This window comes from Polaromonas sp. P1_G1, assembly GCF_056405595.1.
Window position 1 is genome coordinate 1 of the sequence record NZ_JBFUBU010000027.1, and the last position, 54,102, is coordinate 54,102.

Annotated in this window: 61 protein-coding genes (1 of these 61 only partly in view); 37 read left to right on the forward strand and 24 right to left on the reverse strand. The window is 63.4% G+C overall.

Annotated elements, in window-relative coordinates; genetic code table 11:
• The 9 genes from hflK to AC1D1Y_RS14730 form a co-directional block, all read left to right on the forward strand.
• The coding region (gene hflK, locus AC1D1Y_RS14690; RefSeq protein WP_477682969.1) for an FtsH protease activity modulator HflK at positions 1–1,305 on the forward strand (1,305 nt) is incomplete at its 5' end.
• 11 nt (positions 1,306–1,316) lie between these two features.
• A complete protein-coding gene (gene hflC / locus AC1D1Y_RS14695) occupies positions 1,317–2,216 on the forward strand; it encodes a protease modulator HflC (protein ID WP_477682970.1) in 900 nt (299 codons plus the stop codon).
• Positions 2,217–2,222: 6 nt separating this feature from the next.
• A complete protein-coding gene (locus tag AC1D1Y_RS14700) occupies positions 2,223–2,411 on the forward strand; it encodes a DUF2065 domain-containing protein (RefSeq protein WP_477675313.1) in 189 nt (62 codons plus the stop codon).
• 117 nt (positions 2,412–2,528) lie between these two features.
• On the forward strand, positions 2,529–3,719 hold the full coding sequence (locus AC1D1Y_RS14705; protein ID WP_477682971.1) for an ATP phosphoribosyltransferase regulatory subunit: 1,191 nt from the start codon (positions 2,529–2,531) through the stop codon (positions 3,717–3,719).
• 54 nt (positions 3,720–3,773) lie between these two features.
• The gene (locus AC1D1Y_RS14710) at positions 3,774–5,117 is read left to right on the forward strand and encodes an adenylosuccinate synthase (protein ID WP_477652079.1); all 1,344 of its coding nucleotides are present in this window, start codon (positions 3,774–3,776) and stop codon (positions 5,115–5,117) included.
• An 84-nt stretch (positions 5,118–5,201) separates the two neighbouring features.
• Positions 5,202–5,726, forward strand: a complete 525-nt coding sequence (locus AC1D1Y_RS14715) for a phosphoribosyltransferase (protein ID WP_436154379.1) — start codon at positions 5,202–5,204, stop codon at positions 5,724–5,726.
• Positions 5,727–5,846: 120 nt separating this feature from the next.
• Positions 5,847–6,383 carry a hypothetical protein gene (locus tag AC1D1Y_RS14720; protein WP_477682972.1) on the forward strand — a complete coding sequence of 179 codons (537 nt, stop codon included), beginning with the start codon at positions 5,847–5,849 and terminating at the stop codon, positions 6,381–6,383.
• 139 nt (positions 6,384–6,522) lie between these two features.
• Positions 6,523–7,713 (forward strand): PLP-dependent transferase, encoded by a 1,191-nt coding sequence (locus AC1D1Y_RS14725; protein WP_477682973.1) that lies wholly within the window; start codon positions 6,523–6,525, stop codon positions 7,711–7,713.
• 81 nt (positions 7,714–7,794) lie between these two features.
• Complete coding sequence (locus AC1D1Y_RS14730) at positions 7,795–7,980, forward strand: hypothetical protein (protein ID WP_477652077.1); 186 nt, start codon at positions 7,795–7,797, stop codon at positions 7,978–7,980.
• Positions 7,981–8,109: 129 nt separating this feature from the next.
• Here AC1D1Y_RS14730 and AC1D1Y_RS14735 read toward each other — a convergent pair whose 3' ends face one another.
• Genes AC1D1Y_RS14735 through AC1D1Y_RS14745 form a run of 3 tightly spaced genes read right to left on the reverse strand, consistent with a single transcriptional unit; the run spans position 8,110 to position 10,960 of the window.
• Positions 8,110–9,207 (reverse strand): SMP-30/gluconolactonase/LRE family protein, encoded by a 1,098-nt coding sequence (locus tag AC1D1Y_RS14735; protein WP_477682974.1) that lies wholly within the window; start codon positions 9,205–9,207, stop codon positions 8,110–8,112.
• Complete coding sequence (gene mnmH / locus AC1D1Y_RS14740; protein ID WP_477682975.1) at positions 9,204–10,271, reverse strand: tRNA 2-selenouridine(34) synthase MnmH; 1,068 nt, start codon at positions 10,269–10,271, stop codon at positions 9,204–9,206. The genes AC1D1Y_RS14735 and mnmH overlap by 4 nt, the downstream gene beginning before the upstream one ends.
• The gene (locus tag AC1D1Y_RS14745; protein ID WP_477682976.1) at positions 10,268–10,960 is read right to left on the reverse strand and encodes an arylesterase; all 693 of its coding nucleotides are present in this window, start codon (positions 10,958–10,960) and stop codon (positions 10,268–10,270) included. The genes mnmH and AC1D1Y_RS14745 overlap by 4 nt, the downstream gene beginning before the upstream one ends.
• A 58-nt stretch (positions 10,961–11,018) precedes the next feature.
• Between AC1D1Y_RS14745 and AC1D1Y_RS14750 the strand changes: the two genes are divergently transcribed.
• Positions 11,019–11,738, forward strand: coding sequence for an ABC transporter ATP-binding protein (locus tag AC1D1Y_RS14750; protein WP_477652243.1), 720 nt, complete (start codon positions 11,019–11,021; stop codon positions 11,736–11,738).
• 14 nt (positions 11,739–11,752) lie between these two features.
• On the opposite strand, the gene AC1D1Y_RS14755 is transcribed toward AC1D1Y_RS14750, so the two are convergent.
• Both AC1D1Y_RS14755 and AC1D1Y_RS14760 read right to left on the reverse strand, forming a co-directional pair.
• Positions 11,753–14,053 carry a protein kinase domain-containing protein gene (locus AC1D1Y_RS14755; RefSeq protein WP_477682977.1) on the reverse strand — a complete coding sequence of 767 codons (2,301 nt, stop codon included), beginning with the start codon at positions 14,051–14,053 and terminating at the stop codon, positions 11,753–11,755.
• 40 nt (positions 14,054–14,093) lie between these two features.
• A complete protein-coding gene (locus AC1D1Y_RS14760; protein WP_477682978.1) occupies positions 14,094–14,972 on the reverse strand; it encodes a c-type heme family protein in 879 nt (292 codons plus the stop codon).
• A gap of 187 nt (positions 14,973–15,159) precedes the next feature.
• On the opposite strand from AC1D1Y_RS14760, the gene rlmB reads away from it, so the two are divergent.
• Positions 15,160–15,912, forward strand: coding sequence for a 23S rRNA (guanosine(2251)-2'-O)-methyltransferase RlmB (rlmB, locus tag AC1D1Y_RS14765; protein WP_436154387.1), 753 nt, complete (start codon positions 15,160–15,162; stop codon positions 15,910–15,912).
• Positions 15,909–17,051, forward strand: a complete 1,143-nt coding sequence (locus AC1D1Y_RS14770; protein ID WP_477682979.1) for an NAD(P)/FAD-dependent oxidoreductase — start codon at positions 15,909–15,911, stop codon at positions 17,049–17,051. Before rlmB ends, AC1D1Y_RS14770 begins: the two co-directional genes overlap by 4 nt.
• Positions 17,052–17,066: 15 nt before the next feature.
• Here AC1D1Y_RS14770 and AC1D1Y_RS14775 read toward each other — a convergent pair whose 3' ends face one another.
• From AC1D1Y_RS14775 to AC1D1Y_RS14790, 4 genes are all read right to left on the reverse strand, one after another.
• Positions 17,067–17,660, reverse strand: coding sequence for a chromate transporter (locus AC1D1Y_RS14775; RefSeq protein ID WP_477652069.1), 594 nt, complete (start codon positions 17,658–17,660; stop codon positions 17,067–17,069).
• Positions 17,657–18,232, reverse strand: a complete 576-nt coding sequence (locus AC1D1Y_RS14780) for a chromate transporter (RefSeq protein WP_477682980.1) — start codon at positions 18,230–18,232, stop codon at positions 17,657–17,659. Before AC1D1Y_RS14780 ends, AC1D1Y_RS14775 begins: the two co-directional genes overlap by 4 nt.
• 145 nt (positions 18,233–18,377) lie before the next feature.
• Positions 18,378–19,361, reverse strand: a complete 984-nt coding sequence (locus tag AC1D1Y_RS14785; protein ID WP_477682981.1) for a bifunctional helix-turn-helix transcriptional regulator/GNAT family N-acetyltransferase — start codon at positions 19,359–19,361, stop codon at positions 18,378–18,380.
• Positions 19,362–19,442: 81 nt separating this feature from the next.
• Complete coding sequence (locus AC1D1Y_RS14790) at positions 19,443–19,802, reverse strand: cupin domain-containing protein (protein ID WP_477652066.1); 360 nt, start codon at positions 19,800–19,802, stop codon at positions 19,443–19,445.
• A gap of 73 nt (positions 19,803–19,875) precedes the next feature.
• On the opposite strand from AC1D1Y_RS14790, the gene AC1D1Y_RS14795 reads away from it, so the two are divergent.
• From AC1D1Y_RS14795 to AC1D1Y_RS14820, 6 genes are all read left to right on the forward strand, one after another.
• Positions 19,876–20,727 (forward strand): AraC family transcriptional regulator, encoded by an 852-nt coding sequence (locus tag AC1D1Y_RS14795; RefSeq protein ID WP_477682982.1) that lies wholly within the window; start codon positions 19,876–19,878, stop codon positions 20,725–20,727.
• Entirely contained in the window at positions 20,724–21,050 is a 327-nt protein-coding gene (locus AC1D1Y_RS14800) for a hypothetical protein (RefSeq protein WP_477682983.1), read from the forward strand. Before AC1D1Y_RS14795 ends, AC1D1Y_RS14800 begins: the two co-directional genes overlap by 4 nt.
• Positions 21,051–21,123: 73 nt before the next feature.
• Positions 21,124–21,561 carry a hypothetical protein gene (locus AC1D1Y_RS14805; RefSeq protein ID WP_477682984.1) on the forward strand — a complete coding sequence of 146 codons (438 nt, stop codon included), beginning with the start codon at positions 21,124–21,126 and terminating at the stop codon, positions 21,559–21,561.
• Positions 21,562–21,642: 81 nt separating this feature from the next.
• A complete protein-coding gene (locus AC1D1Y_RS14810; protein WP_477682985.1) occupies positions 21,643–22,047 on the forward strand; it encodes a zinc-ribbon domain containing protein in 405 nt (134 codons plus the stop codon).
• A 21-nt stretch (positions 22,048–22,068) separates the two neighbouring features.
• Positions 22,069–22,296, forward strand: a complete 228-nt coding sequence (locus AC1D1Y_RS14815; protein WP_477682986.1) for a hypothetical protein — start codon at positions 22,069–22,071, stop codon at positions 22,294–22,296.
• Between the two features lie 85 nt (positions 22,297–22,381).
• Positions 22,382–22,846, forward strand: coding sequence for a hypothetical protein (locus AC1D1Y_RS14820; RefSeq protein ID WP_477682987.1), 465 nt, complete (start codon positions 22,382–22,384; stop codon positions 22,844–22,846).
• Between the two features lie 109 nt (positions 22,847–22,955).
• Here AC1D1Y_RS14820 and AC1D1Y_RS14825 read toward each other — a convergent pair whose 3' ends face one another.
• Complete coding sequence (locus AC1D1Y_RS14825) at positions 22,956–23,264, reverse strand: hypothetical protein (RefSeq protein WP_477682988.1); 309 nt, start codon at positions 23,262–23,264, stop codon at positions 22,956–22,958.
• Positions 23,265–23,389: 125 nt separating this feature from the next.
• On the opposite strand from AC1D1Y_RS14825, the gene AC1D1Y_RS14830 reads away from it, so the two are divergent.
• The 4 genes from AC1D1Y_RS14830 to AC1D1Y_RS14845 all read left to right on the forward strand — a co-directional run bounded on the left by AC1D1Y_RS14830 (position 23,390) and on the right by AC1D1Y_RS14845 (position 26,719).
• Positions 23,390–23,770: a RidA family protein gene (locus tag AC1D1Y_RS14830; RefSeq protein WP_477682989.1), complete on the forward strand. Its 381-nt coding sequence runs from the start codon at positions 23,390–23,392 to the stop codon at positions 23,768–23,770.
• Positions 23,771–23,803: 33 nt separating this feature from the next.
• A complete protein-coding gene (locus AC1D1Y_RS14835) occupies positions 23,804–24,079 on the forward strand; it encodes a hypothetical protein (RefSeq protein WP_477682990.1) in 276 nt (91 codons plus the stop codon).
• A 117-nt stretch (positions 24,080–24,196) separates the two neighbouring features.
• Complete coding sequence (locus AC1D1Y_RS14840; RefSeq protein ID WP_477682991.1) at positions 24,197–24,604, forward strand: GNAT family N-acetyltransferase; 408 nt, start codon at positions 24,197–24,199, stop codon at positions 24,602–24,604.
• Between the two features lie 237 nt (positions 24,605–24,841).
• Positions 24,842–26,719, forward strand: coding sequence for a PAS domain-containing hybrid sensor histidine kinase/response regulator (locus AC1D1Y_RS14845; protein ID WP_477682992.1), 1,878 nt, complete (start codon positions 24,842–24,844; stop codon positions 26,717–26,719).
• A gap of 31 nt (positions 26,720–26,750) precedes the next feature.
• Here AC1D1Y_RS14845 and AC1D1Y_RS14850 read toward each other — a convergent pair whose 3' ends face one another.
• The gene (locus AC1D1Y_RS14850) at positions 26,751–26,990 is read right to left on the reverse strand and encodes a hypothetical protein (protein WP_477682993.1); all 240 of its coding nucleotides are present in this window, start codon (positions 26,988–26,990) and stop codon (positions 26,751–26,753) included.
• 294 nt (positions 26,991–27,284) lie between these two features.
• On the opposite strand from AC1D1Y_RS14850, the gene AC1D1Y_RS14855 reads away from it, so the two are divergent.
• The 7 genes from AC1D1Y_RS14855 to AC1D1Y_RS14885 all read left to right on the forward strand — a co-directional run bounded on the left by AC1D1Y_RS14855 (position 27,285) and on the right by AC1D1Y_RS14885 (position 32,702).
• On the forward strand, positions 27,285–27,722 hold the full coding sequence (locus AC1D1Y_RS14855; RefSeq protein WP_477682994.1) for a hypothetical protein: 438 nt from the start codon (positions 27,285–27,287) through the stop codon (positions 27,720–27,722).
• A gap of 54 nt (positions 27,723–27,776) precedes the next feature.
• Positions 27,777–28,337: a hypothetical protein gene (locus AC1D1Y_RS14860; RefSeq protein ID WP_477682995.1), complete on the forward strand. Its 561-nt coding sequence runs from the start codon at positions 27,777–27,779 to the stop codon at positions 28,335–28,337.
• The gene (locus AC1D1Y_RS14865; protein WP_477682996.1) at positions 28,334–28,708 is read left to right on the forward strand and encodes a hypothetical protein; all 375 of its coding nucleotides are present in this window, start codon (positions 28,334–28,336) and stop codon (positions 28,706–28,708) included. The genes AC1D1Y_RS14860 and AC1D1Y_RS14865 overlap by 4 nt, the downstream gene beginning before the upstream one ends.
• A 30-nt stretch (positions 28,709–28,738) precedes the next feature.
• Positions 28,739–29,653: a helix-turn-helix domain-containing protein gene (locus AC1D1Y_RS14870; RefSeq protein ID WP_477682997.1), complete on the forward strand. Its 915-nt coding sequence runs from the start codon at positions 28,739–28,741 to the stop codon at positions 29,651–29,653.
• Between the two features lie 236 nt (positions 29,654–29,889).
• Positions 29,890–30,360, forward strand: a complete 471-nt coding sequence (locus AC1D1Y_RS14875; RefSeq protein ID WP_477682998.1) for an SRPBCC family protein — start codon at positions 29,890–29,892, stop codon at positions 30,358–30,360.
• A gap of 122 nt (positions 30,361–30,482) precedes the next feature.
• A complete protein-coding gene (locus AC1D1Y_RS14880; protein WP_477682999.1) occupies positions 30,483–31,013 on the forward strand; it encodes a DUF4124 domain-containing protein in 531 nt (176 codons plus the stop codon).
• A 138-nt stretch (positions 31,014–31,151) separates the two neighbouring features.
• A complete protein-coding gene (locus tag AC1D1Y_RS14885) occupies positions 31,152–32,702 on the forward strand; it encodes an ankyrin repeat domain-containing protein (RefSeq protein WP_477683000.1) in 1,551 nt (516 codons plus the stop codon).
• A 37-nt stretch (positions 32,703–32,739) separates the two neighbouring features.
• Here AC1D1Y_RS14885 and fabG read toward each other — a convergent pair whose 3' ends face one another.
• Genes fabG through AC1D1Y_RS14900 form a run of 3 tightly spaced genes read right to left on the reverse strand, consistent with a single transcriptional unit; the run spans position 32,740 to position 36,891 of the window.
• Positions 32,740–33,483, reverse strand: coding sequence for a 3-oxoacyl-[acyl-carrier-protein] reductase (gene fabG / locus AC1D1Y_RS14890; protein ID WP_477683001.1), 744 nt, complete (start codon positions 33,481–33,483; stop codon positions 32,740–32,742).
• Between the two features lie 46 nt (positions 33,484–33,529).
• Positions 33,530–35,677 (reverse strand): 3-hydroxyacyl-CoA dehydrogenase NAD-binding domain-containing protein, encoded by a 2,148-nt coding sequence (locus AC1D1Y_RS14895; RefSeq protein WP_477683002.1) that lies wholly within the window; start codon positions 35,675–35,677, stop codon positions 33,530–33,532.
• A 5-nt stretch (positions 35,678–35,682) separates the two neighbouring features.
• The gene (locus tag AC1D1Y_RS14900; protein ID WP_477683003.1) at positions 35,683–36,891 is read right to left on the reverse strand and encodes an acetyl-CoA C-acetyltransferase; all 1,209 of its coding nucleotides are present in this window, start codon (positions 36,889–36,891) and stop codon (positions 35,683–35,685) included.
• A gap of 133 nt (positions 36,892–37,024) precedes the next feature.
• On the opposite strand from AC1D1Y_RS14900, the gene AC1D1Y_RS14905 reads away from it, so the two are divergent.
• Positions 37,025–38,188, forward strand: a complete 1,164-nt coding sequence (locus tag AC1D1Y_RS14905) for an acyl-CoA dehydrogenase family protein (protein WP_477683004.1) — start codon at positions 37,025–37,027, stop codon at positions 38,186–38,188.
• A 31-nt stretch (positions 38,189–38,219) separates the two neighbouring features.
• On the opposite strand, the gene AC1D1Y_RS14910 is transcribed toward AC1D1Y_RS14905, so the two are convergent.
• Entirely contained in the window at positions 38,220–38,624 is a 405-nt protein-coding gene (locus AC1D1Y_RS14910) for a GFA family protein (protein WP_477683005.1), read from the reverse strand.
• Between the two features lie 62 nt (positions 38,625–38,686).
• Between AC1D1Y_RS14910 and AC1D1Y_RS14915 the strand changes: the two genes are divergently transcribed.
• Positions 38,687–39,214, forward strand: a complete 528-nt coding sequence (locus AC1D1Y_RS14915) for a MarR family winged helix-turn-helix transcriptional regulator (RefSeq protein ID WP_477683006.1) — start codon at positions 38,687–38,689, stop codon at positions 39,212–39,214.
• A 15-nt stretch (positions 39,215–39,229) separates the two neighbouring features.
• Here the strand turns inward: AC1D1Y_RS14915 and AC1D1Y_RS14920 are convergent, their stop codons facing one another.
• From AC1D1Y_RS14920 to xylF, 5 genes are all read right to left on the reverse strand, one after another.
• Positions 39,230–39,400 (reverse strand): hypothetical protein, encoded by a 171-nt coding sequence (locus AC1D1Y_RS14920; protein WP_175456022.1) that lies wholly within the window; start codon positions 39,398–39,400, stop codon positions 39,230–39,232.
• Between the two features lie 90 nt (positions 39,401–39,490).
• Positions 39,491–40,687, reverse strand: coding sequence for an ROK family protein (locus AC1D1Y_RS14925; protein WP_477683007.1), 1,197 nt, complete (start codon positions 40,685–40,687; stop codon positions 39,491–39,493).
• 15 nt (positions 40,688–40,702) lie between these two features.
• A complete protein-coding gene (locus AC1D1Y_RS14930) occupies positions 40,703–41,482 on the reverse strand; it encodes an ATP-binding cassette domain-containing protein (protein ID WP_477683008.1) in 780 nt (259 codons plus the stop codon).
• A 1-nt stretch (position 41,483) separates the two neighbouring features.
• Positions 41,484–42,671: a sugar ABC transporter permease gene (locus AC1D1Y_RS14935; RefSeq protein WP_477683009.1), complete on the reverse strand. Its 1,188-nt coding sequence runs from the start codon at positions 42,669–42,671 to the stop codon at positions 41,484–41,486.
• A gap of 102 nt (positions 42,672–42,773) precedes the next feature.
• Positions 42,774–43,790, reverse strand: a complete 1,017-nt coding sequence (gene xylF / locus AC1D1Y_RS14940) for a D-xylose ABC transporter substrate-binding protein (protein WP_477683010.1) — start codon at positions 43,788–43,790, stop codon at positions 42,774–42,776.
• A 488-nt stretch (positions 43,791–44,278) separates the two neighbouring features.
• Here xylF and AC1D1Y_RS14945 point away from each other — a divergent pair, with 488 nt between their 5' ends.
• The 3 genes from AC1D1Y_RS14945 to AC1D1Y_RS14955 all read left to right on the forward strand — a co-directional run bounded on the left by AC1D1Y_RS14945 (position 44,279) and on the right by AC1D1Y_RS14955 (position 47,375).
• Complete coding sequence (locus AC1D1Y_RS14945) at positions 44,279–45,271, forward strand: tripartite tricarboxylate transporter substrate binding protein (RefSeq protein ID WP_477675365.1); 993 nt, start codon at positions 44,279–44,281, stop codon at positions 45,269–45,271.
• A gap of 88 nt (positions 45,272–45,359) precedes the next feature.
• Positions 45,360–45,833 carry a tripartite tricarboxylate transporter TctB family protein gene (locus tag AC1D1Y_RS14950; RefSeq protein WP_477683011.1) on the forward strand — a complete coding sequence of 158 codons (474 nt, stop codon included), beginning with the start codon at positions 45,360–45,362 and terminating at the stop codon, positions 45,831–45,833.
• Between the two features lie 51 nt (positions 45,834–45,884).
• Positions 45,885–47,375 carry a tripartite tricarboxylate transporter permease gene (locus AC1D1Y_RS14955; RefSeq protein WP_477683012.1) on the forward strand — a complete coding sequence of 497 codons (1,491 nt, stop codon included), beginning with the start codon at positions 45,885–45,887 and terminating at the stop codon, positions 47,373–47,375.
• Between the two features lie 18 nt (positions 47,376–47,393).
• Here AC1D1Y_RS14955 and AC1D1Y_RS14960 read toward each other — a convergent pair whose 3' ends face one another.
• Positions 47,394–48,443 carry an Ldh family oxidoreductase gene (locus AC1D1Y_RS14960; RefSeq protein ID WP_477683013.1) on the reverse strand — a complete coding sequence of 350 codons (1,050 nt, stop codon included), beginning with the start codon at positions 48,441–48,443 and terminating at the stop codon, positions 47,394–47,396.
• 122 nt (positions 48,444–48,565) lie between these two features.
• Positions 48,566–50,521: a PhoX family protein gene (locus AC1D1Y_RS14965; RefSeq protein ID WP_477683014.1), complete on the reverse strand. Its 1,956-nt coding sequence runs from the start codon at positions 50,519–50,521 to the stop codon at positions 48,566–48,568.
• Positions 50,522–50,768: 247 nt separating this feature from the next.
• Here AC1D1Y_RS14965 and AC1D1Y_RS14970 point away from each other — a divergent pair, with 247 nt between their 5' ends.
• Positions 50,769–51,437, forward strand: a complete 669-nt coding sequence (locus AC1D1Y_RS14970; protein WP_477683015.1) for a DsbA family oxidoreductase — start codon at positions 50,769–50,771, stop codon at positions 51,435–51,437.
• Between the two features lie 3 nt (positions 51,438–51,440).
• On the opposite strand, the gene AC1D1Y_RS14975 is transcribed toward AC1D1Y_RS14970, so the two are convergent.
• A complete protein-coding gene (locus tag AC1D1Y_RS14975; RefSeq protein ID WP_477683016.1) occupies positions 51,441–51,785 on the reverse strand; it encodes a MoaF N-terminal domain-containing protein in 345 nt (114 codons plus the stop codon).
• Positions 51,786–52,028: 243 nt separating this feature from the next.
• Between AC1D1Y_RS14975 and AC1D1Y_RS14980 the strand changes: the two genes are divergently transcribed.
• Positions 52,029–52,757, forward strand: coding sequence for a glutathione S-transferase (locus AC1D1Y_RS14980; RefSeq protein ID WP_477683017.1), 729 nt, complete (start codon positions 52,029–52,031; stop codon positions 52,755–52,757).
• 182 nt (positions 52,758–52,939) lie between these two features.
• Positions 52,940–53,923 (forward strand): ferritin-like domain-containing protein, encoded by a 984-nt coding sequence (locus tag AC1D1Y_RS14985; protein ID WP_477683018.1) that lies wholly within the window; start codon positions 52,940–52,942, stop codon positions 53,921–53,923.
• Positions 53,924–54,016: 93 nt separating this feature from the next.
• On the opposite strand, the gene AC1D1Y_RS14990 is transcribed toward AC1D1Y_RS14985, so the two are convergent.
• Positions 54,017–54,102, reverse strand: partial view of a hypothetical protein gene (locus tag AC1D1Y_RS14990; RefSeq protein WP_477683019.1) — the 3' end only. It continues 229 nt past the right edge of the window; the window shows 86 of its 315 coding nt (coding positions 230–315); the start codon falls outside the window, past its right edge — the gene reads right to left on this strand; it ends in the stop codon at positions 54,017–54,019.

The window sequence follows — 54,102 nt, forward strand, 5'->3', positions numbered from 1 at the left end:
TCCGACGACAGCAAGCCCGAGGCACCCCGGGACGACAAGCAGCCGACCCGACCCGCCAACCGCCCGCAAGGGCAGGGCCCCAACCAGGGTCCCCCCGACCTTGATGAACTCTGGCGCGACTTCAACCGCAAGCTGGGCGGCCTTTTCGGCGGCGGCAAGAACAACCCCAATCGCGGCGGTTTCGGCCGTGGCAACGGCGGCGGAGGCGGTGGGAATAACGGCGGCTTCCAGCCCGACATGAAAAGCGCCGGCATCGGCGTCGGCCTGATTGCCAGCGTCGCCGCGCTGATCTGGCTGGGAACCGGTTTTTTCATCGTCCAGGAAGGCCAGCAGGCCGTCATTACCCAATTCGGCAAATACCACTCCACCGTGGGCGCGGGCTTCAACTGGCGCCTGCCTTATCCCGTCCAGCGCCATGAGGTGCTGGTGGTAACACAGTTGCGCTCAGTGGATATTGGTAAGGACACAATCATCAAGGCCACAGGGCTTCGGGATTCAGCGATGCTGACCGAGGACGAAAACATTATCGATGTCAAATTCACCGTGCAGTACCGCTTGAGGGACGCTCGGGCCTTCCTGTTTGAAAGCAAGGACCCGGTTGCCGCAGTGGTGCAGGCCGCCGAAACTGCAGTCCGCGAAGTCGTCGGAAAAATGCGTCTGGACGTGGCCCTCGGCGTTGAGCGCGAGGATATTGCTCCCCGCGTCCAGACTCTGACCCAGGCCATACTGGATCGATACAAAATAGGCGTGGAGATCGTGGCGATCAACATGCAGCAGGGCGGCGTACGCGCCCCCGATCAGGTTCAGGCCGCTTTTGATGATGTGAACAAGGCTGCCCAGGAGCGTGAGCGGGCCAAAAACGAAGCGCAGGCTTATGCCAATGAGGTAATTCCGCGAGCGGTGGGCTCTGCGTCCCGACTCAAGGAGGAGTCGGAGGCCTACAAGGCGCGAATTGTTGCGCAGGCCCAGGGCGATGCGCAGCGCTTTCGCCTGGTGCTCGCTGAATATCAGAAGGCGCCGCAGGTCACCCGAGACCGCTTGTACATCGATACCATGCAACAGGTCTACACCAACGTCACCAAGGTGCTGGTGGAGTCGCGCCAGGGTTCTAACCTCCTGTACTTGCCGCTTGACAAAATCATGCAGATGTCTACGCAGGGCGGCGCCGTTGCCGGGGCTGACGCGCCGCTTCTCCCGGGTAGCGCGACGGCTCCTGCGGCGATACCCTCACTGCCGGCCGGAAGTCTGCCTCTTGATGCCCGCTCGCGCGACGCCGCCCGCACCCGTGACCGTGAAACCCGCTAAGGAATATCAAAGTGAATAGAGTTGGTTTTTTTGCGGCCCTGCTGCTGGCAATCCTGGCCATGGCCAGTTCCATGCTGTTTGTTGTCGACCAGCGCCAGTTTGGTGTTGTCTATGCTTTTGGGAAGATCAAGGAAGTCATAACGGAGCCGGGCCTCAGCTTCAAATTGCCACCGCCATTTCAGGATGTTAAATATATCGACAAGCGTCTCTTGACACTGGAGAGCACCGACACTCGTGCGGTCTTGACGGCGGAAAAGCAGCCTGTTGTGATTGACTGGTATGTGCGTTGGCGGATCGTCAATCCCACTGAGTACATCCAGAACGTTGGCAGTGATGAAGCGATCGGTGCAAACCGCCTCAGCGGAATGGTACGCAGCGCCTTCAACCAGGAAATCAACAAGCGCACCGTCCGTGAGTTGCTGTCTACCCAGCGGGAGGCGTTGATGTTAGGCGTCAAGACCGAGGTGCTTGAAAAGGTCAAGGCTGCCACGTGGGGCATCGACGTTTTGGACGTCCGCATTACCCGCGTAGATTACACCGAAGCGATCACCGAATCGGTTTACCGTCGCATGGAAGCCGAGCGCAAACGGGTCGCCAATGAGCTGCGCTCCACCGGTTTGGCCGAAGGCGAAAAAATTCGCGCCGACGCCGACCGCCAGCGCGAAGTGACCGTCGCCAATGCCTACCGCGACGCGCAGAAAGTCAAAGGCGAGGGCGATGCCGAAGCCGCTCGTACTTACGCAGAATCGTTCGGCCGCGACCCGCAGTTCGCCCAGTTCTACCGCAGCCTCGATGCCTACAAAGCCAGCTTCAGCAAGAAAAGCGACGTGATGGTGCTCGATCCTTCGTCCGACTTCTTCAAGGCGATGCGCGGCCCGGGCTCCGGCAGCGCCGCACCGGCCAAAAAATAAGCCGGCGTGGACGGCAACACCTTCTGGCTGGCACTGGCCTTGATGCTGGTCATCGAGGGCCTGTTGCCTTTCATCTCTCCCGGCGGCTGGCGCCGCATGTTCGAGCAAATCCTCACCCTGGGCAATGGCCAGATCCGCTTCTTTGGGCTGTGCAGCATCGCGGCGGGTTTGGTCCTGCTGGCCGTGCTGGCCTGAATTCCGCCTCACAGCCGCACCACTATTTCGTCCCGGGGGCCTTATCCGCCTCCGGCAAGCCGAAAACCGGCTTCAAGCCCGGTAAAATGCTGTTTTTAACAGCCCACGAAAATTACAATGCCCGCCTGGTCGTCATCATGGCAATTGCCCGATCAAATTGCCGATGTCCTGCCCTCCGAGGCGCGCCACATCGAAGAGCTGCGCCGCCTGTTCCTGGACACCGCCCGCAGCTACGGCTATGAACTGGTCATGCCGCCGCTGCTCGAGCACCTCGAGTCGCTGCTGACCGGCACCGGCGAAGCGCTGGACCTGCAGACTTTCAAGCTGGTCGACCAGCTTTCCGGCCGCACCCTGGGCCTGCGCGCCGACACCACCCCCCAGGTCGCCCGCATCGACGCCCACCTTCTCAATCGCAGCGGCGTGGCCCGCCTCTGCTATTGCGGCCCGGTGCTGCACACCCGCACAGACCGCCCCCACGCGACCCGCGAGCCGCTGCAGTTCGGCGCTGAGATCTACGGCCATGCCGGGCTGGAAGCCGACTTGGAAGCCCAGCAGCTGGCGCTTGAGGGCCTCAAAGCGGCCGGCGTGACCGCATTGAGCGTCGACATGGCCGACGTGCGCATCGTCAACAGCCTGCTGGCCGGCGCCACCGTCAACGGCAAGACCCTCGCGCTCATCCACACCGCGCTGGCAGCCAAGGATGCGAGCGAGCTCGACAGCCTCACTGCCAGCCCGAGCAGCGGCATTTCCGCCGAAGCGCGCGCCGGCCTCAAGGCACTGCTGCAGCTCTACGGCGATGAGAAAGTCCTGGCCGAAGCCGAAAAAGCCTTGCCACCCTCGACTGGCCTCAAGGCGGCGCTGCAAAACCTCAAATGGCTGGCCGCCCACACCGGCGGCGAAAAGGGCGAGGTCAAGGTCAGTTTCGACCTGGCCGACTTGCGCGGCTACGCCTATTACAGCGGCACGCGCTTTGCCATTTACGGGCAGGGCGCCGAACTGGCGCGCGGCGGCCGTTATGACGAGGTCGGCGCCGTGTTCGGCCGCAACCGTCCGGCGGCCGGCTTCAGTCTGGACTTGAAGGAGCTCGTCAGCGTGCTGCCGCCCCGGCCCCTGAAGGCCGCCATACGCGCGCCCTGGAGCGAAGACGCCGGCTTGCGCGCAGCCATCGCCCGGCTGCGCGCCGGTGGCGAAACCGTGGCCTGCGTGCTGCCCGGCCATGAACATGAAGTCAATGAATTCGATTGCGACCGCGAACTGGCCCAGGCTGCCGGTCAATGGGTGGTCCAGCCCCTGAAGAAAGCCGCGTGAGGGCCATGTGCCCCCGTCCGGCTTGATCCCAACACACCTTAACGAGAATTGAAGATGACAAACAAACAAACCGCAGACGCGGGCCGCAATGTCGTGGTCGTGGGCACCCAGTGGGGCGACGAAGGCAAGGGCAAGCTGGTCGACTGGCTCACCGAGATGTCTCAGGGCGTGGTGCGCTTCCAGGGCGGCCACAACGCCGGCCACACGCTGGTCATCAACGGCGTCAAAACGGCGCTGCACCTGATCCCCAGCGGCATCATGCGTCCCGGCGTGAAGTGCTACATCGGCAACGGCGTGGTGCTGTCGGCCGCCAAGCTGTTTGAGGAAATCGAAGGCCTGGAGAAAGCCGGCGTCGAGGTGCGTTCGCGCCTGCGCATCAGCGAAGCCTGCCCGCTGATCCTGCCTTTCCACGCCGCGCTCGACATCGCGCGCGAAGCCTACCGCGAAAAGGGCGGCACCACCAAGATCGGCACCACCGGCCGCGGCATAGGCCCGGCCTATGAAGACAAGATCGCCCGCCGCGCGCTGCGCGTGCAGGACCTCAAATACCCCGACCGCTTCGCCGCCAAGCTGCGCGACCTGCTGGAGCTGCACAACTTCGTGCTGACGGGCTACCTGCATGCCCCGGCCATCGACTTCGACACCGTCTACGCCGAAGCCATGCGCCACGCCGAACTGCTCAAGCCCATGATGGCCGACGTCTCGCGTGAACTCAACGACGCCCATAGCGACGGCGCCAACCTGCTGTTCGAAGGCGCGCAGGGCACCTTGCTCGACGTCGACCACGGTACCTACCCCTACGTCACCTCCAGCAACTGCGTGGCCGGGAATGCCGCCGCCGGCGCCGGTGTGGGCCCGGGCATGCTGCACTACATCCTGGGCATCACCAAGGCCTATTGCACGCGTGTGGGCGGCGGGCCGTTCCCGACCGAACTCGACTGGGAAAAGCCCGGTACCGTGGGCTACCACCTGAGCACCGTGGGCGCCGAAAAAGGCGTGACCACCGGGCGCAGCCGCCGTTGCGGCTGGTTTGACGCCGCGCTGCTCAAGCGCTCGGCCCAGGTCAACGGCCTGTCGGGCCTGTGCATCACCAAGCTCGACGTGCTCGACGGCATCGACGAACTCAAGCTGTGCACCGGCTACGAACTCGACGGCCATATCACCGACATCCTGCCCATGGGCGCCGAAGAGATCGAGCGCTGCAAGCCGATCTACGAAACCATGCCCGGCTGGAGCCAGAGCACGGTCGGCGTCACCGAGTACGACAAGCTGCCCGCGGCCGCGCAGAAATACCTGCACCGCATCGAGGAAGTGACCGGCGTGCCCATCGACATGATCTCCACCAGCCCGGACCGCGACCACACCATCCTGCTGCGCAACCCTTACGCCGCCGCTTGACCGGATACCCGCCACAGCTTTAGCCAAACAGCCTGCCGCCCCCTGAAACGGGCGCAGGCAGCGAATACATCAGGAGCGCCACCCATGTTGACAGAAGACGGCAAGCATCTCTATGTGAGCTATGACGAATACCACAACCTGATTGAGAAACTGGCCATCAAGATCCACCAGTCCGGCTGGCAGTTCGACACCATCCTGTGCCTGGCCCGCGGCGGCATGCGCCCCGGCGACATCCTGTCGCGCATCTTCGACAAGCCGCTGGCCATCATGTCCACCAGCTCCTACCGCGCCGATGCCGGCATGACGCAGGGCAACCTCGACATCGCCCGCTTCATCACCACGCCCAAGGGCGAGATCGCCGGCAAGGTGCTGCTGGTCGACGACCTGGCCGATTCTGGCCACACGCTCAACGCCGTGATCCACCAGCTCAAGAACAACTACAAACCCATCACCGAACTGCGCAGCGCCGTCATCTGGACCAAGGGCGTGTCCAGCTTCCAGCCCGACTATTCGGTCGAACTGCTGCCCACCAATCCCTGGATTCACCAGCCGTTCGAAGGCTATGACTCGCTGTCACCCGCGCAGCTGATGGCGAAGTGGAAGATCTAGCGGCGTCGGATACGTCGGTTTGACACTGGTCAGCGCCGCATGATGCAAAGTCCGCCGGTCTTGCCGTCCGCTGACGGACCGCAAAACTGGAGAGCGCTTCGAACCCAGGAGGCTGCTGGTTTGGCTGCCTGGATCTTCATGATTTTGGTGATCCCGCTGATGATTGGCAGTGGCGGGTTCTTCGCGTTCCTGGGCCTTGGGGCACGTGAGGCCTGGCTGTCATGGCTTCTCCTTGGCACCGGCACCTTCATGATGGTCGGCACCCTATGGTGCATGCTGTGGAATTCCCAGCATGGCGGTTTCAACTTTGACGTCAACCAAAAGACAAAGCGTATTCGCAAGTGGAAAACGTCTCTCTTTCTCGGGAGAAGTTTCGACGAATACGATTTCGATGAATTCCGTGCGGTTCGGTCGGTACAAACATTCGGGGACGACGACATTCACTGGGTGGTGGTCGAGCTGCTTTTCAAAGCAGGGAAACCAGCCCTTGAAGTAGCACGCTTCGGTGCCATAGGACGTGGTGCATCCTTCTGGCAGAGATGCGCCAACACACTGCGTGGTTTGCGCACCGAGAGTCCAGGAGGTGCAGCCTTGCGCCAGGAGCTGGTGAAGTTGATGGACATCACGGACGCAGGCTATTTCGACAAGAAACGATGAGGTGTTTGCCGATGCCGCCCGGATGGCTGTTTTCGGCTTGTCACGTCACGCGGATCCGAAAATCCATGCGTCCTGAATAGCTAAATGCCCCTCAACGATGGCATTGAGCAAGACCGGAAAACTGCCGTAATATCGCTGCATGAGCGATTCTCCATCCGACATTTCCACCACCCTGATCCACCACCCCTACAAGCCGCCCGCCGGCTTTGACGCGATTCCGCCCGGGGTCTACAAGGCTTCCACCATTGCCTTTCCCACCGTCGCCGCGCTGCGCAGCCGCGACTGGAAGCACAAGACCGGCTACACCTACGGCCTGCACGGCACGCCCACCACCTTCACGCTGGAAGAGCGCATTGCCACCCTGGAAGGCGGAAAGTACTGCACGCTGGTGCCCAGCGGCCTGGCGGCCGTGGTGCTGGTCGGCATGGCGCTGCTCAAGGCCGGTGACGAGCTGCTGATTCCCGACAACGCCTACGGGCCCAACAAGAGCTTTGCGCAGGGCGAGCTGGCCGCCTGGGGCATCACCCATCGCTTTTACGACGCGATGAACCCCGCCGACCTGGCCGCCAAGCTGGGCCCGAAAACCCGGCTGGTGTGGATAGAGGCACCGGGCTCCATCACGCTCGAATTCCCCGACATGCCCGCACTGGTCGCGGCCGTCAAGGCGCACAAGAATGCGCATCCCGCAGGCATCGTGACCGCGCTCGACAACACCTGGGGCGCCGGCCTGGCTTTCAACGCTTTTGATCTCGGCCTGGACATCTCGGTCCAGGCGCTGACCAAATACCCCAGCGGCGGCGCCGATGTGCTGATGGGCTCCGTCGTCACGCGCGACGAGGCGCTGCACCACCTGGTCCACTTTTGCCACATGCGTGTCGGTTACGGCATAGGCGGCAACGATGCCGAACTGGTGCTGCGAGGCCTCCACAGCATGGCCTTGCGCTACGCCGCCCAGGACGCCGCCACGCGGGAACTGGCCGGCTGGCTGGCCGGCCGCCCCCAGATCGCCACCGTATTGCACCCGGCCCTGCCCGGATCGCCCGGCCATGAGGTCTGGAAGCGCGACTGCAGCGGTGCCGCCTGCCTCATGAGCGCCGTCTTCAAACCCGAGTTCACCCAGGCACAGGTGGACCGTTTTTGTGACAGCCTGAAACTTTTCAAACTAGGTTACAGCTGGGCTGGCCCCATGAGCTTGTGCGCGCCGTACGACATCCCGGCGCTGCGTACCACGCCCTGGCCCTATAAAGGCGGCCTGGTGCGCTTTTCGGTAGGCCTGGAAGCCGTCGCCGACCTGCGGGCCGACATTGCGCAGGCCCTGGAAAAAGCCTGATCCAAAAGCGGGGCAAACGACTGGTATCCGGCGGCGGCAATGCAGTACAGTAAGGCTTACTTATTCAGATGAAAGCACGCAGTGGCAACTCCCAACTATTCCTACGAAAAGCGCCAGAAAGAGCTTGCGAAAAAACGCAAAAAAGAAGAAAAGCTCAAGCGCAAGGCCGAGGGTAAGCCGGATGATGTGGCCGACGATGGAAACGATGCGCCGCCCAATGACGGCGATGCGCCGGCTGGCGTGCCACCCGCTGACCCCGCGCCCTGAACCTTCAAACTTCCAGTGAAGGTTGAGCGCAAACGGTTATCAGCTCGTACCCCTTCAAAAACCCGGAACACCCAGCGTGTTGCCGGGTTTTTTGTTGATGGCCGGTACTTGGCCGGACGGTACACCAGCCTATTTAGGTAACCAGCCCAGCTCCCTGGCATGCAGGCTTTGTACATACAGCCTGTCCGCCGTCTCCGTCACGGCGGTTGTTTCGGGGTAGGCACCTGTCGGGTCCTGCAGGTCGGCCACCACTTTTCCTTCTTCCGTGAATGCCACCACGTGGCCATAGGCCTTGGGAATAGGCCACAAGGCGCGTGGCAGGCGCAGTATGAGCTTGCGCATGAAAGGCTTGCGGGCCAGGCCGTCAATCGTCGGGTTGCGCGGCTTGACGAGTCCCACCCATACCTTGCCGTCCAGGCCGCGCATCAGGTTGTCGGGGTAGCCCGGCAGATTGTCAAAAAGCGGCCGGAGGCCGCTGCCGGCCTGGCCGATGTCCTGTTCCTGCGCATCCACCGGCAGTTTCCAGATGCGGTATTTGCCGGTTTCGGCCACAAACAGCGAGCGCTCGTCCTGGCTCAAGGCCACGCCGTTGGCAAAGCTCAGACCCTTGGCTACGATGCGCGTGGCTTGGGTTGCCGGGTCGTACTCAATGACCCGGCCTGTGGCGGACTGCTCCAGGATGTCGAGAATGCTGGCTTCGAAAGTGCCGCCCCATTGCCGGGCCCCAAAGCGGGTGGATGCGTCGCTGAAGTACACCTTGCCGTTGCGCGCTACCACCACCGCGTTGGCATACAGAATCGGACTGCCGCCGGCTTTGTCCGCCAGCACGGTCACTTTCCTGTCCGGCGAAATCGACAGCAAGCCTCTGAATGCGTCGGCGGCGATGAGATTGCCGGCCGCGTCGAAGTCAAAGCCCAGCACGCGGCCGCCGGTGTTGGCCACCACCTCCTGGCCACTGCCATCGGGATTCATCCGCAGGATGGCGCCGCTGGCCACCGTGGCGTAGAGTTTTCCATCCCGGGCCACCACCAGGTGCTCGGGACCTTCTTCGGCCCCCAGCGGGATGGTTTTCAGGGTGGCGAGTTTGTTGTTGGCGGCGAAAGGGCCGGTGTAGCCGGGTGCCGCGGGCGCTTCCCAGCTTTGCGGCGCGACGGGCACCGGCCACAGGCACAGGTAGGCGGCCAGCCCGGCCAGGGCGATGCCGATGGCGGCAAGGGTTTTTTTCATGGTGTTTTCTCCCCCGCAAGAATGGATAGCGCCAGCCCCGCCAGGGTCTGCCTCGATCGGTCGGCCGCGCTGAGCACAGTGGCTTTCGGGTACTGGCTGAAGTTGCGCTCCATGGATCGCGCATAGCCCGGGTCGTAGTGAAGGGTGAGCAGCTCGCGGACCACTGAGGCCACGTCGCCGCCTTGGGCGCGTGCCTGCCAGTCCTGCACCACGGCCTTGCCGCGGGCCTCTGTCAAGGCGCCGAGGCGTTCGCAGAAGTGCGCGATGTCCTTGACGAAGAAGGCATAGTCTTCGAGCAGCAGCGCCACGCGCTCGTCATCCGCAAGCTCGATCTGCAGGCAGGGGCTGGCCCGCATGGCGGCGATCAGGCCGTCGGGCACCGCCACGTTGCCGACCTTTTTACTTTCGCTTTCAACGTAGACCGGCCTGGCCGGGTCGAAGCCGCGCAAGGCGGACCAAATGCCGCTGTCAAAGGCTTTCTGGCTGGGCTGCTGAACGCCGGGAATCGCGCCCAGCACAGAACTGCGGTGGTTGGCCAGCGCTTCCAGGTCCAGCACCTGCGCGCCCTGTTCTGACAAGGCCTGTAGCAACCGCGTCTTGCCTGAGCCCGTGGGGCCGCAAACGACACGGTACTGCAGGCGCGCGGCCAGCTGCGGCAGGTCGGCCAGCAGCGCCGCCCGGAAGGCCTTGTAGCCACCGTCCACCAGTGTGACCCTGAAGCCGATCTGGTCCAGCACCAGCGCCAGCGAGCCGCTGCGCTTGCCGCCGCGCCAGCAATAAAGCAGGGGCTGCCATTCACGTGGTTTGTCGAGCACGTCACGCTGTATGTGTTCGGCGATGTTTTTCGCCACCAGCGCCGCCCCCAGTTTTTTGGCCTCGAACTGGCTGATCTGCTTGTATTTGGTGCCGACGATCTTTCGCTCTTCGTCGTGCAGGCTGGGCCAGTTCAGCGCGCCGGGCAGGTGGTCTTCGGCGTATTCCCCCTCGCTGCGGGCATCGATGATGTCGGAGTAGCGGCCCAGCGCGGCCAGCGCCTCTTCGGCGGAAATGCGTTCAAGCGTCACTTGATCAGTTTCTTGAGTTCGGGCCACACATTGGCCAGCATGCGGGCCTGTGATTGCTCGTTGGGGTGGATGCGGTCGGCCTGGAAGTTGGCCACCGGGTCGGCGGCATCGGCGACACCCTTGAGGAAAAACGGCACCAGCGCGACTTTTTCGGCCTTGGCGATCTTGGTGAACAACCCGGAAAAGGTCGCCGCGTAGGCGCTGCCGTAGTTGGGTGGCACCTGCATGCCGACCAGCAGCACGCGCGCGCCGGCCTTTTTGGCGGCTTGCGTCATCGCGCTGAGATTTTGCTCGGTCATGTCCAGCGGCAGGCCGCGTAGGGCGTCGTTGCCGCCCAGCTCTATCACCACCACGGCGGGCTTGTGCTGCGACAGCAGGGCCGGCAGGCGGGAGCGGCCGCCCGAGGTGGTGTCGCCGCTGATGCTGGCGTTGACGACCCGGGCATTCTTTTTCTCTTCGGCCAGCTGCTTTTCCAGCAGCGGCACCCAGCCCGTTCCGCGCTTGAGGCCGTATTCGGCGCTCAGGGAGTCGCCGACGACTAGCACGGTAGTGGCCTGGGCGGCGGAGGCGGGCGCCTGCGCGTGGGCGGCCGGCACTGCGCCCAGCAAGGCGGCCGCGAGCAGCGCGGCCAAAGGTTTTACCAGGCGCCTGGCCGTTTGGCCGGCAAGCTTGGTAAAGTCGGATTTCATATTTTCTGACAAGGCTGACATGTTTGAACCCGCGGTGAGTGGCGTGAATGATGCTTCCATGGCCTCCACAGCGCCCGGCGTTTCCGGTGCGGCTGCAAAGCCTGCAACAGCTTCAATTATTTCCGTGGAGCACGTTTTCAAGTCGGTCACCGACTCCACCGGCACTTTGGCCATTTTGCGCGATATTGACTTCGCGCTCGCCGCGCGCGAAACCGCCGCCATTGTCGGCGCCTCGGGCTCGGGCAAAAGCACCTTGCTGTCCATCATCGCGGGGCTGGACACGCCCACCGAGGGCACGGTCAGGCTGGCCGGGCAGGACCTGTTCGCCCTGGGCGAAGACGACCGCGCGGCCTTGCGCGCCCAGAAGGTCGGTTTTGTGTTCCAGAGCTTCCAGCTCATGGGCAACCTGAGCGCGCTGGAGAACGTCATGCTGCCGCTGGAGCTGTCGGGCACCCGGAACGCCCGCTCGCAGGCCACCGAGATGCTCAAGCGGGTCGGCCTGGGGGAGCGGCTGGGCCACTATCCCAAAGTGCTGTCGGGCGGCGAGCAGCAGCGCGTAGCGCTGGCGCGGGCCTTCGTGGTGCAGCCGGCGGTGCTGCTGGCCGACGAGCCCACCGGCAGCCTGGATTTCGCCACCGGCGAGACCGTCATGTCGCTGATGTTCGAGCTCAATCGTGAACTCGGGACCACGCTGGTGCTGGTGACCCACGACCAAGGCATCGCCGCGCGCTGCGAGCGGCGCATCACCATAGACGCGGGCCGGGTCGTTTCGGCCTGAACTTGCCCGGGGCTTCAGCGCCCCGAGTGCAGCTTTTGCGCCGCGGCCAGGAACTTCGCCCTGTCGTCGGGCTTGTCGATCAGCTGCGCCAGGGCCTTGGCCAACGCGCCCAGGCTGGTGTGGCGCGCCGATTCCTTGCGCACCAGTGTCTTGGCCAGCGGGCCGATGTAAAGGCTCAGCATGCGCTCGAGCTGGGCCTGCAGTTCCGCGCTGAAATGCTGCAGGTTGATGGAAGTCGAGGTCGCCGACGGCGATGACGGGCCTGTGGGGCGGCTCATGTCCTGGGACCGCAGGCCGGACACCGGCATGGAATGCAGGCGGCTGGGCGTACCGGTGGTGGCACCTATGGCGCTTGTGGCGCCGGTGCGCGGACCCGAGGCCCCATGCATGCCCGAATGCACGGGCATGCTGGCATTGCGCGGCCGCGCAAAGGCCTCGCGCGCCGTGGCGTCGGGGATGGAGACGGCCAGCAGGTCGCGCAAGCCCTGGGCGCTCACCGTGCGCGGCACCGCCTTCTTGACCAGCACCCGGGCCAGCGGGCCGATCAGCTTGGCCAGCTCGGCCTCGATGTCGTGCACCATTTCCGGCGTGAGCGAGGCCAGCGCGGCGAACGAGGCCGTGTGCTCGAACTCCAGGTTGCGCGATGCCGCGGCTGCCGCGGGTGCGGCATTCGGGTCCAGCACCGCATAGATCTCGTGCGAGCGCAGGTGCTTGTCCATGTGCGGGCCGAGGTAGTCGAAATGACCGGCCGCGCTGTCGGTGATGCGCGAGATCACGTCGTAATAGGCCCGCGAGACCACCACCTGGTTGGGCCTGGCGAAGTCCATGATGCGCTGGGCCACGTTGATGCCGTCGCCCACCACGTTGACCCGGTTGTTGATGTCGAACACCATGCGGATGGGCCCCAGGTGCAGGCCCACGCGCAGGGACAGCTTGCGGCCGTACTTCTGCGCCAGCAGGTCGCGTAGCAGCAGGGCCGACTGCAGCGCCTCCTCGGGGTCGCCGAGGAAACAGATCGCCGCGCCGTCGCCGGTGTCTATCATGATGCGCGACGACTCCTTCACGCCGCCTATGGCCTTGGTGATCAGCTCGTTGAACAGCGCCTTGACCACCACCTGCTGGTCCACCGAATAGGTGGAGTAGGACACCAGGTCCAGGAACATGATGGTGCCCAGCACGTTCTTGCGCAGGTTCTCGGCGCTGTTGAGCGGGATGGACTGTGTATTGGCGGCGTAGGCGAGCAGGGCGTTGTCGGGCGGCGCGGCGGTGGTCGTCCTGCTTTCGGCGGGTGCCGGCGCGGGTGCGGGTGGGGGAGGCGGGGCCGCAGGTGTGGGGGGCGCCAGTACGCTGGCCGCGCGCAGCGTCTGCGTCTTCACGAAGTCCGAGCTCAGCAACGCCTGGCGCAGCGCAGCCACGTCCTGCGGCCGCTGGTTTTCGTTGGGCGTCATCGCCCAGTCGATGGCGCGCAGCAGCGGCGCGCCGAAGACCACCGCGCTGGCGGTGTCGGCGGCCTTGGGCATGCTGTCCTCGCGCACGCGCGAAGCCGATTCCATGGGCTTGTGGCCGGTCGTCATCCAGTACATCACCGCGCCCAGCGAATAGACGTCCGTCCACGGCCCTTGGTGGCCTTTGCTGTGGTACTGCTCGAACGGCGCGAAGCCCGGGCTCACGATGTTGGTCATGTCCTGGTTGCCGGTGACGCGGCGCGCCGCGCCGAAGTCCAGCAGCACCGGCGTGCCGTCTGCGCGGATGTAGATGTTGTCCGGCTTGATGTCGCGGTGCAGGAAGTTCACCTTGTGCACGGCCTCCAGGCCGTCCATCAGCGGGTAGATGATCTTCAGCAGGCCTTGCTGGTCCAGCGCGGGTTGCTTGGCCAGCCAGCGCTTGAGCGGGTCGCCCGACTCGTACTCCATCACGATGTAGGCCGTGCCGTTTTCCTTGAAGTAGCGCAGCACCCGCACGATGTTGGGATGGCGAAACGACGCCAGCGCGCGCGCCTCGTCGAGGAAGCGCTCCAGGCCCCACTGGAACTGCCCCTTGTTTTCGCTGGACCGCACGCTGACCGACAGGTCGGCCGCGCGCACGGCCAGCTCGCCCGGAAAGTATTCCTTGATGGCCACCGGTAACTGCAGGTTGATGTCCTGCGCCAGGTAGGTGATGCCGAAACCGCCGCCGCCCAGCATTTTGTCGATGCGGTACTCAAAGACCGTCTGCCCCGGCATCAGCGCGGCCGCGTCGCCGTCGCCAACGACAGCCGGAGCGGCGCCGTCGGGGCGCACGGGCTGGGTACGGGTCTTGTCTTCGGGGTCGGTCATGCGTGCGCGGTCGTCGTGGGGTCGTGAAGTTCGATGCGTCTCAGTCGCCGCGGTCTATCATCTGTATGGCTTTTTCCAGGCTGCGGCGCATGCGGTTGAAAGAGCTGCCCAGCACGGCCACTTCGTCCTTGCCGCCGTCCGCGAACTCGGGCACCTCGAAGTCGCCGGTGCTGACCTTGTCGGCCGCCTGCGACATGCGGCGTATCGGCCGCACGATGAGCCAGCTTAGCATCAGGTTGAGCACCACGAACACCACCACAAACACCGCCGCCAGCGAGGCCATGAAGGTCTTGAAAGTGCGCTCGGCATTGCGGATGGGGATCTCCATGGGCACCGTCACTACCTGCGCGCCAATGATTTCATTGTGTTTCCAGCCGAAGCCGTTGGCCTCGCCGTAGATCTTGATCATGCTGGCCGGTGCGGCCGCCGGTACGCTGTGGCACTGCAGGCAGGCCGCGTTGGTGATCTGGATCGGCTTGGCGATGTAGAGCAGCCGGCCCGTGGCCGCCGCGCGCTCCGAAATGAGTTCTTTCGAATCGGAATTCTGGCGGAACTGCTGGACGATGTCGGCTTCCCAGTCGGTGGCGCGGTCGCGCGGGTTGGTCGGGTTCAACGTCGCTTCCTTGTAGCCGTAGTCGCGGTACTTCTTCTGGATGTGGCCCAGGGTTTCGGTGGCCGCATAGGCCGGCACGGTCTGGGGCAGGAAGACCTCTTCGAGCTGCTTGTCCAGGTGCGGCTTGATCTGCTCCACCGTGTAGGCGCGCACCGAGAGGGCGGTGTCCATCATGAGCCGTGCGTTGCGCAGGACTTCCTCGCGGGCATTTTCCTGCAGCAACTGGCGCGACATGAACCCGGCGGCGCCGAAGCCGGCCAGGAACACCACGATCAACACCAGGTTGAATTTAAGCCTCAATCCCATAACGACCTCACTTGTGTATGTTTTTGTCGCGAAGCATCGTCAGCCTGCTCCGGCCAACAAATTGTTACTATTTTAGTCTTACCCAGCACGCATTGTGACCGCCGGTCGGTCCTGGCGCACCGGTAGTAATGCCAATGAGGGGTGAAGAGTCCGGGCCGCCCAGACTCCTGGCAGTGATAATCCCCGCATGTCATCCACCCCCAAAGTCCTTTTTGGCTTCCATGCCGTCGGCGTTCGCATCAAAACCGCCCCCAAGTCCGTCCTGGAGGTGTTTTTTGACGTTTCGCGTCGCGACGCGCGCATGCGCCAGTTCACCGACCGGGCCCGCGAGGCCGGCATACGGCTGATCGAATCCGACGGCCTGCGCCTGGCCAAGATGTGCGGCAGCCACGGCCACCAGGGCGTGGTGGCCCGGGTCGACGCACTGGCCCAGGTCAAGTCCCTTGACGAGCTGCTCGAGCAGCTCGAAGAAGCCGGCACGGCCCAGCCGCTGCTGCTGGTGCTGGACGGCGTGACCGACCCGCACAACCTGGGCGCCTGCCTGCGCGTGGCCGACGGCGCCGGCGCCCATGCGGTGATCGCCCCCAAGGACCATGCGGCCGGCATCAACGCCACCGTCGCCAAGGTCGCCAGCGGCGCCGCCGAAACCATGCCTTATTTCATGGTCACCAATCTGGCCCGCACCCTGGGTGAGCTCAAGGAACGCAACATCTGGTGCATAGGCACCAGCGACGATGCCGAAAAAACCATTTACGACGTGGACTTGAAAGGCCCGGTCGCCCTGGTGCTCGGTGCCGAAGGCGAGGGCATGCGCCAGCTCACGCGCAAGACCTGCGACGAACTCGTCAGCATCCCCATGCGCGGTGCGGTGGAAAGCCTCAACGTGTCCGTGGCCAGCGGCGTCTGCCTCTATGAAGCCTTGCGCCAACGCGGCGCATGACGCTGCTGCGCTTCGACCTGGTCGTCGTAGGCGCCAGTTTTGCCGGGCTGGCCTGCGCGCGCGCCGCGGCCCGCGCGGGCCTGCGGGTCGCCGTGGTTGAAAAGAAGTCTTCCTCGGGGGACAAGCTGCACACCACCGGCATCATCGTCAAGGACGCCATAGACACCATCCCCTGGCTGCAGCAGGTGCCCGCGGCGCTGGTGCGGCAGGTGGACGGCGTGCGGCTGTATTCACCCAACCTGCGCCACGTGGACCTGCATGCGCCAGGTTATTACTTCTGGGCGACCGACACGCCGGCATTGCTGGACTGGATGTGCGCCTCCGTCCAGGCTGATGGTGTCACGCTGCTGGCGGGCACGCTGTTTGAGCAGGCCGCGCGGGACAGCGGCGGCTGGGCCGTATCGGTCAAGTCGGTCGCCTCGCAGGAGCCGGCCGTGCTGCAGGCCGGCTACCTGGTCGGCGCCGACGGCCCGCATTCACGCGTTGCCAAGGCTTTGGACCTGTCGCTCAACACCCAGTTCCTGTTCGGCATCGAGCAGGAGTACAGCCAGGCCAGGCTGGACGCCAACCTGCTGCACTGCTTCATAGACCGCAAGCTCGCGCCCGGCTACATCGGCTGGGCTGTCGCCGGCGTCGGCATCCAGCAGATCGGCCTGGCCCGGCGGATGCGGCCTTCGGGCGTGCCGCCCAAGCAGGCCTGGATGGCCTCTTTCACGGCCAAGATCGCGTCGCACGTCGATGTCGGCGATGCCGCGCCCCTGGCGACGCGCGCCGGCATGATTCCCTGCGGTGGGGTGTTGAAGCGTGTGTCCGATGCGCGCGTCATGCTGGTCGGCGACGCCGCCGGCATGGTCTCGCCCGTGACGGCCGGCGGCATCCATACGGCGCTGGAGCATGGCGATGCGGTGGGCGGCGCCGTGGCTGCGTTCTTGCAAAGCGGGGCGGTCGACGGCGGCGACCCGGCCGATCCGATGCACGGACTGGTGCGGAGTTACCCGAAATTTCGCGCCAAGCGCACGCTGCGCTGGCTGTTCGATAATTTCCAGGCCGACTGGATTTTCAACATGGCCCTGGACACCGAACCCATGCGGCAGGCCGCGCGCATGGTGTACTTTCACCGGCGCGGCAAGCCACAGTAGCGTTCCGGCAGCGGCTTAGACCAGCCCGTACCAGCCCAGCAGCGCGCCCGCGCCCAGCAGCCACAGCAAATGGATGCGGGTGCGCCAGACGATGACGGCCGAGGCGGCGGTCAGCAGCCATACCGGCCAGTCTTTCAGCGAACTGCCGTTGGCGGCGGCCAGGATCCAGCTGGTGGCGATCAGCAAGGCCACCACGATGGGGGCCATGCCCTGCTTGAAGGCGCGCACCGCCCGCAGTTCGCGATTGCGGTGGCCCCATTGCGCCGCCGTATAGGTCAGCGTGGTGCTCGGAATCAAAATGCCCAGCAGCGACAGGAACACGCCCAGCAGCCCGGTCAGCATGCCTCCGGCGTTCAGGCCCACGTTCCAGCCCATCAAGGCGATGAACAGCACGTTAGGCCCCGGCGCCGACTGCGCGATGGCGATGGAGGCGTTGAACTGCGCGTCGGTCAGCCAGTGCTGCTTGTCGACCAGGAAGCGGTGCATGTCGGGCGCGGTGCTGATAGCCCCGCCCACCGACAGCAGCGACAGCGAGAGGTAGTGCAGGAACAGGTCGAACCATTCCCGCGCGCCGAAAACCAGGTGCAGCGTTGGCAATTGTTCGTTCATGGCTTGAGCCCGCGGTAGGCCAGCACGCAGGCCGTGAAGCCCAGGCTCAGCAGCACATAAGCCAGCGGAATGCGCAGCAGCGCAATGGACACAAAACACAGCAGGCCCAGGCCCGCGCACAGCCGCAGGCCCAGCACGTTCTTCTTGAGCGCGCCAAAAAGCTTGAGGCCGGTCGCCCCGATCAGCCCGGCCGCCACCGCCGCCATGCCGCGCAGCGCGCCCGCCACGCCTGGGTGGCCGGCGAACTGGGCATACAGCACCGCCAGCAGCAGCACCAGCACCAGCGGCAGCGTCAGCATGCCGGCCAGCGCCACCATCGCGCCCTTGAGGCCGAAATAGCGCCCGCCCACCATCAAGGAAAGGTTCACCACATTGGGGCCCGGCATGATTTGCGCCACCGCCCAGTCTTCGATGAACTCCTCACGCGTCATCCAGCGTTTTTTCTCCACCAGCTCACGTTGCACGACAGCGAGGACGCCGCCGAAACCCTGCAGGGCCAGCAGGGTGAATGAAACAAAGAGGTCGGTGAGGGATTTGGGTTGCGGGCGCTCTTCCGCGGGCAGGGGGCTCATGCGCCCATTATCGCCGCGCGCACCGCATGCCCCGGCCGCCCCGCGAGAAGCCGAGGTGCTTCATCCGCTATTAAAACAATAGCTCGCTCTTCGTTATTCACGAGGGCCAACGCTCAAAGCCTTGGAAACTTCCAGCCCTGTACACCTAAAGCTTTAGCGCCCAGGTTTCGCCAACCAATTCATGACCAAAACCCTGATACGGCTCACTTTTGACCAGTTCAAAGCCGCGCCTGGCATAAATCGCGCGCGCCGCCGTCAGGCAGCTGTTGGTCCACAGCACCATTTTTCTGTAGCCCTTGGCGCGTGCGAACGCGATGCATTCGTCCGACAGGCGCCCGCCAAGACCCAGTCCGCGCGCCCCAGGCGTGAGGATCAGCATGCGCAGCTGCGCCACCGTGGCCGACTTGCGCACCACGAACACGGCACCGACGCGCTCGCCGTCGAGTTCGGCGATCCAGCATTTCTCGCAGTCGGGCCGGTGGTGCTTGAGGTACTTGCCCGCGATGTCGGCCACCAGCGCCTCGAACTCGCTGTTCCAGCCGTATTCGCGCGCGTAGATCTCGCCGTGCTGCTGCACCACCCAGCCCATGTCGCCCGGCTGCGGGTCACGCAAGACGACGGTGCGCGTCGCCGCGGCCTCGTCGGGCCCGGCCAGCAGACGCTGCACCGTGGTCATCGCGCCCACCACCTTGTGCTGGTCTTCCGGTGGCAGCGCCGCCAGCAGGGCGGCCGCCTCGTCGCGCGACTGCTGCTGCAGCGGTGCGAACGCCGTGTGCCCGGCCTCCGTCAGCTTGAGCAGGCTCTGCCGCGCGTCGGCCGGCGAAGGCACGCGCGCCAGCCAGCCCTTGCCTTCAAAGCGCCGCAGGATGCGGCTCAGGTAGCCGGCGTCCAGCGACAGGTCGCGCCCCAGCTCGGTGGCCGTCGGCTGGTCGCGGTGGGCAAGTTCGTAGAGCACCCGCACCTCCGTCAGCGAGAACTCGCTGCCCAGGTAAGGGTCGAGCACGCCGATGCGCTGGGTGTAGAAGCGGTTGAAACCGCGGATCGCCTTGATGTGGGCGGTGCTGGCGGCTGGCGCGGAAGGCGCCGGAATGAGGGGAGTGGGGAGGGTAGGGGAGTTTGACGAGGCCATGCGGCTATCGTCAAGCAATTAATTGACAAAGTCAAGTAATTGGATTTCCCCTGCCTCTCCGCCAGGTTTGGGCTGCCTGCCTCAGATCACCCGCCGCGGCGCCGCCGTCGCCGCATCACCGCTGTTGGGCGCGCCGGTCGGCTCTATCAGCAGCAAGTGCGCTTCCTGAACCGCGCGCGGCCGGTGCCGCACGCCGCGCGGCACCACATGGAGCTGGCCGGGCTTGAGCATCACGGTGGGCCGGCCTTCGATGTCGATGTGCAGCTCGCCCTTGAGCACCAGGAAGAAGTCGTCGCTGTCGGGGTGCGAATGCCAGCTGTACTCACCTTGCACCTTGACCACCATCACGTCGTGGCCGTTGAACTCGCTCACGGTGCGCGGCTGCCAGTGGCCTTCAAAGCTCGCGAGCTTGGCCTGCAGGTCTATGGCGTCTGTTTTCATGAAAACTCCTCTTGCGTGTATGAAAGAGGAGAGTCTGCTTGTCCGTGCCCGCCGCGTCTTGTACGATTGTTTCATGCACCATGCCCAGGAAACCACCGCCAAAGACTGGGCAAACTTTTGCCCAGGCGCCCTGGCCGGCGTGACGCAGATGAAGGCCCACTTCACCGAGCACAGCTTCGAGCGCCACAGCCATGAAACCTACTCCATAGGCGTCACCGCCTCCGGCGTGCAGACTTTTCATTGCGGCGGCACGCTGCACGCCAGCCTGCGCGGCGACGTCATCCTTTTCAATCCCGACGAGCCGCACGACGGCCAGCGCGGCACACAGGAGGGTTTTGGCTACAGCATGCTGTACGTGGCGCCGCAGGTGGTCGACGAATGCCGCGACAAGGAGGCAGGTCTCGACATGGCCGCCTACTTCCGCCAGCCGGTGGTGCGCGACGCAGCCATGGGGCGCGCGTTGGCACTGGCCATAGGCGTGGCCGGGCAGGCCCAGGAATCGCTGCGCGCCGAGGAGCTCACGCGTGATGTGCTGGTGCGGCTGCTGCAGCGCTACGGTGAACGGCGCAGCGCCGGCGACGACAGCAAGGCCGCCGGCGCCGCCCGCATGGCCCGCATCCGCGATTATTTGCGCAGCCACTACGGCGAGGACATCACCGTGGACGCGCTGGCGCGCGAAGCCGGCCTCTCGCGCGTGCACCTGACCCGCGCCTTCGCCCGGCAATTCGGCGTGCCGCCGCACATCTACCTCAATGCCGTGCGCCTGGAACGCGCCCAGTCCGCCATGCTGGCCGGGCAGGGCCTGGCCGAGGTCGCAGCCGCCTGCGGCTTTGCCGATCAGAGCCACTTCAGCCGGCGCTTCAAGGGCAGTGTGGGTCTGGCGCCTGGGGCCTGGTTGCGGCAGATGAAGGCGGGATGCCAATGAAGTCCTTGCCAGCGCCTCAATATCTCCTGTTCGCCGGTAAAGTCGCTACCGCAACACTTGCTGGTGCAGCAGCATTGGCCGTGTCCTTGCTTGCGGCTTTTTATGCCGTGGTTCTCTGCGGTCGCCTTGTTGATGATCGCGCGATCAGTGTGGTTTTCGGCCTGGTCGCTTTGGCAATGCTGGCGGCGCTTGGCTATGGTTTTCGGAAATTGTCGTGGCCGCTGAGGGCCGTGGTGGGGGTGGCGTTGCTCGCCGGCAGCTTCCTGCTCCTGCCGCGTCCGGTATGCGCGGAGGCATCGCAAACCACCACGGATTGCCGATGACCATACAACCCAGTTCGGCTACCAGTACGCCATCGCGTGAATAGCCCGAATCATTCCCATGTTAGGAGACCATATGTCGATTGAACCCGTGCATGCGGTGATCGAGTTGGAACGCATTTTTCTGCCTTTGCTGCATGAGGCTGAGCGTGCGGTTGCTTCTGCGTATCCGCTGTTCAAGTTCAGCGTAGGATCTTCGTCGATCGGTAGCCTGACCGAGTACCAGGGCCATATTGCCTGGCTTGAGTGCATATTTCCGGACGCGGCGGATCATGAGGCTGACTCGGTGGCCATCATGATCGGCGTGAAACACCTCACCACGGAGCCGGAGTTATGCGAAGCATCGGTCGAATGGGGCAGTGGCCGGCACCCTGAAGTTGTGCTCGAGTTGCTTGAACATTCTGTCGCGCTCACAGAAGATGCATTGCGCGAAACAGCGATGCGTTTTCCTCAACTCACCGGCGGATTTCGCAATGCTCTTGAGGCATGGGTGGCACGGGACATTCATGTCTAATCTCTCATCTCGCCGATCACCACTGCGCCTGATATCACCGATTTTGCGATATGTCTCGCCCTGGAACCCAGGCCAAAGATCATGAAAAGCAATAAACAACGCCGCACTGAAATCCTGGGGAAGCGAAAAGTGCGCGCAGCAATGTCCGCGAAGCTGGTTGGAGACCAGCCTCGTCGCGAAGTCACGAAGGGAACAACGCCCTGCAATCCGGAATCGCTCGCGCCCTCCAACAGCTATGGCACTCCGGCTTTTGTCCAGCGCGGTTACTACATGGACGTCCTGTTCAAGTGCCAGGACTGCGCAAAAGAGGAAATCTGGCGAGCCACCCAGCAGAAGTGGTGGTACGAGCTCGCAAAAGGCAATGTCGAAACACGTGCCACGAGATGCAATGCTTGTCGCCGCGTTGAGCGTGAACGGCGGAACGAAGCCCGCCGGGTTCACCTTGAGGGCGTGGCGCGAAAGAATGCGTCAAAAGCCCCGACCTGACAGTGGCACTGAATGAAGACAATGAACACCACAAAGCGGCTCATCATTGCATTTGCCGGCTGGCTACTGCTCGGCCTGGCCGTCATCGCCTATAAGGGGCCGCATGCACGGGGAAGCGCGCTCTTCGTGGTGTGGTCCCTGTATGCGGTCTTCGCAGGAGTCTGGGTTGTCATGCCGCTGCTGAAAATAGTCAGTGCCGCCATAGATAAGGAAAAGTCGCGCGGGTCAAGCCATCCGGATCAAAGCTAGCGGTCAGGACTGCTTGTACTGGACCCTGGAGTCGCGGCAAGAGTTGCTCCCATTCATAAGAAAACAGTTCAAGAGGAATTTGCCGATGCGTTCAGTTCTCCTCACAGCTACAGCGGCCGTGTTGCTCACGGCCTGTGCGAGCCAGCCTTCGCCGGAATTCATGGAGAAGGCCGCCGGCGAGCGAGTCTATGGCGTGGTGGTCTCACTGTCGGACGTCCCGGACAGCGATATCCTGGCCGGCAGCTCATGTATGCGGCGCGACATCGTGTGTGCCATGTCCTTGCGGGCCAGGGAGAACCAGTACGCGGCGCTCGCCGTTTCCGGCCGCAATGTGGTGGGCAAGGTGCTGGTTCCGAGCGGCATGGGGTTCAGTCCCGGAGACATTCTGCAGGCCGAGGTCTCGCGCGACCCGGCGCGTCCTTCCAGGTTCACGGCCATGGGCGTGAGGTTGCCGCAGCGCGGCCCCAACTGCGACTGGGTGGACGGCAGTGTTTCCGCGGGCAAGGGTGGGGTCGCCTGTTTTGGCTGGTCTTATAAGAGTTTGCTTTAACCGGCGTCTGTAAGGCTTCGTGCAGTCTGCTGGGCAGTCAATCAACTTCAACGGGGCTTTCCCGCTCATGTACGACGTTAATTTTTTCTCAGCCGCGCTCTTTGTGCTTTCAGCGCTTGGAATTGCGGCTTATGCCCTGTATGCAAGGCGTCATTCGGGGGAAAGCCGCATCGACGTGGCCATGCGGCAGTTTCAGGAAAGTGTCATTCACTCGAATGATCCGAGATTTGCATTTGAAGGCCGAAGCGCGGTAGTCGTCCGCCAAGACGAAGACCACAGCAACGGTGAGAACACGACTTACGCCCTGACTGTTTATGCCACGAATCAATACGGCGAGTACTTTGTTTTCAGGTCGGATGGAAACAAGCCTTTCGTCAATTACCTTGAGCATCGCCTGGCGCGGATCATCTTGAAGCATGAATACGTTGACTCCCTCAGAATCTAGTCCATTATTGGGAGGCAACCCGCAGACCAGCCGCCTAAAATCGTTGCGGGACCTGGTCGCGTCCATCCCCTCAATATCCCGCTACACGGATGACATTCATGGCAAGAGACATCATTCGAACCTTCGACGCTCCAAGCCCGCCACCGACCTATAGCCAGGCGGTGCGGGCCGCAGGATTTGTGTTCGTCTCAGGCACGGGGCCGCACGATCCCGCCACCGGGAAGATTGCGGGCGAGACCATCCAGGAACAGACCCGGCAGTGCCTGCACAACGTGTCCGCCATCCTCAAGGCCGCGGGCTCTTCCCTCGACAAGGTTGTGAGCGCCACCGTCATCATTCTGGAAGAAGCCGACTTCGCCGGCATGAATGAAGAGTGGCTTAAATGGTTTCCGGTGAACCCGCCCGCGCGGCAGGGGGCGAAGCTGCCGGTTCGGGTGCCTGGGCTCAAAGTGTCCATCGCGGTCATTGCCGAAGCCTGAACACTTCACGCGCAACACGTATCTCCTGCATTCATGATTGATGCCTTCGCCGTCCTCTGCTGCTTTATCGGCGGCCTGTTTCTGGTGGGGGCCTGGAAGGTCCTGGTTTCCAGGCACGAGCCGGAAATCCGGACGCAACCCGTGCGTTGGATCGACATACTCCTGGAACTTCTGACAGATGGCGGCTGGATCGAGATGACCGCTGTCGACCGGTTCACCGCGGTCCTTGTGCTGTTTGCCATTGGCATGTTCTTTCTCTGGAGCGGGCTGTATATCGGGCTGGCATGGGGCGATGTTGTCGTGGTGTGATGCCGAAACGCATCGAGGCGCGAAGCTGCCTGTTCTGGGGCGTTTGGGCTGAAAGTGTCTATTGCGGCGACGGCCGATGCTGGATAAAACGATCAAGACAAACTTCAGCCCTGACCCATGACAAACATCAATGTTGAATACCGCCACAACTACCCGCTGGACCCGCTTGATGTCGTGCGCGTCTTCGAGCAATCGGGCATCAAGCGCCCAACCGGTGATCTGCCCAGAATCGCCCGCATGTTCGCGGCGCCCAGTCTGCTGCTCTCGGCGTGGGTAGGCCATGAGCTGGTGGGCCTGAGCCGCTCGCTCACCGACCATGCCTATTGCTGCTACCTCTCGGACCTCGCCGTGGACAAAAAATACCAGGGCACCGGCATCGGCAAGGAGCTGATCCGGCGCACACAAGCCATCATCGGGGATCAGGTGTCCCTGATCTTGCTCTCGGCGCCCAATGCCATGTCTTACTACCCGGCGCTGGGGTTTGAGCAGGCCGGCAATGCCTTCGTCATACGACGAAAGCAGTAAGACACCGCGCCGCAGCCGGCCCCAAGGGCGCTGTCGCATGCGATGGAACGCGGCGTTCTCCTACACAATGTTACTTTTGGCTTGGCTATATTGAGGCGGCGAACCCCTCTAGGGGGCCGCACCACTCCTCTGGATTTACCAGTTTTGAGGCCCGGGCCGCCCGGGTTTTTTTTTGCCTGGCCTCTTGGGATGCCGTGAAACCTGCGCGCCATTTGCCAAAGCAGGAGATTGACTGCCATGACCCTCACCACCGTTCTCCCCGTGGATTCCGTCAGCATCGAGCGCTTCCGCCTGCTGGTCGATTCCGTGGTCGATTACGGGATTTTCATGCTGGATCCGGGCGGCCACGTGGTGTCATGGAATACCGGCGCGACCCGCATCAAGGGTTACGTCGCCGATGAAGTGATGGGGCGGCACTTCTCCATGTTTTACACGAACGAAGCCCGGGCCACCGGATGGCCCCAGCAGGAACTCAAACTCGCCAAACAGAACGGCCGCTTCGAGGATGAAGGCTGGAGGGTCCGCAAGGATGGCTCGCGGTTCTGGGCCAATGTGGTCATCACCTCGCTGATCGACCCGGACGGAAGCCATGCGGGCTTCGCCAAGGTGACCCGCGACCTCACCGAAAGGCGCCGGCATGAGCAGGCCCTGCGGGAAAGCGAGGAACGGCTGCGCCTGATGGTGGAGGGCGTGCAGGACTATGCCATCTACATGCTCGACCCCGAGGGCATCATTCAAAGCTGGAACACGGGCGCGCAGATCCTCAAAGGCTATAGCGCGGCCGAGGCCATAGGCCGCCACTTCAGCCTGTTTTACCGGCCCGAGGAACTGGCGCTCGGCATGCCCGAGAACGAGTTGCGGATAGCGCTTGAAAAAGGCCGCGCGGAAGAAGAGGGCTGGCGGGTCCGCAAGGACGGCTCCCGCTTCTGGGCCAATGTCGTCATCACCGCCATCCGGGACGCCGAAGGGCAGTTGCGCGGCTTCGCCAAGATCACCCGCGACATGTCCGAGCGCCGGCGGCTCGAGGAACTGGAGCGCTCCAGCCGGCGCATGAATGAATTTTTGGCCATGCTCGCGCACGAGCTGCGCAACCCGCTGGCGCCCATCCGCAACGCAGTCACCGTTCTGCAGCTTGAGCCCTCGCCGAGCCCTGTCGTCAAAAACAGCCGCGAGATGATAGACCGCCAGCTCACCCACATGACGCGGCTGGTGGACGACCTGCTGGACGTCGGGCGCCTGAGCACAGGAAAGATACGGCTCAAGAAAGAGACCATCCTCTATAACCAGGTCCTGAGCCGGTCGGCGGAGGCCATGCGTCCCATCATGGACGCCAGGCACCACACTTTTGCCGCGGAGCTGCCGCAGGACGAGGTCTATGTGGACGCCGACGGCATCCGCTTGACCCAGGTGATCCAGAACCTCTTGACCAATGCGGCCAAATACACCCCGGCGGGAGGGCGCATCACGCTGCGCTGCTGGGTGGAGGGCGCCCAGGTCTGGACCGAGGTGTCCGACAACGGGCTGGGCCTCACGAAAAGCGCGATCGAGCAGATTTTTGAGTTGTTCTCCCAGGGCGACATGCAGTCCGCCGCCAAGGAAAGCGGCCTGGGCATAGGCTTGACGCTGGCTAAGTCCCTGGTGGAAATGCACGGCGGCGTGCTCAGCGCCGAAAGCGAGGGCCCCGACAAAGGAAGCCGGTTCAGGTTTTCCATTCCCGGGAAAAGTGTGGACAAGGCGGCGGCGACCGATGCACCCGTGAAAAAATTCCTGGTCATTGACGACAACCGCGACGCGGCCGACAGCCTTGCGGAGATTCTCAGGCTGTTGGGACACTCGGCGAAGGTCGCTTACAGCGGGGCGGACGCGCTGGAGATCGCCAAGAGCTATGAAGCGTCCGCCGCCCTGGTTGACATCGGCATGCCCGGCATGAATGGGTTTGAGGTCGCCGGGCATTTGCGCGGCTTGCCGCACGGCGCCGGCATGCTCATCGCGGCCGTCACCGGCTACGGCAATGAGGAAGAAAAGAACCGGACCCAGAGCGCCGGTTTCGACTGCCACCTGGTGAAACCGGTTGATTTCCAGTCCCTGGAAGACCTGATCCAGCGCCTCGGCTGAACCGCCGGGGGCCCGTCGCCTGGCCTCGGGCTTAGTGGCGCAGGGGTGCGTCCGCCAGCAGCCTTCGCATGGCCTGGCTGTAGGCGACGTCTTCTTTCCATTGTTCGAAGTCCGCCTTCGCAGGTACAGGGCCGCTGCCTTGCTGGTGCGCGGCCATTTTGGCGATCAGGCTGTTGTAGCGGTGCTCACGCGCGGCGCTGTCGGCATGCCCGGTGTTCTCAAGGGTAAGGGCTTCGGTAAGGGGCGAACGGGTGGTCAGAACGGCGGGCATGTGTTTCCTTGACGATTACCGAATACTGACAGGTCAGGCGCCGGCGCGCCATGTCATTTTGCACACCTTCGCTGGGTAGTTTCCCGAGGGGCGACTTCAGGGCGGGGAATGCGGAATATGTCACGGGTGCAGGGCCCTGGCCCGTATATCCCCCAAATAGGGGAGGGCCCGGATGACGCTTGTTCGAACCGGGGCATTTATCGGTTGCGGGTTGCCCGGCCTCGAAGGCTCCCTTCCCGGCGACAGTTCCCCCGGGTCGTTTGGGATTAATCCGTCAATAGCCCAAGCCGGTTTTTGAACGAAAAAGCAGGAACTAATTTCGGTGAAAAGTTCCGTTTCCTCATGATCTTGTTGACGAGCCCTTGCTGTGCAGCATCATCTGGCATCGCTGATTTACCGCGTTGCGGACTCACATCACATCCCATGGGTACCTTTACTTCCCAGCCGGAACTTCCTGAAAAGGTAGCCGCCGCTTTTGTCGAGGCAACGGCTGCCCGGTGGTCTTTCCCGCAAGTTGAGCTCTATGAAAAAGAGGCCCTGGTGATGCTGACGGTTGAAACGCCGTCGCCGGACGGGCAAGGCATTGATCCGGCGCTCAAACAATCCGTCGCAAAGGCGCTCAACCAGCTGATACCCGCTGATCCAGCGCATCAGTTTGGACTTTGGATGGTGGTGTTCTGCTGCGAAGGCCATGTCTACGAGACGATTCATCCGAGTGAATTTAACGACTGAATGCTGGAGGGGCTGAGGAGGCCATTCGCAGGCTGCACGCCTAGAATCGCCTGCATGATTCATCGATCGCAGAACCTGCATACGCGCAGACCGCCCAGCCTCAAAGTCGTTGCGGCATGCTTTCTGGGGATCGGGCCCTTGCTGTGGATGCCCTGCCTCACGGCGCTCGAGGCATTTTCTTCCGGCGCAATCTCTTGGGGATGGCCGAGCGCAAACCAATTGGCCTCGGGCCTTGGGAACGCGATTTTTCTGGCCTTCTGGTGGTGGGTAATGGCGTTGGCGGGGGGCGTGTGGCTCGCCACCATTGGGTCGACCTTGCTGGCGGCCGTGGCCACCTGGAAAATACTCTTCCTCATCGGCCGTGACGCCCCGCATTTCTACCGCTTGCCGGCGGCGCTTTTTGCGATTTGTTTCACCGCGGCGAGTTCAATGTCGGCGCTCGCGTTTTTTCTGTGCACCATAGGGACACCTATGCTTCACGGATTTCCCCTGATTGGCTCTGTCGTCCTGGTCGGTGGGGTGCTTGGCTTGTTGCTTGGGCTGTGCTTTCGCAAGATGAGTCCTGATGCCAACGCCTCGTCGCTTGAGGGGCCCAGGAACGGGATATCGCCATGACTGGACTTGTGCGGCGTCGCCTCATTGCAGCAGCTGTAGCGATCAGCGCGTGCGCCAACGCGCTGGCTACCAGCTCCGTTTCATTCGAAGCCGAGGGCTATCTTCTGGACATCGTCGTGGGTGGCGACAGCCGGCCGTCCATTGCCGGCCTCAGCATTGCCATGCCTGGGAGCATCCGTAGCGTGGAGATTCCCGTGCGCCAGCTCAAGGTTGAGGCCTTCGACACCACGCAAAAGGTGTTGCTGCTCCGATTCACCAATCCTGGAGACTCGCAGCTTCCCGGGGATTTCTCCCTCGCCGTCAGAAATGACGCCGGTATATTGCAGATTCAAGGGAAGTCGGTTGCCGGCCGCTTTTCCTGGGGACTGTAGGCGTGATCGCCTCGTTGTTGAATGCAGAACATGGCAATAAACCATCTTGATGTGGATGACGGGGCAATACACCCCGGCACGCGCACATCGCTATTCCTGCCTTCGCCCTTGCTGGCGGATTGCGTGTGTGCTTATGTGGTGCGCGACACCCTGGACGCCCAACTGAGTCCCAAACAAAGCTTCAGCCATTTGCCGGTATCTCCGCTGGTCAGCATTGTCTGGTTGATTCATGGTGGAAGGTCATCAATGCCTGTCGGTGTTGATGACTGGCCCCCGTCGTCAAGGCGGGTTGTCTTGCGCGGCCCCCGCACGCAACCCAGCGTCTGGAAAAACCACGGCCCCGCTGTTGGATTTTCATTGACTATTTTTCCGGATGCCTTTCATGCGCTGACACATTTGAATGTGGCCGGTTTGCTCGATCAGGCCAGGAATTTGCAAACCGTGCTCGGCAAGGACTGGCAGCAGATGGCGATTGCCGTCCTGCAGGCCGGCGATGACCTGGAACGCATTCAAATCATTGAAGCTTTTTTAACGCCTCGCTGGATGCCCGTGCGTTCCCCGCAGCCGGCAGCAACGCCGCCGGACGGCCTGTCCTTGTTCAACGACTGGGTTGATGCGGTGGCGCTGCGTGCATCCGCTTCAACCCTGGGGCAAAGCACGCGCCAGCGAGAGCGGCTCATTAAAGGGCAATTGGGACTTCCCATGCGTGCGATCCGTGGGCTGGTACGCATGGAGTCGACATTGGCGCGGGGGCACGGCTCCAACGCATTTGGCGGCCCGTCTTTGGTGGATGTCGCTCTTGCAATGGGATTCTCCGATCAAGCGCACTTGAGCCGGGAAGTGAAACGCTACTCGGGCCTGAACCCAACGGATCTGCAACGCGCCATTGAAACCCAGGAATCCTATTGGCCTTACCGCTTGAGGCAGGCACTGAAGCTGCGTTGATAGCTTCGGATCCTGCCCGCGGCCGTGTGTATGCGCCCGCAATTCCTGTTGCACCCAGTTCCACTGGATGCACCGGAAATGTCGTTTTGATTCAAGACTACATTCCCGTACCCCCGTAACATTCGAGGCTTTTGTTTGCCCCGCGAACAAAGGTGTTCGGTCATGCCTCCTTCTGCGGCTGTGTTGGGTGGGGCAACAGCGTTGGCTCCCGATAGGTTTGAAAAATTGGAATTGCATTGCAGCTACTCACTGAACAGACCATAACCATTGCCAGATCGGTCGAGGCCACGTATCAATACGCGACAAATCTTGAGCATTTTGCCGAGTGGTTTCCGGGTGTTTTATTCATAGAGTCAGCCAACACGCTTGAGCATGCCCAGCGCGGCAAGGAATATCTGGAAACAGTCACTCTCCCTCTCAGAGGCAAGAGAAAAATCAAAATCAGCGTTAAAGAGGCCCAATCCAACAAGGTGTTGATTACAGAGGGCGAGTTCTCGCCTTTGATGCCCAGAATGGAAATGCTATTTCAGGCAAGGGGCGCTGATTCCTGTCGCGTTACATGGCGCATGCTCAGTCGCAACGAGAACTTGCTATTCAAAGCCACGCTCTTGCCTTTGTTCAAGAGCGTCATGACCAAGAGGGCGGTGATCGGCGTAAATCGGTTGCAGCTAAAACTCGAAAACCTGGCGACTGAACCCGCTCGCTGAAACATGGCGAGGCCTTGCGCCATGGAAGCCCGCCCACGCTTCGCTGCGATTTTTTCCCGGTGAATTTTATTTTTTATCTTGACCCCACCATGCGCCTGCAAATCAATTCCCAATTTCTCGGCATGAGCTTGGCTCTGCTGTTCGCCACCTCCCCGGGCCATGCCCAGGGCGTCTACAAATGGGTGGATGCCGAGGGCAAGACCCACTACGGCGCGCAACCGCCCGCCACCGAAAAGAGCGTCGAACCACTGAAGTTGCACAGCAACAGCAGTTTTGGCGGCGACAACAACGGCAAGGCGCGCGCCACCGAGTACAACGCCGACGGCACCAAAAAGATTCCCAAAGACGTGCAGGASTTTGCCAAGGGGATGGAAAAGGCCCTGGGAACCAAAGACAGCAAAGAGGTGCCGCTGGACTGCGCCAGTGCGGTCAGGAATGCGCAGGACCAGGCGGATACGGCGCTGGAAGTGAGTGCCAAGAACCTGAAAACCGGCTACATCACCCAGGCCGACTACGACAACAACGCCGCCAGGCTTCGTCGCGCCAAGGCTGAGACCAATCTGGGCAGTTGCCAGTCCGCCACGGGCAGGGACCGCGCCTTCTACCAATGCATGTCCAACGGCAACAACCACTTCACGGCGTGCATCAAGTAGGCAAGCGCTGCGCGACTTTGATGGACCTGATCGACCGCCCCAGACCCGGCGCGCAGTTCCCGACCCCACCAGCTTCCATAAGACGCAGGCAACTCCAGATGCCCTGTTTCACAGCAAGATGAACGCCAGTAGTACCCCATGTCAGAAGTAAGAACGATTGCCACCCTCTGTTTTGAAGACGACGCTACCAGCCAGCGCTGGCTGGAAGCTTTAAAGCCTGCTTCCGGTGATGCGTGGGATGCCGCCCGCCAGGCCCTCGGGGCGCTGGGTTTGCGTTGCGTGCAAGCGAATGCAGATGAACGGATTCGCGTCGAGCGTCTGGAACGCTTTGGCAGGCGCCTGGAATTGCGGTTCATGGAGCTGGGCCTGGACAGCCAGACACTGCTGAACGAGTTGATTGAATTGGGCGCCACGCACCTGCGCGCCAGCATCGACGACAGCCGCACAGGCGACGTCACCAAGCTGGTTCGAATCGGCAAGGCCAAGGCGAAAGAGGCGGAGTTTGTGGCCGCCGTGGCCGAGTTCGATGACGACTTTGCCCTCATCACGGCCCTGGAAAAAGGCAAATCGACCGAGATCAAGCGGCTTCTGGCCAAAGGCATCAGCCCGAACCAGGAGGTGCGGCCCGGTGTGTACCCCATCCATGTGGCGGTCCTGAAGGACAAGAAGCCCATCGTCAAGCTGTTGATCGCAGCAGGCGCGGATGTGAACGTTCAGACGCCTGACAAGCGAATCAAAGAGGATGGGTTCAGAACGCCCCTGCACCTCGCCATCAACAACGAATCGCTTGATGTCATCGAGATGCTGGTCAAGGCCGGTGCGGACCTCACGCTCCGAAACGCTGCCGGACAAACACCGCTTCACTATGCGATCGTCTATCGATATCAAGGCGCCTGCAAACTGCTGATGGAGCATGGCGCGGATCCTTCTACGGTGGACGCCAATGGCGTACCGGCTTTGCTCGACCTCAGAACGCACAGCGAAGAAGAAATTCCTGCATTCCTCGCATTTGCTGAGTCGATCGGTCTGGATCTCAATGTCAAGCTGGCGAATGGAGAGAATCTTTACTGGAGGCTTGGATACATCAAGGGAGCGGTGGATTACCTGAAGGCGCGGGGCATGATTTCCTCGCCGCCATCCGACGCCTACACCGGTGATGTGCCACGCGATCTTCATAAGGCGATTCGCGGGCATGACCTGGCCAAGATCAAGGCGATGACAAAGTTGGGCGTTGATCTGGATACGCCATATGCGGCGTTTAGTTCTTTTGAGCCTGAACCACCCATATTGGATGCTGCAAGTGATGGGCATGCCGACGTGGTTGAACTGCTGTTGGATGCTGGTTGCAATGTCAACGCGACTGGCACCGACCAGATAACGCTCCTGCACAAGGCGGCAAAGAACGGAAACGTTGAACTCGTCAGCATGCTGCTCAAGCGCGGCGCCAATCCCAACGCCATTGAGCACTATGAATCTGCGTTGAGCCAAAAAAGTGATGACCCCATGCTGAAGGCATTGGATGAAGGCCATATCGCGGTGGCGAAAATCCTCATGGCGCATTGGCTGCCAACTCAAGCACGCCTGGAGAAAGCCAAGACGCTTCTTGAGCATCAAATCAGGCACAACAACAAAGGTGCGGATGCGGTGAATATGCTGAAGACAATTGAAGCGCGGCTCGCTGAAGTTTGATCTCCCTACGCCGATACCCAAACGTTTTCGCCTTTGCCTAAACCGACATCCCCCCAGACACCTCAATCACCGCCCCATTGACATAACTCGCCTCGTCGCTCGCGAGGAAGGCATAAACATTGGCGATCTCCTCGGGCCGCCCCAGGCGCTTGAGGGGAACGTGGGCTTCCATCTCTTTGAGGACTTTCTCTGGAATGGTGTCCAGGATGTGCGTGGCGACAAAACCAGGTGCGACGGCGTTGACGCGCACGCCTTTGGGGCCCAGTTCGCGGCTCCAGGTTTTGGTGAAACCGATCACGCCGAATTTGCTGGCGGCGTAGTTGGTCTGGCCGAAGTTGCCGTAGATGCCGACGACGGAGCTTGCGTTAAGGATCACGCCGCTGCCCTGGGCCACCATGGTGTCGGCGACGGCTTGCGCGCAGTGGAAGACGCCGCGCAGGTTTACATCTATGACTTTGTCGAACTGCTCCAGCGTCATTTTCTGCAGGCGCGCGTCCTGTGTGATGCCGGCGTTGTTGACCAGCACATCGATGCGGCCGAACTGGTCTTTGACCTTGCCGACCACGGCGTCGATCATGCTGCGCTGCGTCACGTCCATCACATAACCGACAGCCTGGGCCCCCAGGGCCCGGCATTGCTTCACCGCTTCATCGACACCCGCTTGCTTGACGTCGCAGACGATGACGGTGGCGCCTTCTTTCGCGAACTTGAGGGCGGTGGCCAGGCCTATGCCCTGGGCGGCACCGGTGATGAGGCTGATCTTGTTGTGGAGTCTTGGCATGAAATGGAGAACGTTGAGGTGAATGGGAGAAGGGGAGTGAGGCCGCTCAATACACCGGCTGGTGTTTGTGGATCGCGTCCTTGACCGCATCGGTCAGCGCAAAGCCCGGGCCGAATCTGGCGGCCAGTTCATCGCAGCGCCCGGTGAAGGCCTCAAGCCCCATGCCGTAGATGAACTGCATGGCGCCGCCGGTCCAGGCCGGGAAGCCTATGCCGAAGATGGAGCCTATATTGGCGTCGTGCACCGTGGTCAGCACGCCTTCGCTGAGGCAGCGTGCGGTCTCCACGGCCTGGCGATAGAGCAGCCGGTCCTTGAGTTCCTCGATGTCCCAGGCGGTGCCGGGTTTCTCGAACAAGGGCTTGAGTTCGGGCCACAAGTGCTTCTTCGCGCCGGGCTCGGCCGGGTAGTCGTAAAAGCCGCCGCCGGCCGCGCGGCCGGGGCGATGCAATTCTTTCACCATGCGTTCGACCAGTAGTTCGCCCGGTGTGGCGGTGTAGGTTTTGCCTTCGGCGCTGAAGTCGGTGCGGGTCTGGTCCAGCACGTGCACGCTCAGCGAGAGCGCGGTTTCGTCAAGCACGGCCAGCGGGCCCACCGGCATGCCGGCCTGGATGCCGGCGTTCTCGATGGCGGCGGCGGGGATGCCTTCGCCCAGCATGGCCGCGCCTTCCATCACAAAGGTTCCGAAGGTGCGGCTGGTGTAAAAGCCGCGCGAGTCGTTGACGACGATGGGGATCTTGCCCAGGGCTTGCACATAGTCAAAGGCGCGGGCCACGGTTTCGTCGTCGGTCTGCTGGCCGCGGATGATCTCGACCAGCTTCATCTTGTCGACCGGGCTGAAGAAGTGGATGCCGATGAATTTTTCAGGCCTGTCGCTGGCCGTGGCCAGGCTGGAGATGGGCAGGGTCGATGTGTTGGAGGCGAAAAAGCCGCCAGGCGCAAGCAGGGGTTCTGCCTCCTGCGTGACCTTGGCCTTGAGGTCGCGGCGCTCGAACACGGCTTCGATGATGAGCTCGCAGCCGGCCAGGTCGGCGGCCTGGCTCGTGGCGGTGATGCGCGAGAGCAGGGCGCTTTGTTCGGCCGCCGTCATGCGGCCTTTCTCGACGCGCGGCGCGGTGATCTTGCTGCTATAGGCCTTGCCGGCTTCGGCCTTCTCCTGGCTCACGTCTTTCAGCACGGTGCTGATGCCCCGGCTGGCCTGCGCATAAGCGATACCCGCGCCCATCATGCCGGCGCCCAGGATGCCGACCTTGTTGGGCCGGAACTTGGGCACGCGCGGCGGGCGCGACTGCCCGCTCTTGATGGCGTTCATGTTGAAGAAGAAGGTGTTGATCATGGCCTTGGCATTGCTGCCGGTCATGAGCCTGGCGAGGTAGCGGCTTTCGATGCGCAAGGCGGTTTCCAGGTCTACCTGTGTGCCTTCGACCATGCAGGCCAGGATGGCCTCGGGCGCGGGGTAAAGGCCGCGCGTCTGCTTTTTGAGCATGGCGGGCGCGACGCTGAGGGCCGCGGCGATCTTGGGGTTGGCGGGTGTGCCGCCGGGAATTTTGTAGTCTTTCGCTTCCCAGGGATGTTGCGCCTGGGGGTTGGCGGCCAGCCAGGCCAGGGCCCTGGCGCGTAGCGAGCCGGCGTCGGCCACCAGTTCATGCACCAGGCCCAGCTCCAGCGCCTGGCGCGGATTGAAGGTCTTGCCTTCGACCAGGTAGGGCTGCGCACCCATCAGGCCCAGGTGGCGCGTCATCTTGGTCACGCCGCTGGCGCCGGGCAGCAGGCCCAGTGTCACTTCGGGCAGGCCGAACTGTGTCTTGCTGTCGTCCACCGCCACGCGGTAGTGGCCGACCAGCGCGACCTCCCAGCCACCGCCCAGCGCCGTGCCGTTGAGGCAGCTGGCGACAGGGATGCCCAGGGTTTCGAGCGTGCGGAAGTTTTTCTTGACGCGCTCGACTTCGGCATAGGCCTTGGGCGCGTCGGCGGGCGTGAGGCGCATGACCGCCTTCAGGTCCGCGCCGGCGAAGAAGGTGGATTTGGCGGAGGCGAGGATCAGGCCCTTGAGGCCGGCCTTGTCTTTCAGCACCTGGGCGGTGACTTCGCCAAGGTCGTCCTGCCATTGCCGGCACATGGTGTTGACGGGGGAGTCGGGCTCGTCAAAGGTGATGGTGGCGATACCACCTTCGATCTGGTACTCGATGGTCTTCATGGCGTTCAGATTCTTTCAACAATCGTTGCAATGCCCATGCCGCCGCCCACGCACAAGGTGGCCAGCCCGTATTGCAGTTTTCGCCTGTGCAGTTCGTCGACCAGCGTGCCCAGGATCATCGCGCCGGTGGCGCCCAGCGGGTGGCCCATGGCGATGGCGCCGCCGTTCACGTTGACCTTGTCGTGCGGCACCTTCATCTCTTTCATGAAGCGCATCACCACGGCGGCAAAGGCCTCGTTGACTTCGAACAAATCGATCTGGTCCACCGTGAGGCCGGCCTTGGCCAGGGCCTTGCGCGTGGCGGGCATGGGCCCGGTCAGCATGATGGTCGGGTCGGCGCCGCTGAGCGCGGCGGCCACGATGCGGGCGCGCGGCTTCAGGCCGTGGGTCTTGCCGGCGGCTTCCGAGCCCACCAGCACGGCGGCCGCGCCGTCGACGATGCCGGATGAGTTGCCGGCATGGTGCACGTGCCGGATGCGCTCGACCTGCGGGTAGCGCTGCAGGGCCACGGCGTCAAAACCCATGGCGCCGAGCTGGTCGAAGGCGGGCTTGAGCGAGGCCAGGCCTTCGAGCGTGGTCTGGGGTTTGATGAATTCGTCTTCGCCGAGGATGGTCTGGCCGAGAAAGTCTTTCACCGGCACGACGGAGTTGGCGAAGTAGCCCGCGGCACGCGCCCTGGCGGCGCGCTGCTGGCTTTCGAGCGCGAAGGCGTCGACRTCGGCGCGGCTAAAGCCTTCGAGCGTGGCGATCAGGTCGGCGCCTATGCCCTGGGGCACGAACAGCGTGGCGCTGTTGGTTTCCGGGTCCTGCGCCCAGGCGCCGCCGTCGGCGCCGATCGGGACGCGGCTCATGCTTTCGACGCCGCCGGCCACCACCAGATCTTCCCAGCCGGAGCGCACTTTCTGCGCGGCCAGGTTGACGGCCTCCAGGCCCGAAGCGCAAAAGCGGTTGATTTGCACACCCGAGGCGCGAAAGTCCCAGCCGGCCTTGAGCGCGGCCACCTTGGCGATGACGGCACCCTGTTCGCCCACGGGCGAGACCACGCCCATGACCACGTCGTCGACGGCGGCGGTGTCAAAGCCGTTGCGCTGCTGCAGCTCGGCCAGGACGCCGGCCAGCAGGTTGACCGGCTTGACCTCGTGCAGGCTGCCGTCTTTTTTGCCCTTGCCGCGCGGTGTGCGGATGGCGTCGTAGATATAGGCTTCGGTGCTCATGGCTTTCCTCGGGAAGGCAGGGATGATGGGGATGCGGGAGGGGAGGCTGTTGAAGTATATTCATTTCACAAAGCGGACGCTTTGTATAAATACTTCCCCAGCCTTATCCCTCAGCCTTACCCCAGGTGACCCCATGATCGAACGCACCCTCTTCAGCACCGACCACGAAGCCTTTCGCGACGCCTTTCGCCGCTTCATGGACAAGGAAATCGCGCCCTTTCACGAGCAGTGGGAGGAGCAGGGCTATGTGGACCGCAAGGTCTGGAACAAGGCCGGCSARAACGGYTTTYTGTGCATGACCATGCCCGAGGAATATGGCGGTTCGGGTGCGGACAAGCTGTATTCGGTGATCCAGATGGAGGAGCTGGGCCGAGGCGGTTTCTCGGGCATTGGCTACAGCTTGCACAGCGAAATCGTCTCGCCTTACATCCTGCACTACGGCACTGAAGCGCAGAAGCAGAAGTACCTGCCGAAGCTGGCCAGCGGCGAGATGGTGGGCGCCATCGCCATGAGTGAGCCCGCAGCCGGCTCGGACCTGCAGGGCGTGAAGACCACGGCCTTGAAGCAGCCCGACGGCAGCTATCTGCTCAACGGCAGCAAGACCTTTATCACCAACGGCTGGCATGCCGACCTGGTCATCGTGGTGGCCAAGACCAACCCGGCGGCGGGCGCCAAGGGCACCAGCCTGATGCTGGTGGAGCGTGGCATGCCGGGTTTTGAAACCGGCAAGCGGCTCAAGAAGCTGGGCCTCAAGGCCCAGGACACTTCTGAGCTGTTCTTCACCGACGTGAAGGTGCCGGCGGAAAACCTGCTGGGCGGCGAGGCGCATGAGAACCGCGGTTTTATCTGTCTGATGGAGCAACTGCCCTGGGAGCGCCTGCAGATCGCCATCACGGCGGTGGCCTCGGCGCAGGCGGCGATCGACTGGACGCTGGCCTATGTGAAAGAGCGCAAGGTCTTCGGCCAGCCGGTGGCCAGCTACCAGAACACACGCTACACGCTGGCCGAACTGCAGACCGAGGTTCAGGTGGCGCGCGTGTTTGTCGACAAATGCGTGGAGCTCGTGGCGCAGGACAAGCTGGACACCGCGACCGCCAGCATGGCCAAGTACTGGTGCAGCGACCTGCAGTGCAAGGTGATGGACGAATGCGTGCAGCTTTTCGGCGGCTACGGCTACATGTGGGAGTACCCGATCACGCGCGCTTATGCCGACGCGCGCGTGCAGCGCATTTACGGCGGCACCAACGAAATCATGAAAGAGGTGATTTCGCGGGCCATGGGACTGGGCGCGAAGTAGCGCCCGGTTTTAAATGGCCTAAGAGCCGCTCTTACAAGTGCCGCGTCTCCGCAGGGGTGTTCCACCAGGCGTTGTTGCGCCCATCCGAGTAGTTGACGGGTGCGCTGATGAGTTCTTCCGGCTCGGCGTTGTCCAGGGCGGCGATGTTGATGGAGACGTAGTCGCCGCCGATCTGCTCGATATAACCCCGGCCGAAAGGCCGCACGCCGCAGTGCTTGCAAAACAGGTGATGGCCGCTTTTGGTGCCGAACTGGTAGTCGCTCAGTTCGCTCTCGCCGGCCAGCAGGCGGAAGGCGTCCGGCTTGATGATGGTGCCCCAGTTGCGGGTCTTGGTGCAGATGGAGCAGTTGCAGCGGCCGGTGCCCTTGCCGAGGTCGATGTCGGCTTCAAAACGGACGGCGCCGCAGTGGCAGCTTCCGGTGTAGGTTTTCAGCATGGCGGGAGTTCCTTTCAGGCGGGCGGGTGGAAGGGGAGGACTAAATATGACAGAATGTTGTCATGTCTGAAAGTATAGTTAAACGACAGAATGCTGTCAAATCAAGAGTTGCCGGCGAAGCGGTCGAGCGCACGCCGGCCGCCAACACCCTGAGCTGGCTGGTGGTGCAGGTGATGCAGCTCAACGGCCTGCTGATTGCGGCAGGTGACGCGCTGGCCGCGCCTGCCGGGCAGACCTCGTCGCGTTGGCAGGTGCTGGCGGCGGTGGAGGGTGTGCCCTTGTCGGTGGCGCAGATTGCGCGCGCCATGAACCTCACGCGGCAAAGCGTGCAGCGCGTGGCGGATTTGCTGGTGAAAGACGAGCTCTGCGCCTATGAAGACAATCCGGCCCATGCCCGGGCCAAGCTGCTAAAGCTCACGTCCAAGGGCCGCAAGGCCCTGCAAACCATACAGGCAGGCCAGAAGGTATGGGCGAATGCGTTGGCCGTGCAAATGGACGAAGCCCGGTTGCGGGCCGCGAGCGCGGTGCTGGCCCAGTTGCAGCAGGCCTTGAGGATGCAGGAGATGCCGCAGGAAATGTCGAAGGAATAGCGGGCGCGTTCCTGCTTAAGACGGATCTTTGCTGCGCGTGCGGCTCACGGCGCTGAAGATGCCTATGCCCAGGAAGATCAGCGCGCCTATGCCGATGTAGAGGTGCGGCACACCGGCTTCCACGGCGCCCCAGATGACGCCGGCCAGGAAGATCACGAACCCGAGCATGTACAGCGCAAAAGACATTTTCTTCTCCAGAAATGCAGTGCTTTCACTGTGCGCGCCGGGCGCGTGGCGCCTTATCGGGGAAAAGCGCCGATGCGTGTCAGCGCAGGCCTACCGCGCGCAGGCGGGCTCGCCTGAGGTGCGCGGCGCCTGGAGCAGCGCTGGGTCCCGCGCCGGCTGGCCGTTGCCCGCAAGGCGGCCGGTCGGATGCATGGGGCGCAGGTACTGGTGCAGCACCATGGCAGCGGCACCCACCGCTGAGGCCAGCAAGCCATAACGTGCGACGCGCACCGTGGGAGCTGCGACGCCGGCAGCGGTGGCGTAGCTTTGCAGCGTCTCCTGGGCAACCTTCACCATGTCGGGAAAATGGTGGCATGACGAGCCGCCCACCACCAGCACGCTGGGATCGAAGGTGGTCCACAGGTTTTGCAGCAGCACGCCCAGGTAGTGTCCTGAGCGCTGGACGTTCGCCAGCTGGCCCAGGGCGCCTGAACCGATGAAGGTCTCCGCGCAGCCGCGCCGTCCGCAGGAGCAGGCGGGACCGTCGAGTTCCAGAACGCTGTGGCCGATCTCGCCGGCCATGCCCCGCATGCCGGTGAACAAGCGGTCGTTGAGCACGATGCCCGCGCCCACGCCGACATCACAGCTCACAAAAATCAGCGAGTCCTTGCCGTCGTTTTCGGAAAATTCGTATTCGCTCAGCGCGGCGGTGTCGGCTTCGTTTTGCACATGCACCGGTACCGGGGGCAGGCCCGCATGAGTCAATGCCTGGGTGATCTGCGGCAAAAAGTCCACGTTGCGCCAGCCAAGGTTGGGGGCAAAGCGGACCACGCCGGTGGCCTCGTCAAACGCGCCGGGCAGGCCGATGCCGATACCCGAGAGCTGCGCGCCGCGCGACACCAGCTGCTCCTGGGCCGTCACCGTGAGCTGGGCGATCCGGCTGCAGACGTCCTGCGGCCGGGTGCTGCGCAAAGGCTCCTGCGTTGACCACAACACCTGCCCCAGCAGCGACACGCTGGCCACCCGCAAGGTATCGACCGCCACTTCCACGCCAATCAGGCCGCGCGACCGGCAGTCGATTTGCAGGGGAGTGGAGGGCCGCCCGACGCCGTTGGCGGCGGCCATGCTGATTTCACTGAGCCAGCCTTCGTCGATGAGTTCGCGCACCAGCAGGCTGACGGTCGACTTGGTCAGGCCGCTGTAGTTGGCCAGCTGCGCGCGCGAGCGGCCCGGCTGGTTGCGCAGCAGGCGCATCAGCACGCTGCGATTGATGCGCTTGACGAGCTGCTGGTCACCTGTGGTTTTCATGGCCGATGGCATGGTTCAGTCGATGCGGTGGGGCGCCTGCGCGCGCCCTTCCGGCTGCTTGCCGGCGATGATCATGCCGAGGATCTGGTCTTCGTTCAGGTCGGCCGTGCGGTAAGTGCCGACCATGCGGCCGTTTTTCATCACCGAGAGGCGGTCGCTGAGCGAGAAGACATCCTGCATGTCGTGCGTGATCAGGAAAATGCCCACGCCTTCGGCCTTGAGCTGGAGCACCAGCCTGGCCACCATGGCGGACTCCTCCGGGCCCAGGGCGGCACAGGGTTCGTCCATGACCAGGATGCGGGCATTGAAATAGATGGCGCGCGAGATCGCCACCACCTGGCGCTGCCCGCCCGACAGGCGCCGCACCGGGGTATGGATGTTGGTGAAGTTTTTATTCAGGCGGCCGAACACCTTGCGTGCCTGAGCTTCCATGAAGTAGTCGTCCAGGGTATTCCATGCCGTCATTTTTTCGCGGCCCAGGAACAGGTTGGCCACGGCGTCCAGGTTGTCGGCGAGGGCCAGCGTCTGGTAGATGGTTTCGATGCCCTGCTGCTGCGCATCGGCCGGGCTCCGCAGATTCACTTTCTGCCCCATCACATGGATCTCGCCCGAATCGATTGGGAAAGCGCCGGCCAGCATTTTCATCAGCGTTGATTTGCCGGCGCCGTTGTGGCCCAGCACGGCGACAACTTCGCCGGCGTACAGGTTCAGGTTGACGCCGTCCACGGCATGAACGCCGCCAAAGGCCTTGCGGATGTCCTTGAACTGGACCAGGGGTTCGGTGGTGGTTTGCATGTCAGCTTTCCTGCACCCACTTGCGGTAGAGCACGTCGAAGACCACCGCGACGATCAGCACCTGCCCGATGATGATCATGCGTTTTCCGATGGAGACATCCAGCAGCAGCATGCCGCTGTCCAGCGACTGCATGATGAGCGCACCCAGCACCGAGCCGATGATGGTGCCGCTGCCGCCGGCCAGCGCGGTACCGCCGATCACGGCGGCGGCAATGACGAACAGCTCCATGCCGGTGCCCAGCGAATTGGTGCCCGCGTTCAGGCGGGCCACCGACACGATGGCGGCGATGGTGATGAGCACGCCAAGCAGGGCAAACAGCATGAGCGTGACCCGCTTGACCGGTATGCCGACCAGGATCGCGGCATCTGGGTTGCCGCCCATGGCGTAGACATAGCGGCCGAAACGGGTCCGTTGGGAGATGAAGGACATCACCACCGCCACGGCCGCCCAGATCAGCACCGGGATCGGGATGCCCTGGGGCGCGTCCTTGTTGGGGACCAGGTAGCTGTTCATGGCCGCGGCAAATGCGGTCAGCAGGAGCACAGGCGCGGCCACCAGCAATACATCCACCCATACGGGCTGGTTGGGCATCTCGTGGCGTGTGGAGGCGCGGCGGCGCAACAGCATGCGAAGCACCAGCACCAGGCTGACGCATGCGGTCAGGACCCAGGTGGCGGTCACACCGATACCGCCGTCATAGCCACCGCCGAGCAGTAAAAATGTGTCGTCGCTGACGGGCTGGGTCTTGCCGTCGGCCACCAGGAAGGCCGCGCCGCGCAGGGACATCAAGCCCCCCAGCGTGACCACAAAAGACGGAACGCCGAGCATGGCGGTCAGCCACCCCTGGTACACAGACACCACCAGCGCCGCGGCCAGACCTGCGAGTGACGCCGCCGGCCAGGACCAGCCCAGGGTGTATTGAAGATAGGCGATGAGGACGCCGACAAAACCGATCACCGAGCCGACCGACAGGTCGATATGCCGCGCCACGATGATTAGCACCATGACGGTGGACACGATGCCCACCACGGCGGTTTGCTGGGCGATGTTGTAGAGGTTTTCAGGCGACAGGAAAATGCCGCCCGACAGGGCCTGGAATACGCCCGCCAGGACGGCGAGCACGCCCCCCATGAATACCAGCCGCCAGTCGACGGCGGCGTTGTGCAGGAATCGGGCAGGAAGTTGCATGGTCTTGAGGGTGCAGTGCTCCCGGGCAACCTGCGGGGCGGTTGCCTTGCCTGCTTGCGCAGAGCGGGGAGCAGGTGGTTGAAAGCTGTGTTGCCTGCTTGCTTACTTGCAGGCGGCAACGTTGCCGGTGACTCCCTTGCAGAGTTCCTCTTTTTTAATCCAGCCGGCCTTCACCACCACGTCAAGGTTGTCGCGGGTGACAGGCACGGGCTTGAGGAATTGGGCCTGCAGGGCCACTTTTTTCTCGCCACCGTTCCAGGACGTCGCGCCATCGACTTTTTTGCCGGCCCCCAGATTGACAGCCGCACTGGCCGCCTGTTTGCCGAGGTCGCGGGCATCTTTCCATACCGACACGGTCTGGGTGCCCAGGGCCACGCGGTTCAAGGCGGCAAAGTCACCGTCCTGGCCCGACACCGGCACACCCTTGAGGCCTTTGGAACTCAGCGCCGCCACGACACCGCCGGCGGTGCCGTCATTGGAGGCGACCACGGCATCGACCTTGCCGCCGTTCTTGGTCAGGATCTGCTCCATGTTYTTYTGSGCGACTTCGGGCTTCCAGCCTTCGGTGTATTCCTCGCCCACGATCTTGATGTCRCCYTTCTTGACGGCGGCRTCAATGATYTCYTGCTGGCCWYCRCGCAGGAAATTGGCRTTCGGGTCGGTGGGSGAGCCCTTGATCATCACGTAGTTGCCCTTGGGCTTGGCCTGGAACACGGCACGCGCCTGCATGCGGCCGACTTCCTTGTTGTCGAAGGTGATGTAGAACACGCCGGGCGCCTCGATCAGGCGGTCGTAGGCGATGACAGGCACTTTTTGTTTGGTGGCCTTGTTCACGGCGGGCAGGATGGCGTCCTTGTCCATGGCCAGCACGATCAGGACCTTGGCGCCCTTGGCCATCAGCCCGTCAATGTCCGCCAGCTGTTTTTCGGGAGAGCCGGCGGCATCCGCGCTGATGTACTTGGCGCCCAGCTTTTCAAGCTGCGTCTTGATGGCGGTCTCGTCGGTTTTCCAGCGTTCCTCCTGGAAGTTGGACCAGCTGACGCCGACCGTTACCTGCGCAAATGCGCCGGCGGCAGCCAGGCTGAGTGCCATTGCAGTAAGAGATGCTTTTAATTTCATTTGTGTCTCCGATGGTTCTGCCCAGATCAGGCATGTGGTTTTTAAAACTCAACTGAATCCCGGTGATCGTTCCGCTGCAAACGCAGCACTTTGCAATTAGTTTGAACGACGCACTAATTATGTGGAGGCTGAAAAATTCCGCGTCTAGGGAGAAACCCCCGGCATGCGAGGCTGCATGGGCGTTTTGGAAAGTTTCTGTAATGCCAAGGTGCTAAGCGGCTGGTTCTCTTGCAAAAAACCTGCGCTTCAGGGGGCGGCAAGCGGCTCGCCACACCGTGCTTGATGGCCCAGCCGGCCAGTGCGGGCAGGATGGGATGTGAGCATTTGTCAATCGTCATATGTTTACCATGGTTCACCCTAGTGCCCCGGGATGGCAATTGTTCTAGAGTCAGCGGGCTTCGCAAGGCGGCTTGCCTGCCGCGTGAATGACTTCAGTGAGTGACTTCAAAAACACACGGGGGCTCCCCGTGCCATCCAAGGAGACATTGATGCTTGCCCCTTCCCGTCGTTCCTTTGTTGCACGCGCCGCCGGCGCCGCGGCCTGCCTGGCACTGGCTGCCGCCGCGCTTCCGGTTGCCGCGCAGGGTTACCCGAGCCGACCGGTGACGCTGATCGTGCCCTGGGGCGCGGGCGGCGGCACGGATGCCACGGCCCGCATCGTGGGAAGCCTGCTCGAAAAAGAACTCGGCCAGCCGGTCACCGTGGTCAACCGCACCGGCGGCAACGGCGTCGTGGGCCATGCCGCCATCGCCTCGGCCCCGGCGGACGGCTACACCATCGGCATGGCCACGGTCGAGATCAGCATGATGCACTGGCAAGGCCTGACCGAGCTCTCCGGTGCGTCCTACACGCCGCTGGGCCTGGTCAATGCCGACCCGGCCGGCGTGCAGGTGCGGGCCGACGCGCCGTATAAAACCATCAACGACCTGCTGGCCGCCGTCAAGGCCAATCCCGGCAAGTTCAAGGCGTCCGGGACCGGGCAGGGCGGTATCTGGCACCTGGCCATCGCGGGCATGTTGCGCGACCAGAAAATCGATCCGGCCGCGGTGCCCTGGGTGCCCAGCAACGGCGCGGCCCCGGGCCTGCAGGACATGATCGCGGGCGGTGTCGAGATCGCACCGGTGTCGCTGCCCGAAGCGCGCTCGCTGATCGATGCCGGCAAGGTCAAAAGCCTGGTGATCATGAACGACAAGCCCTCGGCGCTGTACCCGAACGTGCCCACTCTCAAGGCCGCGACCGGCAGCGACTGGACCATGGCCGCGTGGCGCGGCATCGTCGCGCCCAAGGGCATACCAGCAGAGGCGCGCGACAAGATCAGTGGCGCCCTCAGGAAGATCGTGGCAAGCAAGGAATACACCGATTTCATGGCGACCCGCGGCTTCGGCGTGATCTACGCGGGCCCCGACGATTTCGCCAAATTCATGGCCAAGTCGGATGCCGAACTCGGCGCGACGATGAAGGCCGTGGGCATCGCCAAGTAAGCCGCCGCCTTGCGGCGCGGCATTTCCAACGCGCGGAAGCCGGAGGGCTTGCCCTTCCCGGTTTCCGGCCCGACCCGAAAGCCTTCGCATGAAAATCAATGACGCCTTCTTCGGGCTGGTCCTGGCCGTCCTCGGAGCGCTGGTCCTGTTCACTGTCAGGTCCTACCCGACCATCCCGGGCCAGCAGGTGGGACCGGCCTTGTTCCCCGGGCTGGTCGCCAGCGGCATTCTTGTCTGCGGCCTGGCCCTGATCGTGCGCGGCTGGCTGGCGCGCAGGGCGGCGCCGTGGGTGCTGCCGGGCGACTGGATGCGGTCCCCGCGCCATGTGGCGGCCTTTGTGCTGCTGGTGGCCTCGGTGCTGTTTTACATCTTCGCGGCGGAAAAGCTGGGCTTTCTGCCTACGGCTACGCTCATCCTCTGGGCCATGTTCTGCGTGCTGCGCGTACCCCTGGGCAAATCGCTGCTGGTCGCCGCGGTCACCACGCTGGCCATTCACTTCATGTTTTACAAGCTGCTGCGCGTGCCGCTTCCCTGGGGCATTCTTGTCAACTACAGCTGGTAGGCCGCGCCCGGGAACTCGCGCACAACAACAACGCTTCAGGAGCTGACCCTTATGTGGACTGCAGTGAGCCAGGCTTTTTTCATGGTGTTCGAACCCTACACCTTGATGGTGATGGTGGTCGCCGCCGTTTACGGTCTTTTCGTCGGCGCAGTTCCGGGCCTGACCGCCACCATGGCCACCGCGCTGCTGGTGCCGGTGACGTTTTTCATGGCACCCGTGCCCGCGGTGGCCGCCATCGTGACCGCCACGGCCATGGCGATTTTTTCGGGCGACATTCCGGGCTGCCTGCTGCGCATACCGGGTACGCCGGCGTCGGCCGCGTACACCGATGAAGCTTTCGCCCTGACGCGCAAGGGCCAGGCTGAAGTTGCATTGGGCGCGGGCCTGGTGTTTTCCGCGGTGGGCGGCCTGTTCGGCACCGTGGTACTGATCGTCGCCGCGCCGGCGCTTGCCGATTTCGCGATCCGCTTCAGCTCCTTCGAATACTTCTGGCTGGTCTTGTTGGGCCTGACCTGCGCGGTGTTCATCACCTCCGACCGCCCGCTCAAGGGGGTGATCTCCCTGTTCCTGGGCCTGATGGTGGCTTGCGTCGGCCTGAACAACCCAGGCGGCTTTCCGCGCTTCACTTTCGGCAACGCCGAGATGATGGGCGGCATCGGCATGATTTCCATGATGATCGGCATGTTCGCCATTTCGGAGATCATCCGCTACGTGGTCGACACCAGCCCCCCGGCCGAACTGGTGGTGGAGCAGGTGGGCAATGTGCTCAAGGGGCAGTGGGCCCTCGCCAAAAAATACCCGGTGCAGATACTGCGCGGCAGTGTGCTGGGCACCGCAGTGGGCGCCTTGCCCGGCGCCGGCGCCGACATCGCCGCCTGGATGTCGTATGCGATGAGCAAGAAATTCTCCAAAGAGCCCGAAAAATTCGGCACCGGCCACGTCGAGGGCATTGTGGAGTCGGGGTCGGCCAACAATAGCGCGCTGGCCGGCGCGTGGATACCGGCGCTGGTGTTCGGCATCCCGGGCGACTCCATCACGGCCATCGTGATCGGCGTGCTTTACATGAAAAACATGAACCCCGGGCCGACGCTCTTCACGACCAACCCGCAAAACATCTACGCGATTTTCCTGATCTTCATCCTGGCCAACATCATCATGATTCCGCTGGGAATCCTGTGCATCAAGGCAGCCAGGAACATCCTCAAGGTGCCGCGCAACATCCTCATGCCCGTCATCCTGCTGTTCTGCATCGTGGGCACTTTCGCCATCAACAACTCGGTGTTTGACGTGGCCGTGATGCTGGTGGCCGGCCTGATCGCCTACCTGCTGGAGGAAAACGACTTCCCGATTTCGCCCGCCATCCTGGGCGTGGTGCTGGGCGGCATGCTGGAGGAGAACTTCATCACCTCCATGATCAAGGCCGACGGCAACTTCATGGCCTTTGTCAGCCGGCCGATCGCGGCCTCGCTGGCGGTGGTCACGCTGCTGGTCTGGACCATGCCGCTGGTGATGGGCCGGCTACGGCGACGCAGGCTGGCCTGAGCCCAGCCGCGCGGCGCTTCAGGTCGTGGCGGCGGGCTCCGTCACACCGAGCTTGACGGCCCAACTGGCCAGCGCGGGCAGTATGGACGGGTAGAGCGCCACGCCGGTTTCCTTTTGCTTCGCGGCCAGCGCGATGCCTTTTTCGCCCGGGGTGCGCACAGCCGTGCCTTCGCGTGCCGGGCGCGAGGTGCGGCAGGCGTCGGCGACGTGGCCGGTCTGCCGCTCAAACGCATCCAGGCCGGCGAAGGCACGCGGGTCCATGATCTGCAGAAACACCGTCGCGCCCCAGCCTTCCTTGTGGTCGGCGCGGCCATGGCCGGCCAGGCCGCCGGTCAGGGCCTCGACCAGCAGCGTGAGGCCGTAGCCCTTGTGGCCGGAGTCCATGCCGCCCAGCGGCAGGATGGTGCCCTTGGGTTCTTCAAACAGCACGGAAGGGTTGTCGCTGGCCGCGCCGTGTCCGTCCATCACCCAGGCGGCGGGCAGGCGCTTGCCTTCCTTGTGCAGCCGGTTGGTCATGCCGTTGGTGGTGGCCGAGGTAGACACGTCCATCAGCACCGGAACGCCGCCCGTGGGAATGCCGGCAGAGACCGGGTTCGGCGTGAACACCGCGTCCAGCCCGCCGAAGGGCGCGACGCTGGCGGTGTTGGGGTCTGAGCAGGTCAGCAGCATCAGCAGGCCTTTGTCCGTGGCGCGTTTCAGGTAGGCGGCCAGGCAGGCGATGTGGTGGCTGCGGCGTATCACCACGGTGCAAGTGCCCTGGATGGCGGCGCGTTCAGCGGCCTGTGCCATGGCCTCTAGCACCAGCCAGGGGCCGGGCAGGCGGCGACCGTCCCAGGTCAGGGCGGCCGGACGGTCGGCCAGTACGGTGGGCGCACCCAGCTTTGCCATGGAGCCTGACTCGAGTTCGCCGAGGTAACCGGGCAGTAGGGCCAGGCCGTGGGTGTTGTGGCCCATCAGGTCGCCTTCGACCAGGATTTCCGCGACGGCTGTGGCCTTGGCCGGCTCAAGCCCGGCGGCGGTGAGCAGGGATTGGGCGTAGTGGATCAGGTCGTCGTAGCGGTAATGCATGGGGTTCCCGTTGGGCTATGGTGCCCAGGCGATGCGCCGCGGGCTTGCAGGGCATTTTAGGGAAGAAGGGCTTTTCAATGCAGTTCGCCCTGAGCCTGCCGAATCTTCGGCAGGCTCCGCTCTTAACCCAGCTTGATGCTGCTGGGGTCGGCCGTGAGGTAGCCGACGGCCGCGCCGAAGCGGTCCTTGTAGTTCGCGCGCACCAGCGGGTCCAGCACGGCCTGCACCTTGCCGTGCAGCGCCGGGATCCAGTCACCGGCGTGCTGGAAGTTGCTCATGATGTAGGTCCAGCCATTCAGGTCGTCCACCACGTGCAGGCCGGTGGCCTCGGCGCCCGAGGGCATGGACATCAGGCGCGACAGCTGTTGGGTGTCGACGTTGTAGGCCCAGATGAAGTTGTTGACGTGGGTGCTGCTGTCTTCACCGATGAACAGGGTGCGCATCTTTTCCGAGAACTTCAGGTTGTCGGGGTTGGAGACCTTGTTGGGGTTGGCCTTGTTGCCCAGCGCATCGCCGGCGATGTCTTCGCCGACCAGCAGGGCCTTGGTGTGCACCGGCATCCATTCGCTGTCGATGGCGTTGCCGCCCAGGTCTTTCTGGCCGCCGTCGAGCTTGTGCATCATCACGCCGCCGGCGATCAGGGCCTTGTCCAGGGCGATGCCGCTGGCCGCATTCCAGCCCTTGCCGGTCTTGACCATGGAGTCCTGCATGTTCTGCAGCGCCGAGTAGGCGACCTTGTCCTTGATGTTGACGGTTGTGCCTTCCATCTTGGAGAAGCCCATGCTGCCGCCCATGAGGTAGGCATAGCGGTGGGTTTCGAGGAAGGCGGCGGCTTTTTCCATGCCGGGCTTGACCTTGATCCAGTTCGCGTTGCCGCCGTAGAACACCTTGGTGAAGCTGGCGTCGGACGGGTCGGCCTTGAGCACCGTCATGATGTCGGCCGGCTTGAGCGTGTCGGCCATCTTTTCGATCTCGGCGCTGCTGGCGTGTCCCAGCTTGATCCAGGAGATCTTCGCGCCTTCGGCGGCCGGGTCGACCGAGAAGCCGCTGCCCAGCTTGCCGACGTACAGCGTGCCGGACGAGAGGTCTTTCTCGCGGTCGGCCACGAAGACGAAGAGGCCGCTGTTGGTGGCGTCGTCGCCCATTAGCACGGTGCGGTTGTCGGGCATGACCTGCACGAGCTCGTGCGAGATGCGGCCCATGTTGTAGTGCTTCTTGACCGTGCCGGTGCCGTCGGGGTGCACGGTGACTTCGGGCAGGTGGCCGTAGTGGTAGGGGTTGGCCTTGGTCTCGTCGCCGTAGACGTTCTTGCTGAACTTCTTGAACTGCGCGCTTTCGGCGGCAAAGGGGGCGTCGGGCTCGTACTCTTCGCTGGACAGGTGGGTGTTCCAGGGCGACAGGCTGGCGCCGCAGGTGATCCACAGGCCGTGCGCCTTGGACATGTCGACGTTGTGGTACTTCACGAGGCTGAGCTTGCCGGTGGCGGGGTCCTGGTCCAGTGTCAGCACGGCGATGGGCGAGGGCAGGTTGCCGTAGGCATCGGCGCCGGCCTGGTCGCGCGTGGTGTATTCAAACTGCACGACGGCGAAGACCGCCTTGCCCTTGACGCCGGGCACGTTGGCATTGGGCAGGCCCAGCAGCGAGGTGCCATCGGGCGAGTCGGAGAACATCTGGCGTTCCTTGCCGGGCACCGAGCGGTCGATGATGGGCTGGTTGTTGATGTCCACGTAGCCGCCGCTCAGGATGGTGCCGCCCTTGCCGTCCGGCACCATGTCGCCGGTGACGAAGAAGGGCTGGTAGGCGAGCTTGTAGCTTTGCGTGCTGTTGTCCTTGAGGCGGACCTGCAGGCTGGAACCCACGGTGGTGGTGGCCATGGCGGCCGTGTCGGCCAGCGAGGGCGCGGCCATGGACGTGAAGCTGGAAGACAGGTAGTTGCCGGCGGCGGCGGGGCCGCTGGTGGCGCAGCCCGACAGCAGGCTGCTGGAGGCCAGGGCGCCCAGCGGCAGCATGGGCGCGGTGGCCAGGAACTTCAGGGCGGTGCGGCGGGACGGGAGGGAGGGGGTGGCCAGGTCGGACATTATTGGTGTTTTCCAGTTTTTCTTCAGGTGGGGATGATCGCGAAGCTGCGGTCATGCTGCGCTGCGGGAATCTTAGGAAGCTTGTGTGACAGTTTCTTGAAACCGGTTGCCACAGAAGGCCCCGGCCAGCGGCGGCGACCGTGGATTAACCACGCATCGGGTACTTGAATATCCCGGGGCGCACCGCAAGCTGGCTTGCTGCAAGCCAAAATCCGGTTAACGCAGAACAACTCCCAAGGCCTGACCCATGACCACCCAACTCAAGATCGATTTTGTGTCCGACGTTTCCTGCCCCTGGTGCGTGATTGGCCTGAAGTCGCTGGACCAGGCACTCGAGCGCGTGCGCGGCGACATCCAGGCCGAACTGCACTTCCAGCCTTTTGAACTCAATCCCAAGATGACGCCCGAGGGCCAGGAGATCACTGAGCACATCACCCAGAAATACGGCATCTCGGCCGAGCAGGCCAATGCCAACCGCGAGAACATACGCGCGCGCGGCGCCCAGGTCGGCTTCAAGTTCAGCATGGCCGATGAGCCCGGCGGCGGGCGCAGCCGGATCTACAACACTTTTGACGCGCACCGGCTGCTGCACTGGGCCGAACTTGAAGGCGCGGACAAGCAAAAGGCACTGAAAGAGTTGTTGTTCCAGCGCTATTTCACCGATGGCCAGAGCCCGGCCTCGCACGAGGTGCTGGTGAAGGCGGCCGCGGAGGCGGGCCTGGATGAGGCCCGCGCACGCGAAGTGCTGGCTTCAGGCGAGTACGCGCGCGAGGTGCGCGAACGCGAACAGTTCTACCTGACCCAGGGCATCCATTCGGTGCCGGCCGTCATCATCAATGACCGCCACCTGATTTCCGGCGGGCAACCCGTCGAGGTGTTTGAGCAGGCGCTGCGGCAAATCGCCGCCGGTGGGTAAGGGCTAACGGCTGGTGCCTACGACCTCGAAGGTGCCCGACTGCTGCACCCAGTCCTTGCCGTTGGAGGCAAAACCGATGGCCTGGCCGGTCTTGAGGTTCAGGGCCACCGTCAGCGTGTAGCCGCTTTCCTTTGAGAGATAGGACACCACATGCACGTCCTCCGACACTTTCACGGCGGCGCTGGCGTTTTCGTGGTGGTCTTTGGCGTCCGGGCCCGCGCCGCGCCAGGTAAGAGAGCCGTCGCCGGCAAAGGTGTGCTCAAAGGTATGGCCCCGCGTCGGGCCGTCCTTGAAGGTCCAGCGCAGGGTTTTGCCGTGCAGGGATGCGGGAAGGGTGGAGGCTGTCATGGGAACTCCAGAAATAGCGCCAGAAATAACGCCAGAAATAACGCCAGAAATAGGCCTTGGGCGCTGTAGCGTGCAGGCCTGGATGGACGCAGTTTCAACGTAGTTCCGCTCCAGGCGGCGGCTTGTCGGAGGAGGGCGAAATCTTCGTAGGACAAGCGGACGCGGCGGCATTTGCCATGGATTCAAACCATGGTTTCACGCAGAATGAAACGACCCTCACAGGACTTGCAGGAGTTGTCATTCATGCCTTACGAACTTCATTACTGGCCCGGCATCCAGGGGCGCGGCGAATTTGCACGGCTCGCGCTGGAGGCCGCCGGCGCCGACTATGTGGACGTGGCGCGCGGCTGCGAGGAAGACGGGCAGGGCATTCCCGCGATGACCTACTTCATGGAAAGCGGCGGCGTGCGGCGTCCGCCCTTCGCGCCGCCTTTCCTGGTCGACGGCAAGACCATCGTCGGCCAGTCGGCCGCCATCCTGCTGTACCTGGGCCCGCGCCTGGGCCTGGTCGGAAAAAGCGAAACAGCCCGCCTCTGGACGCACCAGATCCAGCTCACGATTGCCGACATCGTGGCCGAAGCGCACGACTCGCATCACCCGGTGGGCACGGGGCTCTACTACGAGGACCAGAAGAAGGAGGCGCTCAGGCGCGCGAAGGAGTTCAGGACGGCGCGCATCAAAAAATTCCTGGCCTGGTTTGAAACCGTGCTCGAGCGAAACCCGCGCGGTGATGCGCACCTGGTGGGCGGGCGCCTGAGTTATGCCGATCTTTCGCTGTTCCAGCTGGTGGAGGGGCTGCTGTATGCCTTTCCCAAGGCCGCCCGCCGTGCCCTGAATAATGCGCCGCGTGTGATGGACCTGCATGACGGTGTGGCGAAGCACAGGCGTGTGGCGGCCTACCTCGTGAGCGAGCGGCGCATCCCTTTCAACGAGGACGGCATCTTCCGCCGCTACCCGGAGCTTGATGCCTGAAAGGGTGTGGCTCACGGTCACCAGCGGCGCGCATTTCCGCGCGGCGCTCTCCTACATGCCCGTCTGTGCTTGCCTGACCGTGAGGCCTTGCACCGCGCGCGACCATGGTGGCCAGTGTCCGGCCAGGTGATGAGGTGATGGCCGGATGTCTTTCAAACCCGCGTTCGACAAAGGAGATACACATGGCCAAAGAACACGATCCCAATCTTGACCCGATCAGCAAGGAGCCCGGCTCACACCCGGTGGGCACCGGCATAGGCGCGGCCATGGGCGGCGTTGCCGGAGGCGCGGCCGCCGGTGTGGTGGCCGGCCCCGCCGGCGCTGTTGTCGGCGGCGTGGCCGGTGCGATTGCCGGCGGCATGGGTGGCAAGGAAGCCGCCGAGGCCCTGGACCCCACGGCCGCGGAAGCCTGGTGGCGCGACAGGCACACGCTGGAGCCCTATTACGAAATGGGCCGCCCCTTTGACGACTATGCGCCCGCCTACCGGCTGGGCGTGGAAGGACGGCGCGATTACCCCGGCTCGTTCGAGGAGGCTGAAATGCGCCTGGCGGACCGCTGGGATACCTATAGGGGGCGTTCGACCCTGGACTGGCCGCAGGCCCGTCAGGCCAGCCGCGCGGCCTGGAACCGCGCGCACGAGCAGGTCAGCGCTTATGAAACCGCGGCCTCCCGCAGCGATGCAAGCCTCAGCAACGCCGACACCGTCGGCGTGGCGGACGACGAGGAAATCGTCGACACGCTCAACGACCTGCTGGAATCCTGCCGCGACGGCGAGTACGGTTTCCGCGAATGCGCCGAACACGCGCGTTCGGAGGACATCAAGGTGCTGCTGCACCGCCATTCCGGCGAATGCCGGGCCGCAGGCCTGGAGCTGCAGACCCTGATACGCCAGCTGGGCGGCAAGCCCGATGACGGAGGCTCGATGGCCGGTGCTCTGCATCGCGGATGGGTGTCCGTGCGGGCGACGCTGAGCGCCTACAGCGACCAGGCCATGCTCAATGAATGTGAGCGCGGCGAAGACGCCGCCGTGGCGCGCTACCGCAAGGCCTTGAAGCAAAACCTGCCCTCGTCGATCAGGGCGGTGGTGGAGCGCCAGGCCCGGGGCGCGCAGCGCAACCATGACCAGGTCAAAGCACTGCGCGATGCCTTGAAGGCATCAACATAAGGCCGCGGTCTCAGGAGAAATTTTTCGTTTCTTGCCGGCACTCGAGGTTCGGCAAACCAGGGGCGGCGCAGGCTGCCCCTTTTTTTGCAGCGCTTAGTTTTTGAGGCGGCTTGCGCAATCCACCTGCGCATCCAGTTGCATGCCGCTGCGTGAATAGTCGACGTCGGTGACCTTGCAGC

Bases quoted from the DNA above. Each gene is read 5' to 3' on its own strand.
- AC1D1Y_RS14975 (WP_477683016.1), bottom strand. From the start codon at position 51,785: ATGACAGCCTCCACCCTTCCCGCATCCCTGCACGGCAAAACCCTGCGC.
- AC1D1Y_RS14800 (WP_477682983.1), top strand. From the start codon at position 20,724: ATGAAGTCCTTGCCAGCGCCTCAATATCTCCTGTTCGCCGGTAAAGTC.
- AC1D1Y_RS14810 (WP_477682985.1), top strand. From the start codon at position 21,643: ATGAAAAGCAATAAACAACGCCGCACTGAAATCCTGGGGAAGCGAAAA.
- AC1D1Y_RS14850 (WP_477682993.1), bottom strand. From the start codon at position 26,990: ATGCCCGCCGTTCTGACCACCCGTTCGCCCCTTACCGAAGCCCTTACC.
- AC1D1Y_RS14920 (WP_175456022.1), bottom strand. From the start codon at position 39,400: ATGTCTTTTGCGCTGTACATGCTCGGGTTCGTGATCTTCCTGGCCGGC.
- AC1D1Y_RS14780 (WP_477682980.1), bottom strand. From the start codon at position 18,232: ATGAGCCCCCTGCCCGCGGAAGAGCGCCCGCAACCCAAATCCCTCACC.
- rlmB (WP_436154387.1), top strand. From the start codon at position 15,160: ATGTCATCCACCCCCAAAGTCCTTTTTGGCTTCCATGCCGTCGGCGTT.
- fabG (WP_477683001.1), bottom strand. From the start codon at position 33,483: ATGCCAAGACTCCACAACAAGATCAGCCTCATCACCGGTGCCGCCCAG.
- AC1D1Y_RS14830 (WP_477682989.1), top strand. From the start codon at position 23,390: ATGGCAAGAGACATCATTCGAACCTTCGACGCTCCAAGCCCGCCACCG.
- AC1D1Y_RS14935 (WP_477683009.1), bottom strand. From the start codon at position 42,671: ATGCAACTTCCTGCCCGATTCCTGCACAACGCCGCCGTCGACTGGCGG.
- AC1D1Y_RS14945 (WP_477675365.1), top strand. From the start codon at position 44,279: ATGCTTGCCCCTTCCCGTCGTTCCTTTGTTGCACGCGCCGCCGGCGCC.
- AC1D1Y_RS14985 (WP_477683018.1), top strand. From the start codon at position 52,940: ATGGCCAAAGAACACGATCCCAATCTTGACCCGATCAGCAAGGAGCCC.
- AC1D1Y_RS14770 (WP_477682979.1), top strand. From the start codon at position 15,909: ATGACGCTGCTGCGCTTCGACCTGGTCGTCGTAGGCGCCAGTTTTGCC.
- AC1D1Y_RS14755 (WP_477682977.1), bottom strand. From the start codon at position 14,053: ATGACCGACCCCGAAGACAAGACCCGTACCCAGCCCGTGCGCCCCGAC.
- AC1D1Y_RS14715 (WP_436154379.1), top strand. From the start codon at position 5,202: ATGTTGACAGAAGACGGCAAGCATCTCTATGTGAGCTATGACGAATAC.
- AC1D1Y_RS14910 (WP_477683005.1), bottom strand. From the start codon at position 38,624: ATGCTGAAAACCTACACCGGAAGCTGCCACTGCGGCGCCGTCCGTTTT.
- AC1D1Y_RS14965 (WP_477683014.1), bottom strand. From the start codon at position 50,521: ATGTCCGACCTGGCCACCCCCTCCCTCCCGTCCCGCCGCACCGCCCTG.
- AC1D1Y_RS14795 (WP_477682982.1), top strand. From the start codon at position 19,876: ATGCACCATGCCCAGGAAACCACCGCCAAAGACTGGGCAAACTTTTGC.
- AC1D1Y_RS14980 (WP_477683017.1), top strand. From the start codon at position 52,029: ATGCCTTACGAACTTCATTACTGGCCCGGCATCCAGGGGCGCGGCGAA.
- AC1D1Y_RS14885 (WP_477683000.1), top strand. From the start codon at position 31,152: ATGTCAGAAGTAAGAACGATTGCCACCCTCTGTTTTGAAGACGACGCT.
- AC1D1Y_RS14735 (WP_477682974.1), bottom strand. From the start codon at position 9,207: ATGAAAAAAACCCTTGCCGCCATCGGCATCGCCCTGGCCGGGCTGGCC.
- AC1D1Y_RS14970 (WP_477683015.1), top strand. From the start codon at position 50,769: ATGACCACCCAACTCAAGATCGATTTTGTGTCCGACGTTTCCTGCCCC.
- AC1D1Y_RS14775 (WP_477652069.1), bottom strand. From the start codon at position 17,660: ATGAACGAACAATTGCCAACGCTGCACCTGGTTTTCGGCGCGCGGGAA.
- AC1D1Y_RS14725 (WP_477682973.1), top strand. From the start codon at position 6,523: ATGAGCGATTCTCCATCCGACATTTCCACCACCCTGATCCACCACCCC.
- AC1D1Y_RS14950 (WP_477683011.1), top strand. From the start codon at position 45,360: ATGAAAATCAATGACGCCTTCTTCGGGCTGGTCCTGGCCGTCCTCGGA.
- AC1D1Y_RS14895 (WP_477683002.1), bottom strand. From the start codon at position 35,677: ATGAAGACCATCGAGTACCAGATCGAAGGTGGTATCGCCACCATCACC.
- AC1D1Y_RS14840 (WP_477682991.1), top strand. From the start codon at position 24,197: ATGACAAACATCAATGTTGAATACCGCCACAACTACCCGCTGGACCCG.
- AC1D1Y_RS14815 (WP_477682986.1), top strand. From the start codon at position 22,069: ATGAACACCACAAAGCGGCTCATCATTGCATTTGCCGGCTGGCTACTG.
- AC1D1Y_RS14960 (WP_477683013.1), bottom strand. From the start codon at position 48,443: ATGCATTACCGCTACGACGACCTGATCCACTACGCCCAATCCCTGCTC.
- AC1D1Y_RS14915 (WP_477683006.1), top strand. From the start codon at position 38,687: ATGTCTGAAAGTATAGTTAAACGACAGAATGCTGTCAAATCAAGAGTT.
- AC1D1Y_RS14790 (WP_477652066.1), bottom strand. From the start codon at position 19,802: ATGAAAACAGACGCCATAGACCTGCAGGCCAAGCTCGCGAGCTTTGAA.
- AC1D1Y_RS14705 (WP_477682971.1), top strand. From the start codon at position 2,529: ATGCCCGCCTGGTCGTCATCATGGCAATTGCCCGATCAAATTGCCGAT.
- AC1D1Y_RS14835 (WP_477682990.1), top strand. From the start codon at position 23,804: ATGATTGATGCCTTCGCCGTCCTCTGCTGCTTTATCGGCGGCCTGTTT.
- AC1D1Y_RS14930 (WP_477683008.1), bottom strand. From the start codon at position 41,482: ATGCAAACCACCACCGAACCCCTGGTCCAGTTCAAGGACATCCGCAAG.
- AC1D1Y_RS14860 (WP_477682995.1), top strand. From the start codon at position 27,777: ATGATTCATCGATCGCAGAACCTGCATACGCGCAGACCGCCCAGCCTC.
- AC1D1Y_RS14745 (WP_477682976.1), bottom strand. From the start codon at position 10,960: ATGAAATCCGACTTTACCAAGCTTGCCGGCCAAACGGCCAGGCGCCTG.
- AC1D1Y_RS14825 (WP_477682988.1), bottom strand. From the start codon at position 23,264: ATGCTTCAAGATGATCCGCGCCAGGCGATGCTCAAGGTAATTGACGAA.
- AC1D1Y_RS14870 (WP_477682997.1), top strand. From the start codon at position 28,739: ATGGCAATAAACCATCTTGATGTGGATGACGGGGCAATACACCCCGGC.
- AC1D1Y_RS14820 (WP_477682987.1), top strand. From the start codon at position 22,382: ATGCGTTCAGTTCTCCTCACAGCTACAGCGGCCGTGTTGCTCACGGCC.
- AC1D1Y_RS14785 (WP_477682981.1), bottom strand. From the start codon at position 19,361: ATGGCCTCGTCAAACTCCCCTACCCTCCCCACTCCCCTCATTCCGGCG.
- AC1D1Y_RS14760 (WP_477682978.1), bottom strand. From the start codon at position 14,972: ATGGGATTGAGGCTTAAATTCAACCTGGTGTTGATCGTGGTGTTCCTG.
- AC1D1Y_RS14710 (WP_477652079.1), top strand. From the start codon at position 3,774: ATGACAAACAAACAAACCGCAGACGCGGGCCGCAATGTCGTGGTCGTG.
- AC1D1Y_RS14925 (WP_477683007.1), bottom strand. From the start codon at position 40,687: ATGAAAACCACAGGTGACCAGCAGCTCGTCAAGCGCATCAATCGCAGC.
- AC1D1Y_RS14805 (WP_477682984.1), top strand. From the start codon at position 21,124: ATGTCGATTGAACCCGTGCATGCGGTGATCGAGTTGGAACGCATTTTT.
- AC1D1Y_RS14750 (WP_477652243.1), top strand. From the start codon at position 11,019: ATGGCCTCCACAGCGCCCGGCGTTTCCGGTGCGGCTGCAAAGCCTGCA.
- AC1D1Y_RS14845 (WP_477682992.1), top strand. From the start codon at position 24,842: ATGACCCTCACCACCGTTCTCCCCGTGGATTCCGTCAGCATCGAGCGC.
- AC1D1Y_RS14955 (WP_477683012.1), top strand. From the start codon at position 45,885: ATGTGGACTGCAGTGAGCCAGGCTTTTTTCATGGTGTTCGAACCCTAC.
- AC1D1Y_RS14865 (WP_477682996.1), top strand. From the start codon at position 28,334: ATGACTGGACTTGTGCGGCGTCGCCTCATTGCAGCAGCTGTAGCGATC.